We start from the raw sequence: 57,671 nt of genomic DNA on the forward strand, positions 1-57,671 counted from the left end.
GTATAAAGGCTGGAATGATTACTTTTGCTATCGGAACCCTGTTAGGAGCTTTATTCACTTATATTCTGGCAAACGTTATCGATCCTACTTTAGGAGAGAAAGCCATTGAATTTACTCGTGAAGTAGCCGTAAAAACAGCAGAAACCATGGGTGGACTTTTAGGTGCCGATGAAGCAGAAAAAGCTAAAATGGTCGAGGAGGTTGGCAAACAAGAATTGCCCAATCCATTTTCTATGACTCAATTGGGTCTCGGATGGGTCATTAGTTTAATATTTCCAGGTCTGATCATATCTCTCATTGCTGCAGCAATCTTAAAGAAGAGCTAAAATAAAAAAGGGCAATTCAATGCCCTTTTTTATTTATTCATATTGTCTTTTCTTAAAATTAATAAGACATCTTTCAGCCTCGTCTCTGCTCAGATTTATACCATCAGCTAATTCAAATAGATCTTCTCTGCTGGTTTCAGCTGTAATGGTTTGTTCAAGGCAGTATTTTTTAGCCAACATTTCCAGTTTTTCTTTTCTGTGGTCTGGTAATCCGAATATTTCACCATATGTGTTTAGTATCCTAACTTCACTTGGGTCTACATCGAAATCGGATAAAGCCATAGCCCATCCAAGTAAATAAACGGTTTCCTTTACGTTTTCGTCTATTTCTTCAGCCTCTATTCTTGAAACCTGATCTTTGGATTGGATTTCTTGGATTGAACCAAATCTTGCGGGAATGATATCTGCGAGCATTTCTCTCTCATCCGGTGTTATCTTTCCGTCGGCACTTGCGATGCCTACTAAGAACCTGGATAATATTTCCTGATCGTAACCATTTTCTACAGGTGATTCTGCAATAAGTTGCTCATAGTCTGAATCGCTCCTTTCATCTCCCCGTCGTCCACTTCGCCTTTCTCTACCGCTGCTTCTTTCTCTGCTTCTTCCTCTTTCTCTTCGTTCCCCTCTCTCGGGCCTTTCTTTTACTACACGTTCTCTTCTGTTGCTTTCAAAATGCCTTGATACCCTTCCAAAAGCCTTGACGATGGCTTCTTCCTTGTCTTGGGTGGTGAAATTTTCTTCATTTGAACTGCCAATGTTTCCTATAGCGGATCGAGCAACACGAGACCCAATTCTTCCTGCTGTGCCACCTAACATAGATCTGATCAATCTATTGGTTTGCCTTCTGGCATTTCTTTTTACTACCCTTGCTACTTCATTTTGTACGGCATTACCAATGGTTTTACTTGCAGAAATCATGCCTGAGGCCTCATAAATTTCCCCGTTTGGTGTTTGAAACGTGCAATTGATTTTTTTTCCATCGATTTGATAGTCGACCAGATACTGTTCAACATCTGGATAGGAGTATTTCATTTGTTGTCATTTAGTTTGTAAATCACTTTCAAACCTAAAATAAACAATTTAAAGTGTAGTTCAAAAAAAACTCAAGCCATATGTTAATAATAGGTCATCTAGAAACATTGATGGAATAAATATGCGGTAATTTGCTTAATCCATCATCTCTTATAGCAAATAAAAGTGGATTAAATCATTTTAAAATTATATTTTTACTTAGTGAAAACATTCATCATTAATAGGCAGTAGATAACAAACCCTTGCCTTTGAGTATATTTTAAAAACCAATCGAACAACAATGAGTAGATCTTATTTGTCATTTTTTATCATTTGCTTCACCACCATATTAATCATATCTTCTTGCAAGAGAGATACCCCTAATCGAGATCAAGCCATCATTGAGGTAGACTTCTTGCTAAATGAGAGAGATCTCGAGAAATTTGGCCTGGATTATACTGAGCAGGAATTCGAAAGAGATAATAATGATCCCAATAAAGTATTGACCGTGGCAGTAGGTGAACCGGTCAAGTTTAAGGACACCTCGAAAGGATCATCTAGCACCAGTAAGCGGATGTGGAAATTAAACGGGAATGAGTGGGAACAAGCAGAGAATGACAAGGAAGTACATGTTCCTGAATTTACCCATGTCTTTGAAGAACCCGGTTATCATAGAATTAGCCTGTATATAGAGGACGTCAGCTACGCTACCAAACTGATTAAAGTAGTTTCTGAAGATTTTGCGATCAACAATGTTCCAACTGTAGAAAATGAAATGGCTGATGCTAATGAAGATCTTGCCGTAGTAGATCCACAACCTGAAAAAGAAGATTTATTTGCAGAAACAAATACTTCTCAGCCTAAATCATCACCGAGCAATGAAAACTCAAGACCTACGTCGGAACCATCTAAGCCAAAGGTAAATAATACACCTCCACCCCCTGCTAAAATTTCCAATGTAGATTTTCGAATCAGCGGTGATTTAATGGTTGGAAATACAATAGAACTAAGGGATTTGTCCACACCATCAAGCGCTATTTATATTCGTCAATGGGATATGGGAGATGGTACTACTCAAAAGACCAAAGGTGGAGTATACAATCAAATTTATTTTTCATCAGGGGATAAGACCATCACGCTTTGTTTGAATAATTCTAATCAGTGTATCAGCAAAACCATTAGCATAAAACCAAGACCAGCAAGAAAAGAGACAGCTGAAGTTGAGAAGGCAAAACCTACTCCACCCAAAGCTCCCGAAATTACAAATGTTGAATTTAAAATTCCTTCTACGGCTGTGGTAGGTACTGCGGTAAATTTATCAGACAGATCTCAACCCTCTTCAGCTGTCATGAAAAGGAAATGGTCATTTGGGGATGGATCGCCGGATCTGAATACCGGAAAGAGCGCTGTAAGCCATGTTTTCAATAAAGCAGGCACTTACGAGGTGAAGTTATGCCTCAATGATTTATCTAACAAATGTTCGACTGAATCGATTACGATCACTGAGAAGCCGGAGGCAACAGTAAAAGAAGTGGTTGAAAATACTAAACCTACAACAAATCCGACCAATGTAAATGTGTCCACACCGAATTGGTTAGACAATTACGATGGAACTACACCGGGAAGGGTAGGCTTATTATCATCTCAGAAATGTGATGAAACGACCTCCGAATGGTATGAAGGTGCAGCTTTTATCAATATCAACCCAAAGAAACCCATGGAGTTAGATGTAGCTAAAGTGTATGCAAGCCGAAATGGAACGGTAGACATCATATTAACTACGGGTGATAAAAAAGAAACTGGAGTTCTAAAAAACGTTCAGGTAAACCCCGGACCTTCTAATATTTATTTGACAGACTTGGCCATCATACTTGAACCAGGAGAGAAATACACATTATTGATTAAACCGTCCGATCCAGATAGTGGATTAAGATTAGAGAATGCCGTTAATTGTAATCCAAGACCTTTACCTAGTGATGTGGTCAGTGTGAATTATAATGATAAGTATATTTTGTACGATTTGAAGTTTTTCTATTAGGAGAAGAGGAAGCAAGTTGTAATAAAACTTACGCTTTATACTTGGAAATACGTTCTCTTTGCATTTGTAAGCTCATTCGCATTATATAATGTTTTACGGTAGATCAGTTTCCTTATAAAGGACATTTGAAAGTTAACGGATATTGATGAAAAAACAGATGTTTTGAAGACCATTGATACAAAATGCTGCTACAAAAATCACAGAGCGATTAGTTAGTTGCTAACTTGGTAAAATAACATTTGAATCGAAGGCTTTATACTAGATGAGATAAGATTGCCAAGGTTTAATTTAAAGAAAAATTTGCTTAGATGTTAATAATGACATCGATTAGTGTATAAACTATTTTGTATTAAGTAAAAGATTAAAAAGTTATATATTAGATTTATAATTCATTGTAGAAATTTTCTATCAATGTTTGAAGGTCAGTAGTAACCCATTTTGACCTCAATAAAGTTTGAACCAAATGAAAATAATACCGCCTACTCAGGAATGCATAAGAATTGTACTTGCTCTCATTATCTGGATCTTGCCATTTTTTCTTGAGGCGCAATGTACTGATTGTCCTAATTCCGATGACCAGACATTATTGGGTTGCGACGATGATAATGACAATGATGCGGTCTTTGACCTTACAGAAGTCACCTTGAGCGATCCTGGAAATACGGCAGGATATTATGATAAATGTACGGGTAGTGGAAATTTAAATTCAAATGACACCATTAATAATCCCAGCAATTATACAGCGCAAGACGGTGATATTATATATGTCAGCGAATTTGATGGAAATACTTGCGTTCAGATTCTGAGGGTAAGATTGAATTTTAGTGACCTAAGCGTCTCTATATCTTCAAGTGCGCCAAGTGTTTGCCCCAATGGAACGGTCACAATTACTGCCACACCTTCAAATGAAGAAGGTGATGTAACCTATTCTTGGGCAGTTCCATCGGGTCAGTCAAACCCTGGCGATGTAAGTTCCTTTAGTGCTAGTAAGGATGGGGCTTATATTGTTTCAGTGACTGATGATGTATGTTCAGCAGAATCTTCGGCATTGAATATTATGGATGGCGACTTTGATATCAATTTGACCACAGAGAATGCCACTTGTGCAGGAGGTAGTGACGGAACGATTACGGTCACCATACCAGGTGGATCTGGTGATTATAAATTTGACCTTAGTAATGGAACTACCGTCACAGAAGAAAGTCCTTATACTTTTACTGGTCTGCCTACAGGTAATTATAATGTCACAGCGACTCAAATAGCAGCTCCCATGTGTTCTAAAACTTCGGGAACTTTTAATGTTGGTAACGGTAGAACGGTCACTATGACGTTAAATGGAACAGATCCAACAACGGTTGGAGGAACAGATGGTGAAATAGATGTAACAGTCAGTGGAGGAACCAGCACCTATGCATGGTCATGGACAAGAACTAATCCGCCGGGCTCTAGTAGTGGAGGAACTTCTAATTCAAGCAGTTTTACAATTGATAATCTTCTCGCTGGAGAATATACTGTCACCGTAATGGACGATTCAGATTCACCTCCGGGTTGCACCGTAGTGGAAGATGTGACCTTGAATAGTGTAGTTTGTACCATAGATGTTGGAGGTGCAATCCCGGTTTCTCCAGACTGTAGGAATGGTGATAACGGAAGTATAACAGTAGATGTGGATAATTTTATAGGAGCATATAACATTGAATGGTCAGGCCCCGAATCTGGAAACGATAATAATGAAACGGGGAGCACCTATACCATTAATAATTTGAGTCCGGGCACCTATTCAATTACAGTTACGGATGCGGCAAACTGCACAGATGATATCTCATCAGTTAATGTAGCCAACCCTCCATCCTTGACCTTCAGTGCATCACAATTACGAGCTTCTTGTGAAGGTGCAGATAATGGCGCCATAAGAGTAAGTAATATTTCAAATGGTGATTCTCCATATCAAATTAGTTGGAGTGGCCCAGATAATGGAACTTCTAATACTTCCTCCTCGACATTCGATATCATAAACCTTGAGGACGGTTCTTATAGTATCACGGTGACAGATGATAATGATTGTAGTGCCACTGCAAATAATGTAGTTGTAGGTGTTTTACCTGAGGTCAATGTAGATATTGTCGGAGATTTGATTTTCTGCGCGGAAGAAGGGTCTGGAAGTTTGAGTACGAGCCCTGGTGGGTTTTCAAGTTATGATTGGAGCACCGGTGCCAGTAGTTCTAGTATATCCATTCCCAATCCCGGTAATACGGATGATGTATATAGGGTGACTGTGACCGATAGCGATGGTTGTACGGGAAGTGATGTTGTACAAGTGGTTGCCTTAAATGCCATTTCTGTATCATTAAATAACGGGGCTTCAAAAACTTCAGTAACCTGTAGTAGTGATTGTGATGGCAGGATTGACATTAATGTTTCAGGCGGGAATGGCTCTTACACCTACTCATGGTCTGGACCTGGCAATCCACCTAATATCGCGGATATCAGTAATCTTTGTCCAGGGGAATACAATTTAACGGTTACGGATGGGGAGGGATGTATAGGTACTTTTAGTCGTACCATCACTGTTCCGGACGAAATTGAAGCTGTTGCTATTGCAACAGAGGTGACTTGCCACGGTGATAACGATGGAAGAATAGAGCTCAATGTACAAGGAGGAACAGCGCCTTATGACTATGATTGGTCATCGCCCATTACTCAAAACACTGCTACTGTAACAAACGTTTCAGCGGGTAATTACACGGTTACAATCACAGATGATAACAACTGTAGTATTACAGAATCAGTGACTGTAACAGAACCACAAGAGGTAATTGGTACGATAACACCCAACAACGCTGAGATTTGTATAGGTAAAGAAATAACGTTAAAAGCTGACGGTGGTACATCCTACCAATGGTCTGCAGGATTGGGCAACAGTGCGGAAGTAACTGTTTCACCAGGCGCAACGATAACATACAGCGTTACCGTTACAGACGCTAATACCAAAGGTTGTACGGATGTAGCTTCGAAAACTGTAACCGTAAATCCATTGCCCAATGTCAATATTAATATTTCTGAATCTTCAGGCAATGCGAATAACGATGGCACCATTTGCGAGGGGGACGAAATTACGCTTACAGCCACTGGTGGAACGTCTTATAATTGGACCGGCGGGAATCCAAATCCCTATAAATTTAGTCCAGACCCTGGAACTTCAACATATCGTGTTACTGTCACTGACAATAATGGATGTGTGAATACTGATTCAGAAGAAGTTACGGTCAATGTAAATCCTCAGGCCAATTTCGTATTTAACATGCCTACTCAGATTGTTGGTGATCCACAGAGGATTGTTAATCAGTCTGAAGCATTGTGCGGACAATTGGTCAGTTGTCAGTGGGTCATAGATGAAAATCCTAATCAGAGTGATTGTGAAGGTGTGAGTCCAACCTTTAATTCCCAGGGTAATAAAAATATTCTATTGACAGTTGAAAATTCCTGTGGCTGTACTGATCAATTTACTAATGTATTGGATATTGGTGCATCCAACCAATGCGCAATTGAAAACTTTACGATAAATGGTAATGAATTGATTGCTTGCGTTGATCAGGAAGTGCCATTTATTGCAGTGGATAGGGATGCTGGAGGAGAATGTATGATTACGAGTCGTGAATATCGTGTGTTCAGGAATGGGAATGAAATGACTTTAGGTAATCAGTTTCAAATACAGTCGGATCATTTCATATTTAAGGAGACAGGAGAGTTTGAAATAACCTACACTATCAACGATAATGTATGTGGTTGCATCAAATCTGCCGCAAGATTCTTAACCATTCTGCCACCTCCAGACATTGGTTTTGCCACAGATAACCCCTCTCAAGGCTGTAGTGGGCAAACACTAAATATCAAATTTGCGGACTTTGATGATAACGATCGGGTAGGTGTGGAGTTTGAAAATGGGGAGATTTTCTATTATGAAAATAATAATTTTGACTTTGCGCCTTCTGGAACAGGAATCACAACTTTAGAAATCATTTCAGTAGATATAGGTACTTGCGAAGTGCCTGTCAACAATGAAAAAATAGACATTAACATTCTACCCGAATTTAGAATTGTAGATGAAGTCATAGACGATGAATGTGACGAGAATCTAAAATTTACCTATGTAGTGGAGGTCGCTGGAGGCGATCCCAATGCGCCACTAACGGCAACAGGAATAGAGGGTGGCATTACTTCTGGAAATCGTTTTCAATTGAATAATTTAGATCCGGGAGTCCCTTATGATTTTACACTAACTAAAGGTAATACTTGTGACCCTATCGAAATCAGTATTTTTAAGGCACAATGCGATTGTTTCTTTGAGCCGGGTAGTCGGTTAGTCAGAGATCTGATAGGTTGCGAGGGTGCAGTGTTTGATATCTCTAATGTGTTTACTACAATGACGGATTCTTCGGAGTACGACCCCGAAATTGACACTTTCTTTTATGCACTTCACCTCAGTGGAGGAGATGGTCAGACTTTGGGTACTGTTCATAGAATTTTGCCAGCAAATACACAAACTTTAGATAGCGATTTTCCACTATTCGTTGCCGGTGTAAATTATAAACTTTCAGCTGTAGGGGTCAAAAAAGCTTCTCTTGAAGCCGGTGAAATTGTACTTGACCTTAGTAACCCTCTGCTTCTAAGTAATAAAGGAAGAAGCCAATGTTTCTCAGTAGTAGGAGGTACCAATGTTAAATGGGAGAAAGTTCCCACACCAGAAATAAGGACACTCGGAAATGTGACTTCTATATGTAAAAACGCTAATGATTTTGCAGTTTTCGTCGGCAACCCCACAGATGGTACTGATATTGAATTCTCAGTCATTGGCCTTGATAATAGCAATGTCAAGACTTATGGCTCGCAAGATACAGCATATATCTACTTCGAAGATAATGGTCAGGATTCTTTTCAAGTCGTAGTTAGGGAAAGTGCCGCATTCGATGGCAATAGTTTTTCGTGTGAAGGCAGAGATACCATAACACTTTACGTAAGAGATGATGCAGGAGCTCCACCTTTGAGTAAAATCATTCTTTGGCCAGGGAACATATTAGCCAGTACTGCAGATTCGACCACAACTTGTTTTGAGTGGCGATTGTACAGACAGGGTACTTTTTCCTCCATTTTAAGCACAGATAAGTATTTCTTCGCAGATAAAGATGCAGACATCATTAGTGGCAATGACATCTATTTTGTTGATACCTATTTTTGCGATAATCCTGATTGTGTAACCAGGGTGTTTTTTAATAATGATAGACCGCTTCCAGGACTTAATTATCAAGAACAAGAGACATATCAGTATTTAATTCACCCCAATCCAAATAACGGACTATTTGAAATAAGCCTGTTTAGCGAGGTAAATGGAAATTTTAGATTTGATCTGATAGACGTGACAGGTAATCCTATAATGAATAGAAGTGAAGCTGTGAATAGATCTAAAAATAAAATAGAATTTGACGTCAGAAATGTCCCAAAAGGAATTTATTTCCTGAGAATCGTTGACATGACTTCAAAAACATCTTCAATTGACAAAGTAGTAATTCATTAATATGAAATTTTTATCGCCTAAAATTATATTTATTACTCTTGTTTTAATGTCTGTGGGTCAATATGGCAAGACCTGTGAGATCGTAAGTTTTATTGCTCCGGAGCGCCTATGTCTAGATCGTGCGGGAAGTTTTCAGGGGAATGGGTTGAAAGAACCAGGTTGTGGATTGATGACTACTGAAAATATAGAAGTGGTTGCTGGGCCTGGCGATTTTCAAATCAGTTTCACTAATGATGAAAGAAATAGAGCAAATATTATTTTTGATCAGGTGGGTACATATACCATTAGATATACTTTCAAAGACGAGACCGATTGTAATAGTGATCCGTGTATTATAGAGAAAACAACGGAAGTATATTATCCTGAAGCTTTCTTTGTCGAGGATACCATCAATATATGTAGGGGTGAAACGATTGAAACGGCTATAAGCTTTGTTAATGCGGAAAACGCAAGTGTTGAAGGTCAAGGTTCCCTAAATGTTCCAAATTCAGGGAACAATATGGGAGTATATAGAACCTCTGCTCCTGTAAATCAAAGTTTAGTTTTGAAAATTACAAGAGCGCAAGATGGAACTTGTACCAATGAGGTGCTTCTCGATTCACTGGTTGTAAATGTCCTGGACATTCCAAAACTAACGGCCATAGACACGATATGTGATGATAAAAATGAAATGTATCGAGGTGTTTATAAAATCACAGGAGGGGACGGTATTTATACTTTACTTACACCCGAAATAGGGATTATTGACGGAGATATATTAACCACCAAATTTCTTCCCAGTTTACAGTCTTTTAATTACAGAATTGACAGTGGACCTACCTGTGGCGAGTTTCAGGGTTCTGCGACGGCCGAATGTAAGTGTACCGCAGCGGCTGGCTTGATGCAATCTGAAGAAGTGGAGGCATGTCAGGATGAAATTGTAGAAGTATTACATAATAAGTCATCAGTGGATAAGAGGCCAACGGATTCCATTTTGTACGTTTTACATAACAGCGATCAAAATGAAATTGGCGCTTTCTATGACGTCAGTTATGATCCGATTTTTACGCTACCAAGTGAGGAGTTAGTGGACTCTCAATTGTACATTTCTGCTGTAGTGGGACCATTTACCATTGAGAATTTTGCGATAAATGAAGTAGAATGTAAAGCGGTATCGGCAGGCACACCTGTGAGATGGTTTAGTAAAGATGAGTTTAAGATTAGTGGTCTCCTGGATGTCTGTGCTGGTGAAAAGAACAGAATGTACAAGGTGACATTAGATGCAAAATTAAAAGATAGGGATAATCTATTCTGGGAGACCAATGATGGCAGTGGATTTGTAATCGAGAGCCAATCAAAGGAGAGAGCGTATGTTACATTTCCAACTGCCAGTTCTTCTGGCAAACTGTACTATCAAATAGATCGGAAGATAAGTAATACTAAATTTTGCTCTTCAAGGGATAGTGTAGCAATCACCATTGATGGTACTGAAAGTGCTCCAGAAGCAGCAGATATTATCCTCTGGCCTGGAGATATATTTGCAAGTACATCTGATGGTCCTTGTTATCAGTGGGGATTTGTCGATCGATTTGCCAATTTCTCAGTTGAATTAGTAGGACAGAACAGCAAGTTTTTCTTTTCTCCGGAAGCCATTGGACAAGGAAAATTAACAGACAGAGCTTATTTCTGTGCGACATATGATACTCCAAATTGTGAGTTCTCCTTCAATAATTGCAACAGTATTACTTTCTATAATCAGAATACTTTGAATGGTTTGGTTGAGGGCACTCAAGATGACTTCGTTTTGGGTTTAAGTCCAAATCCCAATGATGGAAGAATGAGGTTGGATATTTTAGGCAATTATAAGGGAATTTATAAACTGGAGTTGTTTTCAGAGTTAGGTGAAAGGGTATCTAGTAAAGTAATTGATAAGACTTACGTCAGATCTATTACCGATTTAGATTTTAGTGATGTGCCCAAGGGAATATATTTTTTAAGAGTACAAAATGAATTAGGTCATACGCAAATCATCAAGACTGCGATAACCAGATAATCAAAGCGTGCTATATAAGGAGACAACTGTTTTAATATTATTGATGATTTGTTCATGTAGTGCATTGCAAACAAATCAAAAGATTTCGAAAGCGAAGTTTTTACCAAGTAGTAGTATTTATCTAAAGCATAAGAAAATGATAGCTGATTGCTTTAAATTATACATGGATTACTCTGATTTTATAGACTCCTCTTCATTTGTAACGGCTAGGAATGTTGAAGATTTTAAAAAGTTATTTATAGATAACGCAAGAGTTTGGAATGATTATCTATGGGATCCAAAACTGGAGTATGCTAATGTTTATGCGGATCAGGTTTACTACTATCACCGGATAAAGGGTCTGAAGGTAGAATACGATGAAGATGTTTTGGAGCAGCTCAGCAAGATTAACCTTGAAGAGATGCTCAAAGATATTGATGATGCAGAACCGAATGATATAACTTATAAATACGAATTTAATGCCCGAAAAGGCGTGTATTATATACTTAACAAAGAAAACAAAGTCATCTACTACAATGAACCCGTGGAGTATGACTTAAATTTTATATTTCATATATCAACTGAAGATCAAATGGCGAAAATAGCAGATATTCTTCCTATTGACTTTCAGAGTAAAAAGTAAAACTGATGAAAACATTTAAAGTTTTTTCCATCCTACTGCTTGCGTCACTGCTCAATACCACACTTTTTGGTCAAAGAACCATCAATGTTATTACCGACGGAGCTGCAGTTTCAGCAGATGTGGATGAGCAAACGAAGAACGAAATCATCGATGTAGTTCAGGAAGTTTTAAACAAATATTATAATATTGCTAGCTTCTGGAACGAGAATGCCGAAGAATTTGACGAAAATAAATACACCCAATTTATCGGAATGTTTTCTGGATCAGCACGTGTATATGATGATATAGCAGAGGAACCTACCAACATTGAGTATAGTGTATATGCAAATAATGTTTTCCAATACATGCAAGAGGAAGGTGTTCAGTTTTTACTCGAGAATGTCTATTTAAATAGTATAGAGAAAGATGAGGGCTTTTATGTCGCAGACCTTGACATGGACAAAATTGTTTATGTTGGTTTAGATAAGCAAAACTTTCCAGTCAAGTTTGGAGATGGCAAGAGATATACACTCAATGTAAAAATTGACATGCCAGACTACGACGTTAAGGATGCAAAGATTCAATCTATCACCGGAGAAGAGGCTGCTAAAAGGGTAAAGACAGCTGGTTACCTTTCGGGTAATTTTCATTATGGAATAGGCAGTTACGTAGAAGGACCTGTGAATAGTTTAGGACAAAGCTTTGGCGCGCTGACGAGTAAGGCTGCGAACACTCTTGGATTTCAATTATTATTCAGAAAAGCACTCAATCCGGCAGAAAAATTTTGGTTTCACATCGGCGTAGGAGGTCAGCAACATACCTTGAAAACCGGATATGGCAATTTCGATAATTCGGGTCTACCTGGCGAGCAAAGATCTCAGTCTGATTTTGAAGGGGCTTTTATGAATGGTGGCACGCCTACCCCTTACATTATCGAAAATGGTTCGGTTTTGCAGGGTAATGTCACCATTAACAACATAAATAATGCTCAAGAAATTTTTAATGTCATTACTGTCGATGTTCCTATTGGCGCAACGATAAGACTCAACAGAACCTTTAGCTCTAGAATATTCTTAGACGTCAGTGTAGTTCCAAGTTATAGCATCACCTCTTCAGGAACCACCAGTGGAAATCCTGAAGGTGTTTTTATTCCAAACAGTGAACATTTCCCTACGATTGAACAAATCCAAAATTCACCTAATGGACAAGAACGACTGGAAGAATACTCATTTGATGATGACGATTTTAGATACGAAGACAACGACTTGAGTTTAAGCCAAAATAGTTTTAATCTTGGTTTGCAATTATCTCCGACTTATATGTATGATATCAGTTTCAACTATGGAATTGAAGTAGGTTTTAATCTGTGGTATAATGTCTTATCTTTAGTGGGTTCTCAAAATTCGGAAAGAGGTTATCTAAGTTCTGATTACGCGAACAATTCTTTTGCTACAAAAACCAGTATATTAGAGGATTATTTTGAAGGGGTCAAGCCTTTTTATGGCAGTGTGAAGTTGGGATTTTTCTATAAAATTAATTAATAAGTACATGAAAACTATAAAATTCTTAACACTCGTAGTATTCATCTTTACCTTTCTGGGTGCTTCCAATGCACAGAAGTATTCACGCATAATGGGTAAGCCTGAAAAATTCGAAAGACCTATTGATTACGCAGCAGAAGCTGATCAAGAACGCTTCCAGAATGCAAGGGATAAATACAGTAAAGATCAGCCTTGGATCGTGGTTTCGGACCGTGATAATAATCCGACCTATGAGAAACCGGATGAAACCAGCCCTCAAAAGGAGACGCTAGGTTTTAAATCCTATTTCTATGTAGTCGATGAAAAAGAGGAATGGATTCACATTATTCAGGCCAGAACCAGTGGTTTAAAGGTGTCTAAAATGAACAAGGATTATGGGTGGGTACCTAAGGATAAAATGTTGCTTTGGACATCAGGTTTAGTAGATGAACAGACTAGAATTCACAAGAAAGCTTTCCTTCTTAACAAAGTAAAAGATATTGAAAGGATTCTGAGAGAAGATTCTAAAGATTTTGCCAAGATATACTCTGGGCCACTGACCAATAAAATTGCGGACAAAAAGACCATTTATGAGTTCTATTTCGTCTATAAGAAAGAAAACGACAGATACCTTTTGGGTAAAGAATCGCTTGTAAGTTCTTCAAGAGTTGAAAATGTTATAGTAGGGTGGGTGGATAGAAAAAAAGCGGCAGACTGGAATACAAGGATTGCTCTTGAACCTAATTTTGATCAATTAGCTTTTGAAGAAAGACAAAATAACCCGAATTTCAGAGTGGTGGGTTTTACAGATATTGGAGGAGCCGATGGTTATGCCAGGACTGGTTCTATTGTGGATGATAAAAAAGCTTGGGATAACGATCCTATTAAGATCAGCTCTAATAAATTGGCCAACTCAAATCCAAGGAGATTTAAAGGGTCTGTAGTTAGATTCCCCATGCTGAAAAATTATCCTAACTCCTTCATGTCAGGTGCCATCGGAGAAATACAGACCAAGTCCATGAAAGATGTTGTAAGTAGTGTAAGCGAAGTGGATTACTCTGGAATTGTAGAAGGGGTCAAGGAAAGTAGTACCTCCAGGGATAACTATAATATCTTCTTTTTAGTAGAGGGAACAAGACAGTTAGGCAAGTACAAGCAAGCTGTTATGAATTCACTTGAAAACTTGGAAAGAAACTTCGGAGACGAAGTCAATGTGCGATATGGTGCCGCAATTTATCGCGATACACCAGAGGAGAAAGTGGATAAGTTGTTTGAGATTCAACCTCTTGTTAACGATAAAGCAAAAGTTATTAATTTTTTAAATCAAGGTGAGTTCAATCAATGGCATGACAATGATGAATATACTGCCCTTTACTATGCGCTAAATGAGACATTACTAAAAGGGAATTTTAGTGACAATCATACCAATATCATTTTCCTGATTGGAAACAATGCAGACTATAAGTTTGATAGAGTAAGAAAACAATTGGCTGTTGAATCGAATGATAAAACCTACATTGAAACCGACCAGATATTGGATAATCTTGCCAAGATCAATGCGCATCTTGTTACAGTTCAGTGTATGAATCAGGGCAACAGATCATGTGCAAAGTATCCAAGTATGGGTGCGTCATTTATAGTTGAAGCTTCAAAGAAGCAGCATAGAGAGTATTCATCCATAACTGAGTATTTTCCGGGAGCTAAGATTGTAAATCCTTCAATGCCGGATATAGATGAAGGCAATAAGCTTGAGATGTCCGGTGGGCCCAATGTAGGAGTTCTCTTCAAGCCAGAACGCAATGCTGAGATATCAGAAAGAGAATTGCAGGAATTTATAGAAGAGACGATCGTAGAAGTTCAGGAATTTGTAGAGGATCACTGGGAGAAGATGGCCAACCTTACTTTCGATGGAGATGCTATGGATTTGGAGCAAAGTTCAGGTGTTTGGGAGCCAGCTATTGCAAGAGAAGTATATCGGTTGATTCAGAAGAGAAAAGAAAACAAGAGCTTCAGTGAAGAAGATTTGAAGAAGATCATTGATCAAAAGTATCACCTTTACCGTGAAATCTACTTGGCAAAAAATATTCGTGGTGCGAAGAATGATGCCATGTCCTATGTAATGTTTATGCCCAAGGAGGATCTGAAAGACTATATCCGTACTTTGAAGAAACTTGCACAGGCAAGTGATGGCTCGCCTGATCAACAGAGAGAAGCTCTATTCCTGACGTTTACTGAATTGTTAAAGCAATTTACCGGTAACGCTGGTATTTCAAGACGAGATGTGGAGCAAACTTCGGTTGATGAACTTCGTGCTATCATGCAGGGAATTGAAGGTGAAGGTCTAGTGATAGGAGAAGGTATGGGTTTTAAAATTGGAAACATTTTGTCACCGAGAAAAATGGGTGAAGCTGAACTTGAGAAATTAATACAAGACATTCTTGCCAAGCTTGAGGGTCTGGAAAGTATATACAGGCTGGGTGATAGATATGAATTCTCCTATTCTACTGCGGATAATACCTATTTTTGGATACCTGTAGAGTATACACTCTAAGTATTTATCTTTAGTAACCCGAGCCTAAAAAATCAAAACCAACTGAGAACTAACTTGATGCAAGAAGAGATAATCTATGATATCAGTAACCTGGAATGCCAATACATTCCAGGTACTACTGTCTTAAAAATACCAAACTTACAAATCCCCAAGGGAAAGCTTGTCTTTGTTCTCGGAGTCTCCGGAATCGGTAAGAGTACTTTCATTGAAACTTTGGGTCTTATGAATCGTACGATTCACGTGACAGAGGAAACTTCAGTCAAATTCAATAATGGAGGTGAGCTTGAAGAAATAAAGAACATATGGGAACGAGATAATCGATCGCTTTCCAAGTTTAGGAATGATCATTTTTCTTTTATTTTTCAGAATACTAATTTGATGCCCAACTTTAGCGCGGGTGAAAACATGTGCATTTCGATGCTTATTGAAGGTAAGAAATTATCAGATGTAAAGGAGAAAGTACTTGAGGTAATGGAAAAGCTAAATCTTGATGCAGAATTGTATGATCGGAAGATACAAGAACTCTCAGGTGGCCAAAGACAAAGGCTGGCTTTCGTAAGAGCAATCATAGCTGGATTTAATGTACTTTTTGGAGACGAACCAACCGGTAATCTTGATAGGGATACAGGCCATAAACTCATGCGTACCCTGAAATCAAATCTTTCAGAATATAACAGAACTGGTATCATCGTTTCTCATGATATAGATTTGGCGCTTTCTTTTGCAGATATCATTTTGTTGTTATCAAAAACGGGCGAAGGAGAGGAATTACATGGTACTTTTGATGATCAGTATTACCTAGTCAAGGAAGGTCAGGAATGGAAACGAAAGGATGGAAGTAAACTTGAAAATCCTCTTGAATTGATCAGCGAAATTCTGACAAAGTGATGAAGAAGCTACTTTCTGTTTTGCTGAATATAAGAGGAGACTTCCAAAATTTATTCATATTCAATGAATATGAAGAACTTACCGGAAAATCTCGTAGTGGCATTGTCACCTTGGTGGTTATTCTAACCATCACTTTCTTAGCCCTGGGATTCGCCATTGGAGGTATCAATTATCTTAAGGAAAAAATGGATGATCCATTTACCAATTGGGTCAACCTGGAAATTAAACAAGGTTATAGAGATAAGGTCAGTAAAATACAAACTGAACTAGCAGTAGATACCACCAAACAAAAATTCTTTCTCAATAATGTCGGCCAATACAATATTGAGTTTTTACCTTTTCTCAACTTTGACAATGGGGAGGAGTATAATTTAAGATTGAGAACACTTGAAATGGATGACAACCTTCTCAAGGAAATCTTAAGTGAAAAAAAAGGCAATGTCGTTACTGGATACACCTATAGCGGGGAGGGCGAAGTTGATATCGAACGATGTGGTCTGATCATCAAAGAATCAAGCTTGAGATCTCTGGGGTACGAAGATATAGAAGCGGTGAAAAGAATTCCCGTCAAAATCGAAAGTTTCGTTATTTATCCTGAAATTACAGCGGTTGTCCGTGAGCTTCCAAACCTTGTAGATTTGGTGGTTACTCCCCATTTTTATGTCCTTTTGAATGAGGCTTTTGAAACAACAAATTTCATCAACATTTCCTCTTCTAACAAGTTAGAAGTCATTTCAACCGAGCAGGATAAAGATAAACTTCAAAAAGATATAATGTCCAGCTTAATGAAATATCGACCAGCATCGACAGATGTAAGAGAAATAGAGTTGATTGAAGGGGAAACTCAGAACATTGTCACATTGTATTTTTCAGATTATTTTAAATATGAAATAAAGGATAGCATCGTCAGTGAATTAGAATCAAATTCTGATCTGGACTATACACGATATTCACCCTGGGAATGCAACACCTCCAGATTTTACAACATTTCAGATCCTTACTACCTCTCTTTTAATTTTGATCAGCTAGATAAAGTCAGAGACTTTAAGAATCATATGTGGGATAAGTATAGTGTAGAGATTAGTATGGATCAGGTAGAGCAAAAGGAGAATTTTGCTTTGGTTTCCAGATTAACAGGATTTATTTCTATCATCCTGTTTGGATTCAGTATTTTAAGTATCATATTTTACGTCAACTCGCTTTTGCGGACCCATCTTGAGAAGATAAAAATGAATTTAGGCACGCTAAAAGCCTTTGGCTTGAATAATAGTTTCCTGATAAATTCTTATCTTAAGATCATCGTTACATTCATTGGAATTTCAATTGTGATAGCTTTGATCATTTGCTCAGTCTGGGATTTAATCGAGGCTAGAATATTTGAAAATAGCTATTTTGATATATTCAATCTGAAAATTTTACTTGCAGTAGTTGTTATAGTTCTGACAGCTTTATTGACATCACAAAGAACAATTTCTAAAACATTGCTTAAAACACCAGGCGATCTTATTTATAATCGATAAATGCTAAGATTATGAAAACTTACATAACAAAATTCTTTTTATTGGTCTTGTTATTTGCGTCCTGCAAAACAGATCAAACTCAATCAAATGACGAAATTACTGAAGAGAAAGTAGAGGATCTTGCCGAAGATTTACTGGCCGAAGAATTGGCTGATGTGGATGGATTTGAAAGCGAATCCGCGCAAGGAGGAGGGGTAGGCAATGAGGTTGAAGTAAAGTTAGAGGAAGTATCGGTAGATCAGGAAAAACTGATTGAGCAGAAAAGAGAAATTCTAAAAGAGCAATTAAAAGAAAGTCCTAATCTTGGTAAAGATTGTGAGAGTATTCTTAAAGAATATGCAGAGCTTGTAGATAAGTATGTCAGCGGAGAAGACAAGGATGCAGTGATAAAGCGATTAGCAGAATGGGCGAATGACCCAATCTACAATAAGTGTAAAAAAGACGATGCGTATAAGGATCGATTTTATCAATTAGAAGAGAAGATGTACGCCGACGAGGAAGAAGAATTTTAAGTATGCGTCATGTTTTTGGATATACAGTAAAAGAATTCAACTTCACGGATAGAATTGAAGATTCTCTTAAATTGGATTATAGAATCTTAGCAAATACTTGTAATGAGATTGAAAGAACCGGTGATGTTGCAGTTTTTTACATAGCGATCATGAATAACAATTTTGGTCTTAAGTTAAGCAAGCTTACTAAGCAATTCGATCATCTGGCCGATGTAGAAATGTATTTTATCAATCCTGACTACTCAGATTTCAAATATTATATGAATATCATTGGCGCTAAAGTGACTGATATGGGAAGTCGCTTTACGATTCCTCCCGTTAAGAACGAGAGCCAGAGGAGGCAAATGAACTTATTTGCAGAAAAGGTAGGTAGAAGATGCCTTCACAGAATGATCACCATAAGGGAGAATAAAGTGCAGGAGGTCAAGAATAAGTATGCACATCCTTCTGGATTGGACTGGACCTACTATGGAATTATTCCTGATTAACAGAAGTTGATGGTTTAAAATGAAATTTTGGCACGAATACTAGCGATTGATTATGGTGCAAAGCGATGCGGTCTTGCAGTCACAGATTATTTGAAAATCAGCATCAACCCTCTCAAGGTTCTCGAGCCAGAAAAATTGGTGGAGTTTTTACAGGATTATGTGAAGAAAGAAAATGTTGATACCTTGATTATCGGTTGGCCTACGCATGCTGACGGCAAGGAAACCTATCTGGTTAAGGAAATAAAGAAATTTTTATCTACTTTCGCACAACTTTTTCCTAATATAAAAATTGAGAAAGTAGATGAATCGTTTAGTTCATCTGAAGCGAAGCAACTCATCTGGGATAGTGGCGTTCGAAAGAAAAAGAGAATGGAAAAAAGTCTGGTAGATCAGGTGAGTGCAATCTTATTAATTAAAAGATACTTAGATTCTTTATGATTTTGCCAATATATGGTTATGGATTTTCTGTGTTAAAGAAAGTTTGTGAGCCAATCAATAAAGATTATCCCCAATTAGATCAACTTATCGAAAATATGTGGGAAACCATGTATAGCGCCAGTGGAGTTGGTCTGGCCGCACCTCAAATTGGAGAAGATATACGACTTTTCATTGTGGATACCAAGCAATTGAATGAAGACGAGCATTCAGATGAAGGTATTAAAAAAGTTTTCATTAATGCTCAGATTGTAGCTGAAGCAGGAGAAGAGTGGGCCTATGAGGAAGGATGTCTCAGCATCCCATTCATTAGAGCGGATGTTTTTCGCCAGCCGGAAATTACCATTGAATACTATGATGAACACTTTGAAAAGCATGTAGAATCTCTAAGTGGAATTGATGCCAGAGTAGTACAACATGAGTATGACCATATCGATGGCGTACTATTTGTAGATCATCTCACGCCATTGAAGAAAAGAATGCTTAAAAGAAAATTAGAGGCCATTAGGAAAGGGAATATTGATCCTGAATACCGAATGAAATACGCGACAAGTAAATAATTTACTTTCGACCAAAATCAGCTGGAATTTCACCCCACTCCTTTGTTTCCCACTTTAATATTGTGTTTTGGTAATGATTTTGATGCAGCCAGGATAAGGCACGGTCTATCAATTGAAATATTACTTCGTTGTCTTTGTCTTTTTGGAGATTGGTCTTGACTTTCTTATTTCTTACCCATGCCATCGCTGTTCTGGAGTCTGAATAAATGATGCGATTACGGTCTCCCATTTTTTTGAGTAGTGCCAGAGCATGTACCAATGCTAAAAACTCGCCTATATTATTGGTACCTTTCTTAAATGGTCCTTGTCTAAAAATTTCCTCGCCGGTATCAGTAAGGACACCTCGATATTCCATCAAACCAGGATTGCCACTACAGGCAGCATCTACAGACCAGGTGTTTTTTGGTATGCCAATGTCAATAATCGATGGTTTTTTTTTCTTGACTCCGGAAGACGTGGTATGGTTAAAGTAGTCATCTTTGAAAGCTGCTCGAGCCTCTGCTTCACTCTTAAAAGCTTTATATTTCGCTCCTGGATATCCTTTTATTTGTGCCTGACACTCTGCCCATGTTTTATAGATGCCCGGTTCATTTCCCTGCCATACAACGTAGTATTTAGATTTTTTAGCCATTGAAAACTATGAATTTGCCTCAATATAGTAGTATTTTTGGCGCTTATGTTTATAGATACCCACGCACATTTATATTTAGATCAGTTCTCTGATGACATTGACATGGTTGTTGAATTATGTAAGGAAGAAGGAGTAGAACACATCTATCTGCCCAATGTCGATGCTGCTACTGTTGACTCTCTGCACGAATTAGTTGAGTCTTATCCTTCTATGATGCATCCAATGATGGGTGTGCATCCGTGTTCTATCAATGAGAACTATAGAAAGGAATTAGAGTTAGCTCTTCGATTGTTAGAACAGCGAGAATATGCAGGAATAGGAGAGATCGGAATAGACCTCTATTGGGATAAAACCTTTCACAAAGAGCAACAAGAGGCATTTCGCATCCAAATAGAATGGGCGAGAGATATGAATAAGCCTTTTGTAATACACTCTAGAGATTCTTTGGATGAAACCATTGATATTGTGAGCCATTTACAAGATGGTACATTGACGGGGATTTTCCACTGCTTTAACGGAAATGAAGAACAGGCTCGAAAAATTATCGATATTGGATTTTTACTAGGCATAGGTGGAGTTATAACTTTTAAGAATGCCGGAGTTAGGGAAGAGTTAGTAAATATAAGTATTAATCACATGGTCCTAGAAACAGATGCACCTTATTTAAGTCCTACCCCTTTCAGAGGCAAAAGAAATCAAAGTAATTACATCCCTATCATTGCTGAGCAATTGGCCGAAACCCTGGAAATAGAAGTGGAACAAGTAGAGAAGATCACTACTCAAAATGCCATAAATTTATTCAATACACCCATTCAGCTTTGAATTGCATCTATGTAATAGTAGAATGACTTAATCCAGCTTTTAAGTGGCTGTGATCGACATTGGAAATTAAATTTTGAAAGAAAGAGATTATTTGTAATATTGTGAATCATCCAAAAGGCCTAAACTATAGTAAAGACTATATCATTCTAGGAAAGGAAAATTACATTACGACATATTCTAATTTGTAATATTTTCATTGTCAAGGATATTATTGCTTTTTTAGGTACATGTGTGAAGACCAAAGGTCTGGAAAAGTAGGAGAGTTGGCCGAGTGGTCGAAGGCGCACGCCTGGAAAGTGTGTATACTCCAAAAGGGTATCGAGGGTTCGAATCCCTCACTCTCCGCAAAAAAAATTAGGGTATTCCTTTTTATTTTCTAATTTTAGAGTCTATTTAATTAAGTTACGTTAAACCAATAAAAGATTAAGATTATGCGCAAATTATTTGTTCTATTAGCAGTTTTTACTCTCGCATCATACTTTGGTGCAGTGGAGATGGTTGCACAAGACGCTACTGGTGCTGCTGATGAAGCTGGAGTTCTACAAACATTGAAACAGTACTTCATAGAAGGGGGCTGGGGTTTTATGACCTTTGTACTTGTTTGTCTAATATTAGGATTAGCATTTTGTATTGAAAGAATTATAACCTTGAACCTAGCGACCACCAACACTGATAAACTTTTAGCAAATATTGATGAAAGATTAGCCGATAATGATATCGAAGGCGCTAAGGAATTGTGTAGATCTACACCTGGCCCTACAGCTAGCGTACTACATGAGGGCTTGAAGAACATCGATGGAGGACCTGTTGCAGTTGAAAAAGCAATTGTATCTTATGGTGCGGTTCAAATGGGCTTATTAGAGAAAGGCCTGGTTTGGATTTCATTATTTATAGCCATTGCTCCGATGTTAGGATTCATGGGTACGGTTATCGGTATGATTAAAGCATTCGATAGAATTGCAGAAGTAGGGGATTTATCTCCGGCTGTTGTTGCAGGTGGTATTAAGGTAGCCCTATTGACAACTGTATTTGGACTTATTGTGGCAATTATTCTTCAGGTTTTCTATAATTACATTGTTTCAAAAATCGATAGTATCACCACTAAGATGGAAGCTGCATCACTAGCAATTATTGATGTGATGGACAAGAACAATGTTTTTAAATAATCTAAAGAAGTAATTCATTATGTATAAATTTTTAATAAGTAAAGGTCAAACATTGGCTTTTGTATTGGGAGCAGGACTTTCCATACTCTTTGCTGTCCTTATTTACCTGGGTGTAAAGGACAGGAGTTTGGCAGAAATGTCTATTGACTCCCTTAAAGAGACCACGATCTTTGACTTCGGTATAAAAGCAGCATTGGCACTGATAGGACTTGCCATTTTAGCACTGCTTATTTTTGGAATCATAAGCTTATTTACCAATTTCAAAGGAGCGATAAAGCTTCTCATTGGCCTGGCGATCATAGTAGGTTTGTTCTTTTTGTTTTACACCATCAGTGTTCCAGAAGAATCAGGCATACTAGCTAGACTTGCTGACGAATTTGCAATTACCGACAACATCAGTAAGTTTATCTCAGCTGGGATTAAGACCACCCTGACCTTGTTAGGTTTGGCGTTGGTGATCTGGCTTTTTTCGGAATTGCGTAACGCTTTAAAATAATTATTATGGCTAGAAGAAAACCACCTGAAATCAATGCAAGCTCAATGGCTGATATAGCCTTCTTGCTTTTGATTTTTTTCCTGGTAACTACGACAATTGTAGAAGATAAAGGAGTATTGGTGCGACTTCCGCCTTGGTCTGATGAGCCTCCTGAAAATTTAAAAATGAATACCAGGAACGTTTATTCTGTGTTGGTCAATGCTGAAAATCAGTTATTGGTGAGAGGGGAGCCTGCATCTTTGGAAACGCTTAAGGAGAATACCAAAATATTTATTTCTAATCCTCAGAGATTAGAGAATATGGCGGAGGATCCAAAGAAAGCGATTGTATCACTTCGAAATGATAGGGGGACGAACTATGAAACCTATCTTACGGTGTACAATGAGCTAAAAGCAGCTTATAATGAGCTGAGGGATGAAATGGCAAACCGACGACACGGTAAAGACTTTGAATTCCTGACTCGCGATCAGCAAAGAGTGATCGCCAGCGAATTACCGCTGGTCATATCCGAAGCTGAACCAACGAATTTCGGAGAAGAACAATAATTTTTAATTTTTAAAACTCATTATTATGGGAATGTTTAGCAGCAAGAAAGGAAAGGAAATGCCAGCCATTTCAACGGCTTCACTACCTGATATTATATTCATGCTTCTATTCTTTTTTATGGTGGTTACAGTCTTAAGAGATGCAGAACTTAAAGTGAGTGTAAATACTCCTTCCGCATCAGAGTTAACAAAGCTTGAGAAAAAATCTCTTGTTAACTACATATATGTGGGTAGACCCATGAAGAAATGGCAAGCTACCTATGGTACTAGCCCTCAAATTCAGCTTGGGGACAAATTTGCGTCTGTAGAAGAAATTCCATTATTTTTGGAAAATCACAAAATTACTGTGCCAGAGGTGCAAAGACCAGGTATCACTACTTCTTTGAAAGTGGATGGTACTGTAACGATGGGAATTGTCACTGATGTAAAAACCGCCTTGAGGAAGGCTAATCAATTGAAAGTCAATTATTCGGCAAAGCCGAAAAGTGATTAAATAATAAGCCCGATGTTACGCATCGGGCTTTTTTATTTATCTTAATCTATCCATCGACTTTACTAGTTTCTCATCTTTCCCGATATAGCGGTTGGCGAAAAGAACAAAGAAGATGGCTAAAAGAGGTAAACCCAATCCTAGCCTTTCATCAATATTGGAAGTCAATTCAGACTCCGTGTCCTGTACTACTAACCAGATGGCGACAATAATAAATAGTATGGCCAATGTGAGTGTACCATACCCCAACTTTTTTTGAAGTGGTCTGTTCTTGAAAAGAAAAATTGCAATCAAAGCTAGAACACCTCCAATGCACGTCACACCTATTAAGATGGGATTATCGAAGATGTTGTATACCCTATCAGCAAATAAACCTGCCATAGCAGTTTCACTGGTCGCTAACGGCAGTCCGAAAAGACCAAAAAAACATGCTGAAGCAAGAAATAAAAATATAGTCTGTATCCTCTGAATCATAACTTAAATTTTAATAGGTTGCAAAAATAATTAAACTTAGGTTATTCAAATTACGAAGCCATGGCTTTTAATTACAGTTATTGGGAAAGACAGACATTTGTGAAGAATGTTGACTACTTAATCATAGGAGGAGGACTGGTAGGAATCAACACGGCCATATCGTTGAAAGTAATGGCTCCTGATTCAGAGGTGATGGTTGTGGAAAGCCACGCCATTCCTATCGGCGCAAGTACAAGAAACGCGGGTTTTGCGTGCTTTGGGAGTGTTACAGAACTATTAGACGATATTGAGCAACGATCTGTCGACGAAACCATGAGCCTTTTAAAAGATCGATACACTGGACTCCAGTTCCTCAGAGAAAGGGTCGGAGATCAGTCTTTAAGTTATCAACCGGTGGGAGGCTATGAAGTCTTTGATCACGATGTAGACGTTAAAAAGCTTTATGGTGATCAAATACAATACTTGAATAAGATTATAAATGATCATATCAATCTCAAAAAAACATTTGAAATGGTAAAGTCACCTGTTCAATTTAAATCCTTGAATAAGTGGGCTATATATAATCAATATGAAGGATGTCTGCATCCAGGACAGATGATGCAACACTTATATCAAATGGCTTACAAGTTGGGAGTGAAAATAATGACAGGGACTAAAATCGTGGAATTTAAAGAAGTAAGTGAAGGGTTAGAAGTAAGATTCGCTAATCATACATTATATACTAGAAAGCTTGCCATTTGTACCAATGGTTTTACTAACGACCTGGAAGATATACCAAACCTACAACCTGCAAGAAATCAGATCTACGTTACTCAAGAAATTCCCTGGCTTGTTTTACGGTCATGCTTTCACTACGATAGAGGTTATGTTTATTTTAGAAATGTGGATAACAGAATTCTAATAGGAGGAGGCAGAAATATTGATAAGGATACTGAAACCACTTCGTCGTTTAATACTACAGATAAAATTAAAAATTATCTTTCCCATTTCCTATTGGAGAAAATTGGGATCTCCAGTGAAATCAGAATAGACTACGCATGGTCCGGTATAATGGGAGTGGGAACGTCTAAAACTCCAATACTGGAAAAGCGAGGCGAGAATATTATATTTGCTGTCCGTTTAGGAGGAATGGGTATAGCATTAGGAGCCCGATTGGGTGACCAAGCTGCTAAATTAATGTTAAGTAACACTATACCATAGGATCTTAATCGTTCATGTATTTATGAGGATATTTTTTCTTCTATGTAGCTTTGTAATCCCACTTTGCTTAAACGCTCAAGTGGGTGGCGGTACTTCTGTTGATACGACTAAAAGTTCGCGTATAATTGTGGAGTTGGCTGATAATTTCAGATTCGTAAACACGGAGAATGAAGGTATTAAATATCTGAACGGAAATGTTAGAATGTATCAGGATAGCACGTTCATGTATTGCGATACTGCCATTCTAAGAGGTAATCAATTGACAGCCTATGGAAACGTCGTCATCATACAGAACGATACTGTTAATGTCTTTGCAGACTCTCTCATCTATAATGGTAACCAGAAAATTGCGACTTTATATAACAATGTAATCCTGCAAAGTAAAACCAGAGAGTTGTTTTCTGACTACCTTATATATGATATGAATACAAAAATAGGTAGCTATACACAAGGTGCACTACTGAAGAATGAAGGAAAAGAAATCAAGAGTTTGCAAGGCAAGTACTTTGTCAATGAAGAAACCGTTCGTTTTTATCAAAATGTCACAGTAACCGCCGATGATTTCAAACTTTGGACTGATTCATTAGAGTATGACAGCGAGGAGGATGTCACTTATTTTTTAGGTCCGACACGAATTAATCAAGACAGTGCCAGAATCTATTGTGAGGACGGTTATTATGACCTCACTAATGAAATTGCTGAGTTTAGAGAGAATGCTCAGTACATCCAGGGAAATAAGATAGCGACAGGTCAGTTGATTAAATATGATGCTGGACAAAAACTAGTGGTCCTCGCTGGCAATGCAAAATACGAGGAGGATGATGTATTGGCAAAAGGCGACACGATCAAATACTATGAGATTACGGAAGATACTAGACTTATTGGCAATGCATCCTATAAAGACAAAGAGCGAAGTGTAGTCGGTGAATTCATTGAATATAATGCTAAGTCGGAGTCTTTTTCTAGTGAAGGAAGGTCCACTATTGTGGATTCGACTACTGTTTTGACAGCTAATCAGATCAATTTTTCACAAGAAAGTGATTTTGGAATTGCAAGAGGTTCAGTTGAACTTGTAGATACTGCTTCCAAAACTACCATTTACAGTGAAATTATGGAGTATAAAAAAGATGAGAATTATTCCAAAGCATACAATGATGACGGCAGTAGACCGATGATGCAATCGCTTATCGAAGGAGACAGTATGTTTATGAAAGCCGACACATTGATCAGCTATGAGCTAGGTGATTCAACTCAAAAGAAGTCTATATTAAATGCTTTTCACGATGTAAAAATTTATAAATCAAACTTCCAGGCCATGTGTGACTCGATGAGTTATAATACGACAGATAGTATCTTGTCCATGTATTATGATCCTGTGATTTGGTCTGATTCTTCGCAATTTACTGCAGATACGATCGATATCTACTTGAAAAACGAGCAAATTTATAAAGTGGAATTAAAGAATAAAGCTTTTATTATTAATACAGAGGATTCCATATTTTACAATCAAATCAAAGGAAAGTTGGTGGAAGTCTTTTTTGAAAATGGAGCGATCGATTCTATGAGTGTAACTGGTAATGCAGAGTCAGTTTACTTCATGTTGGATGAAAATAACGCCTATATTGGAATGAATAAGTCTGTCTGTTCTAAAATGAGCTTTACGTTCGAAGAGAGTGATCTAAAAGATATTTTCTTTTATCTGGATGTCAATTCAAATCTTATTCCAATGAAGGATGTTAATCCATCAGACACCTTAGACGGGTTTAACTGGCAACCTAAGATTAGACCTAAAAATAAGAATGCATTATGATTCGCAGTATTATCTTCGTTTTTGCTTGCATGACCACTGTTTTATTAGGCGGCCAATCTCTGGAAGATATTGATCCAAAAGCGACGTTTAATCAAGCCAATCGGTATTTTGATGGAGGAAACTACGAAAAGGCTATTGAACAATATCTAAGACTGAATGAAGAATACGCTTCTGTAGCTCTTTTTCATAATATGGGACTGGCATATTTCTATAATGATGATTTGGGAAAGGCCATACTATATATGGAGAGAGCTAAAAGACTCGCACCTTTGAATAAAGATGTGCGTAAGAATCTAAAACTCCTCAATGAAAATGTGGATTCTGAAGTGCAAAATTTACCGCCTTTTTTTTTAAAGGCGTGGGCCAATAGTGTGGCTCGTTTCTTAAATCCAGGAACCTGGTTGGTCTTGCACCTTTTGTTTTTGTTTGGAGCAGTAGCATTCTTGTATTTTTATCTTTTAAAGGGTGTGGATTTTAATTTACACTTTTATTACATCAGAGGTACCATCATCGGTTTCATGATATTATCAATATTGAGTGGATTACTCGCATACCATGCTCAAAATCTTCGATACAATACCGACAATGCCGTGGTACTGGAAGATGATACACCTCTTCGTGCCGGAGCCGATTTGAATGCACAAGAAATTGGACAATTGAATCAGGGCGTAAAGGTAAGAGTTGAGGATCAAATCAATGACTTGCTCAAAGTAAAACTAGGTGACTATTCTGAAGGATGGGTGGCTTCTGTTGCAATAGAACGGATATAAGGTGATTGAGAAGCAAAAAAAAGAGCCACTGAATTTCAGATGGCCCTTTCTATTTCTTGACAAGATTTTAGACTTTTATTCCTCCTCTGCAACGACACCTCCCTGCAAATCATCTTGTAATTTCTCTAACTCATCCCATTTACCTGCAGCTGCCAATTCTGCTTGCTGTGGCCATGTGGAAGGATTATGACTTTTATATCTGTTACCAGCTTCTGCTAAGATATTCTCTAGCTTGCTTACTTCGCTACTTGCTAAATCGGAAAAAGATACAATTCCAGCATTGTTAAAAATCTCAGCGATTTTTGGTCCAATACCTTCGATCTTTTTCAAATCATCAGACTTGGCTTTAGTGGCCTCTTTCTTCTCTGCTTTAGGTGTGTCATTCTTTTCAGCCTTAGGGGTGTCCTTCTTTGGACTTTCTTTTTTGGCTTCAGTTTTCTTAGGTGCTGGAGCATCTAAAGTCTCTTCTACCACAACATGAGACGGAAGAACGCTTACGTAAGTTCTGTCATTTCTTTTCTTAGTAAAAGTTACATATCCATCTGTTCTGGCATGAAGTGTAAAATCTTTTCCTAAATAGGTATTTTCTCCCGCATGGAACTTTGTGCCTCTTTGTCGGACAATAATGTTTCCAGCCTTAGCAAACTCACCTCCGAAAAGCTTTACACCGAGTCGTTTACTATTACTATCCCTTCCATTATCCGTACTACCTACACCTTTTTTATGTGCCATGATCTTATTTTTTAATGATTATTAAGCTGAAATAGAATCAATCTTGATTTTAGTGAAATGCTGTCTGTGACCATTTTTCACTTTATACCCTTTTCTTCTTTTCTTTTTGAAAACGATGACTTTGTCACCTTTGATGTGCTCAACAACAGTAGCGCCTACCGATGCTGAATCTAATAGAGGAGCACCCACAGAAGTATCATCTCCATCTGTAATCAGGTGTACTTCATCGAAGCTTACTGAATCTCCTGCTTCCGCATTGATCTTGTGAACAAAAATCTCTTGATCTTGCTCTACTTTAAACTGCTGTCCCGCTATTGTAACTATTGCAAACATTGTGCGAATTTAGTATTTTTCGAAAATTGGACTGCAAAGATAAGTTTAATCTTTTGTTTTTCAAAGACTAAATTTAAGATCACTTGATATTTTTTTCAAGAAAATCTTCTAAGCGAAATGAAAATTTCAATTTTTGACTATTTCTGGCGATCGTCAGGTTAATTTTTTTTCCTGGTTTTCTTGATAACTTTCGATTGATCGATTCTAATGATAGAAACCTGGTCGGAATGCCATTGAAACCCAAAATATAATCCCCAGGCTGCAACCCAGCTAGATAAGCCGGGGTTCCCTCGATGACAGACTTAATATAAAATTTATCGAAGTTTCTGCCAATCGCAAAAATTATGAGTCCACTTTTATCGTATCTAAAGGGCTTTGTGAAATTGAATCGCCTGGGTTTCATATGGATTTTCTCATTGGGATAGTCAATTACAACAGTAAATCTTTCTAGCAGTCGATTCCCTATAATTCCATTTCTTGTTACAGAACTCGCATCAATAACTGAAGAATCCAGGTTCTGAAAACTGGTTGTGAGCCTTTCAAACTTATATTGGCCTACCGTCAAAAAATTGACTTTACCCAAAAAGCCTTGAAGGCTTCCACTAATTCCGGTTCCTATCTGACCCGGTATCACATATTCAGGAAGATCAATCTGTTCATGAGTGTTCTCATGTAATAGGTAGTTTAAGCTGGCACCAGTATCTAGCAATAAATTGATTTTTATAGAATCATTGACCCCCACACCTGTATAGCATTCCATGTAAGGTTTGTTCTTGACTACTTTAAGGTCGAAGCTGGTAAAACCTGCATTAGGTCCTGTATAATATTGCGGATCATGAAAGATTAAACGCGATCTCCTGTAGTCAATCTCAACAACCAGATTCTTAAAAATACTTGCACCAATAATACCATCTATATTGGTTCCAGTAATCATATCCAGGTTGTTCAGATCATCTTCAAGAACCAGAATGTCCTGCGTGATCCGACCTGAATTTTCAAACTTTAGATTGACATTTCTGGTAATGTAGGCAAACACAATATTGCTGAGATCAGATCCGATTAGACTGATTTTCTTAGAATATTCCATGCCAAGAAGATCAGTAATCTCTTTCTTTAGTACCAATGTATTTTCTGCTCCGGTATCAAAAATAAATTTAAGGGGTAAAAACCGATTGAAGTCCACGTTCAATACAATAAATCCCTGGATATATTCGAAAGGTACCTCCACGTGCTTTCTGCCTCTAAGGAGTTCTCTCCCCGGAAACTGAGCTAACACATGTGTTAGGCTAAATAGCGTTAATATGATGACCGTTAATAACCTCAACTTAAACAGTTCTTTGCTTAAGTATCTAACGTATTTTAACTCATTCTGTTCCCAGTAATTCGTCTTCGTTCCACAATTCGGTTCTCTTTTCATACTGGTCTATGAGACTGTCTACTTTTTCCTGAGAAATATAGGCAACCTCATCCCGAAAAGCATTGTAAATGTAATTGGTGATTTTGGTAATATCTGCACTATTTAAATCAGCGGAGTGCATCATTGCAGGCATGATGGAGCTGTATTCTTGCCTTTCTCCATCAATGGTGACCATTCCTTCCAGTCCATTGATGATGACCAATGGAACGGCCTCTACCTTAGCATTAATAATCTTAGATCCCACCAATGAGGGAGCCTGTCCTTCAGCACCATTTCCACCATATCCGTGACAAGAGGAACAATACTCATTGTATAGAAAATATCCATCTTCCTCACCGCCGGTCAGCCTCTGTTTATGAATATAAAAAACATCTTCATTCGCCACAGCTTGATTGTACTCTTCGAATGAATCAGAGTATTTCAAATATTGTCCCGAAGGTATAGCAGATATCTGAGCAGCAGGCAGCACTCCCTCCATCTCTAACCACAACTGGCGGTGCAGATCAGGATGAGAATTATAGAGTATGTAGGATGAAGCCAATAAATGATTGCGAACCACAGGATTGCTATGCGATCTGTAAGTCTTAAAGACATCAGCAAGCGCTTGAGGATTCTGAATTTCAAGGGTTGTCAGAATCTTAAATAGATTTGCTATTACCCATGGATCTGAAAATTCTAATTGCTTTATTTTTAGTACGTCAATGGACTTTCTGCCTTGCAATGTCCATAGTAAGTGTATCTTTTTTAATTTAGAAGCCCCTTCAAGACTTGACATCAATAAGTCATCAAGTCGACTCTCGGTGCTATAAATCAATCCCTCCTGTGCCATTCTTCTGACCCATGGGTTATGAGATCCCAGATAATGAATCAAACTGTCCTTATGTTCAAAATTGTATGCTGGTGCAGGGCTTGTAGATTTACTTGATTTTACTTTTAAAATTCTACCCATGTTTGTTATTTCATCCAGCTTTCTTTCCTCGATTTGATTTTTCAGATAGCTGGTCATGTATATTTTGTGCTGTATGATGCCACGATGAAAATCAACGATGTACAAATTACCATCTGGCCCGGTTGCAAGATTAACTGGCCTGAACGCTTCGTCTGTACTCACCAGAAATTCACTACTATCATTGTCAAAATTAGCCTCCTGCCGAAAATCATTGGTATTGACATTGAGGTGTTTGATTAAATTGGCTTCGGGAACACAGACAAAAGCGCTTCCTTCGTACTTTTTGCCGAGGCTGCTAGTTTGATGAATATATGGGCCACAAGCGGATGTGGTTTTGCGTAACTTGCCTTCACTGTCCAGGACATTATCATTATAGCCTCTGTTAACGGCAGTCGCATGTGCTGGATAAACCGATCGGTTCTTAACGAGATCTTCATTGATCCCTTCGACCTTTTTAAGGTACTTATTGTGTGTCAATATTCCAGGTAGAAAGGCATCTCCAAAAAATAAATTGGAATTATCATTGGTGTATATCCTTCCGTTTTGGTCTTCAGTAATACCCCATTGTCCTCTGAAAAACACAGCTTCTTTAATCCATTGATTGTTTTCAAAGCAATAGCGATAGTGACTTTTTGCACTGTAGAAACAATTATCCATGCTTTTAATCAGGCCATTAGGCTTGTGTTCAACGTTCCCGCCCAGGGCATAAGTAGAATCTATGATAACGGTATGATCAGGGCGGTCGTTTTTAATCTCTGAAAAGTATAGATTGGGATCATCAGCATATAGGATACCATTCCTGAAGAGTCTAAGGGCGCGAAGCTGGTGAATACTATCTTTAAATACGGTACTATGTTCCATATAACCATCTCCATCACGGTCCTCTAGAATGACAATTCTGCCAGCAGGAATCTTTTCAAACTGCCCATTGATATCCGGCATATAGTCCGGCATCTCTGCAACCCAAAGTCTGCCACTTTTATCGAAATCAATAGCGACAGGTGCTTTTATGTGCTCTTCAGATGCCACTACTTCCAACAAAAGCTCTGAATCCTGGATGTGATAGGAAGACAGATCAATCTCCTGAATCTGACAAGCATTTAGTAATAGACACAAAAGTAAACCGCGAAAATAGATCATAAAGTATGCATCGTGAAAAGGCAGACTTAAATATAAGCGAGGTTTTTATCTTTTACGCAAAGTCATCGACCTTTCCTTATTTTAACTTGGACTCTGCGGTTCTCGCGGCGACCTTCTTCTGTCTCATTAGTGGCAATAGGTTCTTCATCACCATACCCCTTTGCCACCAGTCTGTTTGAATCAATTCCCCGATCTACTAATCTGGCCTTCACGGCTTCTGCTCTTGCTTGTGAAAGGGCCTTATTTACTGCAGCATCTCCGATGTTATCAGTATGCCCCTGAATCTCGACATTGACGCCTGGATATGCTTTTAAAATAGAAGCCAGATTATCCACTTCTTCTCCAGAACCACTCTCTATGGCAGCCGAACCTGTCTGAAAGCTCAATTTTGTAAAAATAAATGTACTATCTGAAGTTATATCTCCATTAATATAAGCCAACATATTCGCTCCGGCGGAATTGGCAGTAAACGAAATTCCTTCCAGTGCCTTTTTGGCTCCTTCATCCATTTTTTGAAAGACGGTGGAAACCGCAGCTTTAATTTTATCAGCACCTGACGAAATCGAATCACCTGTCTCTATTTCTTGTTCATCGAAGCTGGAAGTATGGACATTAGAACATCCTTCTGTTTTTGAAAAATAATAGGCAACGCCGATGAGAACGACAAGAGGCAACATCCATTTCATCATCATTCCACCTTTAGGTGGTTCAGGACTATGATCTTGATTATTAGGTATCATCGAAGAATATTTTACGGCATATCAAAATGAAATTGGCTACACGACGAGTGCAACTTGACCACCACGAAAGATAAGAAAACTATGCTTATATTCACTTTCTAATCGATACAGTGTGGCTAGATACAATAAATTTTTAATCGTTCCTGACAGCTTTAAAAACAGTTTGAGTGCCGAAGAAGTTTCACAGTACTTGGCTGAGGGTTTAGACTATTTTAAAGATAAATTAGAAGTGAAGGAATTTCCTTTTGCAGATGGTGGAGAAGGTAGTTTAAAGGTGATAGAACGATTTATTGACTTGGAGAGGAGAACCATATTTACCTTCGATGCTTTTTTAAAACCGATCAGAGCATCTTACCTTTTAGATTCTAAAAACAAAACGGCATACCTGGAATCCGCTGCTGTCATTGGTCTTGAAATTATCGATAAGGAGCCGGACTGTTACAATGCGAGCTCTTTTGGAATAGGGACGATGATTGCAGACGCTCTCGATATGGGAGTGGAAACACTTTATCTATTTCTGGGAGGTACGGCCACATGTGATGGAGGTGTAGGAATGGCTGCGGCACTTGGATACCAATTCATTACCGAAAAACGAATTATCGAAAGACCTCTGGCTCGGGATGTGAAATACATTAGTGAATATAGCAAAGATAATATCCACCCTAGGCTGGATCAGTGCCAATTTAAAATTGCTACAGATGTGGATAATACACTTTTGGGTGATAGGGGTGCGGTATTTACCTATGCCAGCCAGAAAGGCGCTACAGAAGAGCATCTGGAGCTATTAGAATTGGGTATGGAGAATATTAAAAGATTTGTAAGAGAAAACAAGCACGTAGACATTCAGCAAGTCATAGGTAGTGGTGCAGCAGGTGGTCTTGGTGCTGGAAGTCTGTTATTTTTAAATGGTGAATTGGCATCTGCCTTTGACATGTTGGCTTCCATTTCTAACCTTAAAGAAGAAATCAAAAGTGCCGATATCATCATTACTGGAGAGGGTCACATTGATATGCAAAGCTTCCACGGAAAACTTATTGACAAGATACAGGCCGAAGCAAATCAATACCATAAACCTGTTTGGTTAGTATGTGCAATTCGCTCTATCAGTGAAAAAGAAGCCCTTAAAATGGGATACGAAAAAATTGAATCAATATACCGAAGCATGCCTAAAGAAATCAATATACCAGAAACAAAGAGAGCACTGGTAAAAATAGGAAAGAAATGGGCTGAGGAATGGACGAAAAGATAGCGCAAGATTACCTATATAAAGTAAATGTTATTGACAGTGGCGACATTGACATCCATCAGAAGACAAAAGCCTTACACCACCTTTTGGATGAATATATTGATTTACTTCTGCAAGACGAGAAAATTCATTTTACTACTCTATTTACAAAGGTCACCTATCTCGTTTTGAAATTTAAGCTGGATAAAACCTTGTCTTTCTTTCTGCACACCCATCGAAAAAATATGACAGAAGAGAAAATGGGTGAGGAAATTTATGATGTTGCCCGATTTTCTTTATCCTCGCTGATCGTTCAGACGGGTGAATTAGTAGGTACGGATCAGCATAAAAACTTGTTTCGAAAACCCGATGTAGATCGGCCGGTACGCCAAGGAGTCTCTGGTTATTTTTCATTTCTCAGAGTTCACGTGTTCAATTACAATGCGACTTCCCAGACCTTCACAGGCTTTGCAGAAACCTTTGAGGAAAAGGCGGTGCAAATACAGATGAATGTCACGGGCAAAAATGATGATTTTAACTCTTTGCTTAAATATATTGAAAGAACTAAAAATTTTCCATTTATTCTACATCTTGAGCATGTTGACGTAAGTGAAGATGGCCTGTTTATTCCCGGAACTGTTATTTTTGAACCCGACTATCTCGTAGATATAACTACAGTCTCCGAGTGTTTCAAGCCTGAAGAATCCAATCCTCTCTTTTACTTTCTTCGAAAATTTTTATCGGTTTTTCAGAACAAGTATTTAATCATTGGAAATACGGCAAATTACTTTTTGGATGAATTATTTTACAGACCGGAGAGTACATACGAAGAGTTGATTAGGCATACTTTCAAGATAAGTCCACTAGGCTTTGCAATGATGGATGACCGCGAATTACGAGAGGTCGTTACCACACTGCGCACGCATTTTAATACCATTAAAGATGTGGTAAAAAACAGACTATCCCGACATGATATAACCCCTGATAATAGTGCTATTGAGCCTTCATTTTACGCACCTCAATATGGGTTTCAGGGAAGATTGGATCTTTTTTCAAATTCTGAGGATGATCGCGAAGCGAGAATAGTTGAGCTCAAAAGTGGTAAGCCTTACAAAGCCAATGCATATGGTTTGAACGTGAATCATTATGTGCAGACTTTGCTTTATGATTTAATGGTGACAGCCGTTCATGAAAATAAAGCGAAGATTTCTAATTTTATATTATATAGCAGCCAGCCGTCTGATCCCCTGAGATTTGCACCTCCACTCAAGATGCAGCAAAAAGAAGGGATCAAATTACGCAACCAATTGGTAGAGATTGATTATTTGCTGGCAGATTTCGAGACAAACAATGAAATTCTGTTTTCATTTATTAGCAGTAATGCTATCAGGTCAGATGGATTTGCGAAGCGTGATATTGAGAAGTTCGAACGGATTTACAAACAGGCCTCAGAAATGAGCCGAAGATATTTTAATTCATATACTGCCTTTGTTGCCAGGGAGCAAATCCTTGCGAAGACAGGCGAATATGGGATGGACAGGTCCAGTGGACTGGCAGGGCTCTGGCTTGATGATATGCAGGAAAAGACAGAAAATTTCCAACTTTTGAATGCCTTAGAAATGGACCAAATTAAAAATGAGTTTGATTATACCATCATCTCCTTTAAAAGAACCGTGCGAACAGAACCCAATGCCAATTTTCGGGTAGGCGATCTGGGTGTACTTTATCCTTATACCCATGGCAATCAATCGGTTTTACGAAACCAGATTTATAAATGCTCAATTATTCATATTGATAGGCATAGGGTAGAAGTAAGGCTAAGAAACAAGCAACAAAATACGAGACCATTCGAAAAAGATGGTTTTTGGCACATTGAGCATGACCATCTTGATCACGGTTTTAATGCCATGTTTCAGGACCTCTTTTTGTTTTTGAGTCAGGACAATTCTTATCAAAACAAAATGTTGGGCTTACAACCGCCTATTCGCAATGATAGTACAGTTGATATCATGCCCCCCTTAGATGGGTATCTCACTCCGGAGCAAAAACAAGTGTTAAATAATATGGCCGCTGCTGAAGAATATTATTTATTGTGGGGTCCTCCGGGCACAGGTAAGACCAGCGTCATACTTTATGAATATCTCAAGTGGATTTTTACACATACCGAAAAGCGAATTCTTGTTTTAGCCTATACCAATCGGGCAGTGGACGAAATCTGTGAAGCAATCAGCAGAATCGGTAATGGGATTAAGGATTACTACTTCAGAGTCGGCAGCAGGTATTCTACAGACCCTAAATACAAAAATGACCTATTGGTCACAAAATTAGAAGAAATTACCAACAGATACGACTTGCTGGAGCTCATTAAAACTTCCAGGATCATCGTTTCTACACTTTCCAGTATAAATGGAAAGAAAGAACTTTTTTCTCTGATAAATATTGACGAGATCATTGTTGACGAAGCGTCACAAATTTTGGAACCTCAGTTGATAGGCTTCTTGTCGTATGTCAATAAATTTATTCTGATTGGCGATCATTACCAACTTCCTGCAATAGTCAGACAACGTGAGGATGAAAGTGCTGTTCAGGATGTCAAATTGAAGGAACTAGGTTTAATAGAGAGAAGGAATTCTTTGTTTGAGAGGCTTTTCCAAAATTCATTACGAAAAAATTGGCATTGGTGTTATGGGAGTTTAAGTAGCCAGGGAAGGATGCATCAGGAAATCATGCATTTTGTCAACCAACATTTCTATCATAACACGCTAACTTTAATTCCAGGCAGGATGGATTTAGTGGATCATGAGGATTTATTATTTGATGAGCGCCTGATCTATCTGCCAGTTGACATAGACACTGAAAGTATTCATTATAAGACCAATCGCTATGAAGCTGAATGGATTGCTAAACTCATTTCAAAATATCTGAAAAAAGATACAGTGGCTGCTGATAGTATTGGTGTGATTACCCCTTATAGGGCGCAAATTTCTGCGATCAAACATGCTATTTCTATTCACGGAATAGAAGAGGACGTTAATGTTGATACAGTAGAGCGATATCAAGGTGGGGCCAGGGATATCGTAATTTTGTCACTTTGCCTAAACAGTGAAAGCCAACTCAGGCAATTGGTCAACCTCTCAGCTGAAGGAATAGACAGGAAACTTAATGTAGCCTTGACAAGGGCCAGAAAGCAAATCATTGTTTTGGGAAATCAAGATATCATGATGGCCAATAAACTGTATGGTAAACTAATCGAATCGGCGACATTAATCTCCAGAAAAAAAATAGCCCAGCAATTGTCTTAATGCTGAGCTATTAGATTCTTAGTTTGATCCTCGTTATTTAATTTGTATCAGTTTGCCCTGATAGCTAGCTGTATTTGACTTCAATACGTATAAATATAGCCCTGATGTTCCCATATCGTTAGCATTTACAACAAAGTTTTTACTTCCCTTTTCCACAGTTTGTATTCTGCTGTAAACTTTAGCGCCATTTAAGGTAAATATTTCAAGGCTTACTTCCTGTTCAATATCATTGGTAAATTCAAAAGCCACTTCTCTGCTAAATGGATTGGGAGAGATCGACTGCAGCTCGAAACCATGAATTTCTCTCTGGCTAACTGGTTGAGTTAATAGAATATCCTCAAGTGAGCTGGCATGAGTTAAGTCTCCCATCTGGAAGATCATCAATTCGACACCTACCGCATTTCTATTGTTGATCTCTACCAATTTAGATGTAGGATAATCATCGACGTCTAAGGCCATATTTGATGGAACTTGATGATCAGGATCATAAGTTACCCAGTTAAATTGGGTCGCTGTATTGCTGCCATTGACATAATCATTTAAAATGGCCAGATCATCAAAATCAATGATTTGATCGTGATTCAAGTCTGCAGCCATTTTTTGATACATGTCCAATTCCACTTTTCCTTCTAAGAACGCACTTAATACATGTACGTCCATGGTATCTATGAATGAATAATCTGGTTTCATATTAGAAAGTGTAAGGATATAATCTTCATTTAAATCCAAGTTCTCCAACATGAATTCTCCTTCTTGAACCTCGATTGCAAAATCCTTATCGATGTCTGTAGTATCTATGGAGGCCACCTCGACTTCGGCTATGCCGTAATCATAGGAAATAGATCCATCTTCATTGATCATACTGTCGATGACCAAAACTTCAGTCTGCGTGGAGTAGGAAGTGTCGAATTCCATTCCCTCCCAGCTGCTATTCACATCCAACATAAGAGATTCAGTATTACCATATACGCTGGAAATTTTTCCAGAAATAGAAGCTTCTTCCAAAGCTTCACAATTAGGGATGTCTGCACCGTTATTCTGAATTTTTATATAAGTGGTGCAATAGTCTTGTTGACCAGTTGCTGCTGTAACCCAAATGTTAACCTCTTGTTGTCCCACTTCTTCACAGGTAAAGACACGCACATTATCCGTCGGGTCAGAAGAGAAAGAAAACTTAAGTGGAATATGCGGGTTACAAGGAAAGTAAGAACCAGCATCAAATTCTGAAGCCCACACTTCCCTCATTCCATCTTCGAATTCACCATCACCGTCTTCATCGACACCCATTAGCGGTACTGCTAATCCAAAATAACAATAAGGGACCGGCGTTGAGTTGTCTTTAACAGTAACATTGACATAGAAAAACTTAGTTTCCCAACAATTGTACTTGACCATAAAGCGAACTTTCGTTGTTCCCACAGGGTACTTTCCACTTGCATCTGCCCCATTTTTGTAAGCAAAAGGTGAGTTGTTAGTAATAATGTATTGATCTTCACATCCATCCTTTACCTGCAATGGAGGTATGTCTACCCAGGCTTTTTGACAGCCGGTTGTTTCAGCAGTCACATCATAAGGCACCCAAACTTGAGGGGCGTCATAGGCAGTGGTCACTGTAATTCTTTGATTATACGTCCAAATACCAGTATTGGTCCATGGATTGAAGTTGCAACAATCTACAATCTTCCAGGTCCGAATGATCTCATAACAACCAGGTCCGTATGTAAAAACATTGTCATGGTAATTGACTCCTATCTTCGAGCAAGTTGCTCCGTATGTTGACCAGGTAGGCTTATTTTTTCCATATGGCAAATGCTCTGGATCAGTAGGAGGATTACATCCAGAAAGCTCGATGTTCTTTGGCCATTTAATACTGCCACTGTTAAAGTAGTTGCCTTGTACATAGATTTTCTGGGTGCACTTGTGCCAGTATCCATGATAATCTGCTACTTTCCACGTTCTGGTAATGTAACCTACATTGCAATCATTAAGATGGTATTTCACCTGAGGTTCACCTGCATCATGTGTGCCGGTATAGTCTTTATACCAGGCGTTCCCCAGCCAACTTAAATCCCATATTTCATCGTCACAATCTATCCATTTAGTTGGCGGACAATAAATTTCGAAAACGACGTCTTCATCTTCACAGTCATTGATTTCATTGGCGAGAACACTGCCGAAACTTAAAATAAAAGTGGTTAAGATGAGCAATAGGTACTGAGGGATTTTAATTTGTAAATCTGCTTTCATACAAGATAATTGAGTTAGTTTTTACACTTTATCGAAACTGGGGGTATTCGATAAGATGGTTTTGTCCTTGTGAAGATAACCCGATCCCGTTAGGATTACAAATTAACGGTGACAAGTTTATGTCTAAAAATCATATATTTTAAATTCAGATGTATAAACGGCTTTATGATCGCAATGTGAATAAGATTGACAGCCAGCGTTACGAGTTCATTATTTTATTATGATTTTGCGCTGATACTTGCAACTTACTTTTGCAGTGACACGAATATTAACAAATCATAATAGTCCATGATCACTGGCAGATTACGGAATATTTATGCGATGCCTAATATCTTATGTGTTTGCAGGCTGACCCTCCACTGAGGATTATCTTTACAGAAATTAATGGATTTCAAAATATTATCCTCATAGGACTCTGCATCCATCGGTTGAATAAAGAAGTGTTTGAAGTCATAATCTTCAAAGTCTTTGGGGTTAATTCCTTCCTGAGGATACACAATCTTTAGTTCATTTCCCTTTTTGACGATGATTTCAGTATGTGCTTTTGGACTCATACAAATCCAGTCTACACCCTCAGGTACCTTGAGGGTTCCATTGGTTTCGATCGCTACTTCGAATGCATACTGATGCAATTCCTGAATAAGCTCTTCATCGAGTTGAAGCAAAGGTTCTCCTCCTGTGCAAACAACATATTTATGACCTGAATTTTCCGGCCATAAATTATTCACGAAAGCAGCGAGATCTTTAGTAGAATATTTTCCTCCATTGTGACCATCTGTGCCCCAAAAATCTGTATCACAGAATTGGCAAATGGCTTTATGGCGATCTTCCTCTCTTCCAGACCATAAGTTACAACCACTGAATCTAAGAAACACAGCCGGTCTTCCGGCGTGAGCACCTTCTCCCTGTAGGGTATAAAAGATTTCTTTGACTGCGTAAGACTTCATATGACGTTACTTTCTGACCTGAGCCATTCAGATCATTGGACTTGTTTTGATAAGTACTTTAATTATTTGAAACGCAAAGATACACCATCCATTCACTTACTTGAATAACCGAGCAAAACATTTACCAGACAGATTGCCTGGTTACTCATTAGAGTTCACGAGGTCGAATAAGTTACTTAGTTTGAGGTAAGTCCGATCCGGATCTTCAAAAGCTTCAGCTGGTAAGACATGCTGAATGACTCCAAACTCATCCACTACAAATAACCTTGGATATCCCATTTCTATACCGTAAGCAGCCTCGCCTAACATCTTTCCGTTATACAAAATCGTGTAATTAATACCTCTTTCCTTCTTATATAACAATAAATCATGCTGAGACTCGTCACCAATGGCAATTACTTTGAGATCGCCAATTTTCTGATCCTGAATCAAATTCAAAGCGGCTGTTTGCTTTTCGCATATTTCGCAGTCAGTATTGAAGAAGTAGATGAAAACTGTTTTTCCAAGATAATTTAATAAGTATTGTTCTTCTCCGGTTACATCAGGAGCCATAAATTGCATGGGTTTCGTGCCTTCGAACGCTCTAATTTGATCCTGAGTTGAAGGTTTGAACTTTTCAAATTTAACTTCGAAAATGGCAGTCTCACTTTCTTCAATCTGGGCGTTTACAGCAAATGCAAGTAAGGATAGTAAAAGGTATAATATCTGTTTCACAGCTTTTTTTTAGTGAATTAAGAATTCAGCACACGACAACAAATCGGTAAAAACATGGTCAGCCAGTGATAAGGTAGGCTGCTCCACTTTTCTGGATTCTGAAATGAGTATCGTTCTCATCCCGGCATTCCTGCCAAATTGCATATCCGTCAATGTGTCACCTATCATTATTGATTTTTTGAGATTAATGTTCGGAAAATCTTTAACGGCCTGGAGAGCCATGCCGATCTCCGGCTTTCTGCATTCCGGCTTTTCACTATCAAGGCCGGGACAGTAATATATTTCATCTACATAGCCCCCATTTTCAGTAATTTCCTCCAACATTTTCACATGAATTTGTCTTAAATCTCTCTCGGTCATCAATTTTTTTCCAACACCTTGTTGATTGGTAACGATAATAGAGCGTTCGAAAATTCGGTTCATAATAGGAATGGCATCCAGGACTCCTTCTATAAACTCAAATTCTATGTAGTTTTTGACATAATCCTTGTGCAATCTTTTATTAATGGTTCCGTCACGATCCAGGAACAAAGTCCACGATGGATCAATTTTAAATTTTTTCAAGTCAATTTTATCCAATTTGTCCCCGATTGATCATGCTGGTGGTGCAATTCCTTGCTTCCAGTATCTCCTTCAAATAATCGATTGCTTTTTCAGCTTCAAGGGTATCGCTGCAAGTAAAAATATCAATGGCAGCATAAAAATGTTCTGGCCAGGTATGAATGTTAATATGTGACTCGGCAATAACCACTGTTCCACTTACTCCAAACGGAGAAAATTGGTGAAAGAATTGTTGCACAATAGTGGCATTAGCCTTCAGGGCAGCATTGGTCATTGCTTCGCCGATAAATGAAGGATCATCCAGCAACTCCGCATTACAACCTTGCAATTCTACCATATACTGTTTGCCTAGAAATTTCATTAGATTGATAATTATTTCTTTCTCACTGTTCGATCAGGTGTGGTATAAACTCAGCATCATCGTCTATTATCAAATGATCACAACGCCTGAAAGAGATGGCAGCTGCTCTTCCATTGACAACAAAAATCCCTGGCTGATAGTAGTCTCCATCGTCATCCTGATACAAAGGACTGAATGCCTGATAGATTTTGTCAAAATTCCCGAAATCTCCATCATTTGATGCTACTTTGCCCCCAAACTTATCTACTACCTTAACATTTTCCCCAAGTCTGCCAAAAACCACTTTTTCCACGTAGGCCTCCTCTTTAAAATCTTCCTGACGAAAACTGCTTTTAGCTATAAATTCTTCTTTAAAATGAGCACTTATGTAGGGCAAGACAGCTTTAGACTGCATCAATGCTGAATATGCGGGATTCATGATATATAGCAGGTCGTCCATTTGAAGACCATGTAAGATTTCCATAAGATCTGGTTCTTCATACATGATGAATTCCCAGGGAACCAACTTAAACATGTAGTCATACCTCATATCGGAGCCGTCCTCAAAATCCAAATAGATACCATCTTCTTCAAAAACTACATTTTCGAGATCTGAATATTGGGCTTCAAATCCCGCCTCTTCAGCGATGTCTACTATCACTTTAGCGTTCAGGACATCTTCTTCGTAGCCTAGAGAGCATACCAACATGGTCGGAGTACGATGTGGATTGTTTTGGAGCACCTGCTTAAAAGCTTCCAGTAGTTCGATTCTCAGCCTATTAAATTGTGCGAATGAGGATCTGCGAATTTCATCTTTGAAAAGTGGTTGAAAATGAATGGTTTCAGGAAGCATCGTGGGAGTATCAGCATTCAATTCATATATCTTTGAGGGCATGCCCATGATCCCACCTGATACATCAAATCTAGCCAGGAGATGAATGTCACCACGGTCCCAGGAATGCTGAATCATTTCTCGCATAGCAATAGGAAAGGGAAACTTGTCCCAGTCGGCCAGGTCGATAATTCGCCTAGTAGTTTCATGAAATAAGTCGATGGCTTCTTCGGCTATCCTGATGTACTCATCTGCCTCTTCGGGAGTTAAGGTGATAGCGTCGGATACCAGATACTCCTGACCAAGATACCACTCAAAACCACCATCACGAATACCTCTTTCGGGAATTCGTTTGAGGTCAAATATTCTATCCGCCATAAGATCTTGTTGATCGACCAGAGCCGTAACCTGAGCGACCAGTCGATGATGGCCTTGGACTACGTACCGTACGGCGTGTAGCTGTGTTCGTCATTCTCGTGCGTCCAGTCTGAGATCTGTTATAAGCATCGGTTGAAGCATAGGCACTACGATTGATTCCAGTACCCATTGGCCTGCCTAACCAATAGCCAAGCAAACCATAATGAATAGCTGTGCTGATACCACTCCTTCTTCTGTACTCTTTGTTTTCACTCTGAATGGTAGTATCTACCACAGCGATTTGCTGCAGTGTGAAAGTATCCTTAGCGCCATCCAGATAGGTGGCAATGATTCTAGAATCCTCCTTAGCCGTAACTACTTCTTCATTTGTTATTTTAAAGACTTCAGGTTCTACCTCCTTTAATTGGGTGATGACTCCTTCAGTAGGCTCCTGTACTGTAGACTCTATGTATACAGTATCTCCTTCATTAGGCTTACCTGACTCATCGTTGTTCTTTTTACCGACCATGTAAAAAACAAGTACGGCTATGCCGATGAGATACCATTTATATTGTCCGAAAAAACTCTGCTGACGTTGTTCCATTCTTTATTTTTTTGTAAAACTAATTATAATACCTTTGTTTTCTAAATTTACATCTGTTTTTGCCAAGTATCAAATCACAGAAACGATTCCTCTTATTTTCTACTTTGATTGTCGGAATGTGTTCCATCATCTATGAGTTGTTGATAAGCACAGTATCATCCTATTTCCTGGGCGACAGTGTTCGGCAATTTTCCATCATTATTGGATTCTACCTGGCTGCCATGGGTTTTGGTAGTTGGTTGTCCCGGTTTTTTACGAGAAACCTGATGTTTTCATTTATCTGGATCGAATTAACTCTAGGAATTATTGGTGCTTTTTCAGTGCCGTTATGCTATCTCTACTTTTCATTTGCCGACTATACAGGTTTTAACATATTTGTTCTGGGTTTGGTTTTCATCATTGGGACTTTAACAGGTCTTGAGGTTCCTATTTTAACGAGATTGTTGCAGCGGGACCAACTTGAATCTCAAGAACTCTCGGATGTATTGACGCTTGATTACCTGGGCGCGTTAGTGGCTACTCTTATCTTTCCCTTTATTCTCATTCCCTTTATGGGCGTTTATAAATCCTCTTTACTGTTTGGTTTTCTCAATGTTTCTATTGGCCTTTCTAATTTTGTATTTTTTAGGTCAATGGTGCCCGGTGGGAAGCATCGAGATGTCATATTATGGATCGTCAGTCTGGCATTTATCGCTTTAATTGCATTTGCAAGTTTTCGGGCCAATGAGTTTATTGAGCACTGGAACAGTACTGTCTTTAAGCATCCGGTCGTATACAATGAAGCAACGTCCTACCAAAATGTGGTTCTCACAGATAATGGTGAAGAATTTAGACTCTATCTGAACTCCGCCATTCAGTTTTCGTCAAGAGATGAATACAGGTACCATGAAGCATTGGTGCACGTTGGTGCTATGCAGATTACTCAAGTTCGTCAAGTGGCCATATTAGGAGGTGGGGAAGGATTGGCCTTACGAGAAGTGCTCAAATATCCTGAACTGGAAAGTGTAGTTGTAGTAGAATTAGATCCGGAAATAGTACGGATATCCAAGGAGTTTGTGAACATCCGAACCCTGAATGAAGATGCTTTTAGCGATGATCGGGTGAAAGTGGTTAATGAAGATGCCTTTGTTTGGTTAATGGAAAACAAGACTAAATTCGATCTTATCATTGCAGATTTGCCAGACCCAACCACTGAAAGCTTAAGCCGACTATATTCCATTTCATTCTATCACCTTGTCCAGAATGCTTTAAACTCAAATGGATTATTTGTCACACAGGCTACCAGTCCGGAATTAAGTCCAAATGCATTCAAATCCATAGAAATAACATTAGAAGAGGCTGGCTTCAAGTATGTTTATCCATATAGCATCAATGTTCCTTCCTTCGGAAATTGGGGATTTCTTTTGGCTTCCATGGAGCCTTTAGCATTTAATATGAGAGGCGAATTGGATCTTAAATTTATAGAGGATGAAAGCTTTCAACACATCTTTTACTTCCCACCGGATTTGCTCACAGGTGATGTTGAACCTAATCGACTGGATCAACCTGTATTAATAGAGTACTATCTTAATCACTGGCGAGATTTGAATACAGAGAAAAAATAATAACTAAGGACATGGTTGTTGTGATAAATTCAGTAGATTTAGACTGTTCAGATCAATAAATTCGTTTTCTAAGACAACCTCAAACCGATCAGTAGTAGGGCATCCACAAGCATAACAAGTCGAGGATCTAAATCCCTGAATGAGTGTTACTGATTGAATGCCCATGCCTTTGGATTCCAGAAACGCTTTCATTTTCATTTCTTGGTCTATGGGCAGATCGCTTTCTGGTATGTGATTCGACCATTCATCCAAGCCACATGACCTCCGGTCAAAAGAAGCACACAAGTGCTCTTTTTCTGATAGACTGCAAGAGCCCATAAACACTAAAATGAAAAAGGCTATGAAATATCTCACTTAGAGGTTATTACAAGCTGCTTCTTCGAAGTTAAGTAATTCTAACTCTTCCAGGATATTGACATCTTCTTCGTCCACTATCTGAATAAAGAACCGATCGCCCTGAGGACAAACTACACATGCCTCACAAACAAATTCATGGAAATTCTGTACCAAAGTTATGTCTTCGATATCTATGCCTTTATCTTCCAGATAGGCTTTCATCTTGGTTTCCTGGTCATCAGCAGAATCACCTAGTGGCACGATATCTGACCATTCGTCTCCATCACATTGTCTTCTATCAAATTCATAGCAGAGATCGTTATCGTGATGATCTCGAAGGCAATCACACTGAACGAAAATATTGCTTATTAAGAAAAGGGCTACTATTAAAAAAGTGTTTTTCATAATCTTACATTTTACTACATAGACGGAGATAAAGACAAAAACGTTTGATGAGAATGTAAAATTTTTAGGTTTTTCTATGTAAAATCTTATAGCACTGAATTAATCACAATTGTAGTAGCTGAGTTCTAATAAATCCAAATTTAAGAGTCGCTCTAAATTCTCTTCATCTAATTTCATCTGTATAAGATGGTTTCCAACACAAGTGTGGCACCCTCTGCATCCTCCACCGGAATCCTCGAAAGTCAATTCTTCAAAATCAATATTGATATTTCTAAGAAAGAACCCCATTTTAGCGATTTTCTCATCCTCTGTATCGCCCTTCTGATAGTTTTCTGCCCATGGATCGGTATCACACTCCCTCGAATAAAACTGAATGCAATGAAACTTCTTCTTAGAGCACGCGATCGATCCTGCTATGACTAAAAATAGAATTAACTTTTTCATGTTGACGTAAATGGTGAACTACAAACTTTTTATTTAGATCCTGCTTTCTACCTTGTACTGACTTCGTCTGGGGTTGTTTTGATTGATCAGTTCGGCCAAAAATCCAACCAGAAAGAGCATGGTTCCCAAGATAATAATCGTGAGCGCTATATAAAAATAGGGATTGTCTGTTACCAGAGTGGTTTGCATCTGATTACTAAGTCGGTAGATTTTAACACCACCGATGTATAAAGCAACCACAAAGCCCATAAAGAATAAAAAAGTACCCAGTAAGCCAAAAAAATGCATTGGTGCTTTACCAAATCGACCAATAAATGAGATGGATATAATGTCTAAGAATCCATTGATTGCCCGTTTTAAACCAGTAAACTTGCTGGATCCATACTTTCTGGCTTGGTGCTGGACCACTTTTTCTCCAATCTTTGTAAATCCTTCCCACTTTGCGATAACCGGTATATATCGATGCATTTCACCATAAACTTCGATATTTTTCACTACTTCATTTTTATAAGCTTTCAGACCACAATTAAAATCGTGGAGTTTTATACCACTCATACGACGGGTGAAAGCATTAAAAAATTTGGAGGGAACAGTCTTAGAAATAGGGTCATGTCTTTTCTTCTTCCATCCTGATACCAGATCATAATTATCTTCCATAACCATTCTGTATAACTCGGGAATCTCTTCAGGGCTGTCTTGAAGATCGGCGTCCATAGTAATCACTATATCACCTGTTGCTGCTTCAAATCCAACATTCAGCGCAGCTGATTTTCCATAATTTCGTCGAAACTTAATCCCCCTTACATTGGAGTCTTTTTCCTTTATATCCAGTATGACCTCCCATGACTTATCAGTACTGCCATCATCCACTAAGATAATTTCATAACTGAATGCTTTTTCCTCACAGACTCTTTTGATCCAGGAACATAATTCAGGAAGACTCTCTTCTTCATTCAAAAGGGGTACTACTATGGATATATCAACTCTGTCCACCAGCTGGATTTTTTCTTTTAATAATTAGTGAAATTAGCGCAGCAATAATGAAGCCTAAGATAAAGTTTTTTGACAACCCCATCAGCAACCCTTTAATAGTAGGCTGCATCTCTTTCACGTCCATAGCTTTCATGTCTGCCAAATTCTCCTCAGATAAATTAATTAGTCCGGACATCGACTCCAGTGATTCCACAGCGATTTTCTTCTGGACTTCCAGCAATTCCACATCCGAAGACATTAAAATGAACTGGAATATGCTAAAAATGATGACACCTACTACCAAAGTGAGGAAGGTCGGCTGTATGATTTCACTGAAATTGGCAAAACCACCCAATTCTTTTCTTTTTTCTAGTCCAGCCTTAACCATAAAGGATATAGGGATGGCAAGACTTAATAGCAACCTTAAAGTGGGGCTTAAAAATAATGGTTTGTCAATGAGGTAGAGCACGACACCCACTGCAACTGCCACACCTCCAAAAAGTAAACCATTGACAACACCTCTATTCATTGGGCACAAACTTCTTATTGTTAATGACCCCAAGAACCTTACCTAGAAAGGATCTATTTAAAAATGGGCTGTTTTTGGATTTCGATTTCACCTCATCATATGTCCAATCTATACCTGGATCGAACATGCAAAGATTAGCTACTGCGCCTTCTTTAATCTCAGGAATGTCCAGATTCAGAATTTTACGGGGACCGTGGGCAAATTTTTCGATCATCTTACCGATTTCCAACAAGTCCTTTAATTCAGAAAGTATAGCAGGAAATGCAGTTTCAATACCTATTGCTCCAAAATCTGCGAATGCAAATGATTTTTTCTTTAATTCTTCCTCAAGTGGTTGATGACCAGATGTAATGGCATCTATTTCGTCATTAATCAATGCTTTTACTAAAGCTCTTCGATCCTTTTCTTCTCTAAGTGGCGGTTTGACTTTCAAATTCACATTGAATTCTTCCAGGTCTTCATCAGTATATAAGAGGTTTAAATAACCAACAGTAGCGGAAACCTGAGGTGCTTTCTTAAGAATGTTGATGGCTGACTTCGTCGAAATGTTGTAGGCGCATAGTACACCTTCGGCATATTCTGAAAGTGTAATGTCCCTTTGGAGTCCTAAAAGTTCAGCCATTTCCGGCAGACCCTCCAGGCCAAGACTTACACTAACTTCGCCTTCGTGAACTTGGCCAGTTTCAGAAATACTGACCATGTCAGGGTGATTGATAATGACCCCTCCGCTTGCTTTTGTATACTGAAGTGCTCGCAACATAAGGCCTGCATTGGCAATGGTTTGAATACCATCTGAAAATGCAACCGCTCCATGTTGTACCATGTCGATGAATTCGGTGATATCTTCTCCCTTAGCATTTTTACTGATGGCTCCGATTGGATAAAAATCAACTACACGCTCAGCGGTGTTATTGATAATAAATTTTATTTCAGATTTCGATTGAATAACTGGATTGGTGTTAGGGAAAGGAGCAATTCCTGTATATCCACCGGCACATGCGGCCCTGGTTATGGATTCTAAATCTTCACGGTGTTCCAATCCAGGCTCACCTACAATTGTTCCGATATCGAAAAATCCTATCGAAACATGCAGATCATCTGATTCGAGGACTTGGTGTCCATTTATATCAATGTTTTCAGCGATTCTCTCAATGATGCCATTTTTAATTTCAATGTCAAATCTCTTTTTCTCTTTGTTCCATGAGGGATCCACAATCTTCGCCCTTCTGAGAATCAGCTTCATTATCTTTTAATTGTAAGATTATTTGGGGCGAAATTACATAAATTTTATCTGATAGGAGTAATTATGAATTCCGGAAGCGTAAAAGCAATTGTTCTATCGCAAGAAATACTAAGGCAAGAATTATACACCACTTCCAAAGTACTATACCCTGATCCTTTTCTTCAATGATTTGTGTAAAATTGCTTTGTAGTTGATTGGAGAAAATATTGACTTCTCCACCAAAAAGTGTGGTAAGATCTGAAGTATTGTAGTAGTCTAGTTCAGATTCCAATTTGTTATAATTAAAGGCAACTTTACGTATCACATCATCACCTAAGACGATATCGTAAATGCCAGATTCGGTAATATTGTCTCCCATATTCAATAATACCTGACTTCCGGTGGTGACTTGAGAAGGAATAAATTCTTGTTCACCTATAACCCGATAGACAATATCAGCGTTTGATTTTTCATTTTCTATTTCTACTATGCGATTACTTCCAATGGTGTAAGCAATAGCTCCACTGTTGCCAGAGGAAATGGCCATTTTGAAAACCATCGGAACAAATATTTCAGCATTTTGGACCAAATCGTTTACTTCTGTACTTAAAGGGGCTGCACAAATATATATGTGGCCTGAACCAGAAGTGTACTTGCCCAGATAAGTCGAACCATCTCTGTAAGTTAAAATGGCTTCCTCACCTCGTGATTGAAAATTATTTAATTTATAAGATCCTGAAACCGAGGGCAATTTGATATTTCTACGCTGACTTTCAAATACATCCTGGAAAATAAATTCATCCGTATTCAAGTTGCCTACTGACTTATTAACTTCTTGAAAGTCCTGTAGGCCATTGGCATTAATCTGTCCTAAAAATGAATTGTAATTTGCGATATCAATGTTTCTACCTGGAAAAATCAAAACATTTCCACCATTGCCAACATAGTCATCGATGGCGGCACTAAGACCAGAACTGACTCTGTTAAGATCATTTAAAATAATGAGCTCGTAATTGTCAAATTCGGAGTAGGCCACATTGCTTGCAGATTGGTTTTCTGACTGAATGAACTGGATACCTTGGAAAAGCGCTTCTAAAAAGCGGTTTGTCGCACCCTCATTAATGGTTAAGACACGAATGTTTTGCTTAACCTCAAAAGCTATCTTATAATTATCATCAAAGACGATAGGGTAATCTTCAATATTGATTTCAGCGGTATTCCACCCAGAAGTAGTCAAAGTAAGATTCGCTGTGTCCAGAATACTGGATCTTGCCTTGATGGACTTGAGCCCTAGCGGCTTGGTTTGATTATCATTATTTACACTTAATCTAATCCCCTCTCTATCTTCGTCACTATGGTTGGTCAATTTGATGACCAATTGATTACTTTGATTAATCATAGGCACTTTGGTGGCGAACCAAGCACTATCGATGGATATATTGATGTCCTGAACAGACTGAAGTGGTATGAAATTCATCTGTTCTGTTGAATCTTGCATTTCAAACTGCTCAGTGACATTTTTCTGAAAATCGGAAATTTGATAAAATATTTTACTGTCAAATGGTTCTTGATTCAATGCTTGCCTTTGACGATTAAAAACCTGAGATAAGGCATAAACCTCGGGGCGTTCCTGTACTTCATCGATTTGTGCCAATGCTTCCTCTTTAATAAGCAATCGCTGTTGTGCAGCTGAAAAATCATTGCTCAAAATTTGAAAACGCTCATCCTCTCCATAGGCAGCAATGATTTCTTGTGCTTTCTGCTTTGCCTTATTCAATAAACTGACGTCATTAGATAGCGCTGACATGGAAAAAGAATTATCGATGTATATGCTAACCGCTCGCTTTCCCTGCAGTCTTTGGTCTTCAGATGGAAAAAACGGCTGCGCAAAGGCCAAGATCAGAAAAGCCAAGGCCAGTAATCTTGTTAATAATATTAAAAGATTTTTGAGCTTATTTCGTGAACTGGTCTCTTCTTTAACCTCTTTAAGAAACCGAACGTTCGTAAAATATACTTTCTTAAATCGTCGGAAATAAAATAGGTGAATGATTATTGGTACTGCCAATAACATAAGAGCCCACAAAAAGCCTGGAAACACAAATTGCATAAGCGGCAAAAATAGAATATTAAATTACTAGAATAAACAATAGTTATCAATTATTATATTAAAAGACCTAAATCGCTATTTTCGCGATCAGAAACTCAAAAATTGCAAACATGTTTAGAAATAATATTCTCACGATAATCATCTTATTCATTTGTTCCATCAGCTTTGGTCAAAAAATAGACATGGAACAGTTGGAAGGCTTAAGTCTCCGTAATATAGGGCCTGCAGGCATGAGTGGTCGAGTTACGGCCATTGATGTGGATTTATCAAATACTGACAGAATTTATATTGGGACAGCATCCGGAGGAGTTTGGCTTTCAGAAAATGGCGGCGTCAGCTGGAAACCGATTTTCGACGAAGAGGAAACGCTTTCTATAGGTGCAATAGAAATAAACCAGCAAAACCCTAGTGAAATCTGGGTAGGAACTGGAGAAGGTAATCCACGTAATTCTCACAATAGTGGTCGAGGTTTATACAAGACAAATGATGGCGGGAAAACCTGGAAACTCGTAGGATTAGAAAAAACGATTTTAATTCATAGAATCATCGTTCACCGGGACGACCCGAACACTGTTTTTGTGGGAGCTTTGGGATCCGCCTGGGGGCCTTCTGAAGAAAGAGGTGTATTCAAAACCACTGATGGAGGAAAGACCTGGGATAAAGTGTTATATGTTGACGATGAAGTTGGAGTTGGTGACATGGTGGCGGACCCGAATAACCCCAATAAAATACTGGTAGGGATGTGGGAATTTGGTAGAAAACCGTGGACCTTTAATTCAGGTGGAGAAGGATCAGGTTTATATATCACTGACGATGCTGGTGAGAATTGGAAAGAAATTACGGCTGAGGATGGCTTGCCGAAGGGAAATTTAGGAAGAATAGGACTGGCCTTCGCTACGAATAAAAGTAATATCGTTTATGCATTAGTAGAAGCCAAGGTCAATGGACTTTATAAATCAACGGATGGAGGTTATAATTGGACATTGGTCTCTGATAAAAACATTGGCGGCAGACCCTTTTACTATGCAGAGCTTTATGTAGATCCGTCGAATGAAAACAGGATATATAATCTTCATACCTACGTAACTAAGAGTGATGACGGGGGAAAAACATTTAGAAGTATTGCTGACTATGGCAATGGAGTGCATCCGGATCATCATGCGTTTTGGATAAATCCTTATGATCCCGATCATATTATTGATGGAAATGATGGAGGATTAAATATTTCCCATGATGGTGGAGAAACCTGGAGATTTGCTACCAATATACCCGTTGGTCAATTCTATCATGTCAACGTGGATGGCGATTTTCCATATAATGTCTATGGAGGTATGCAGGACAATGGCTCATGGGCTGGACCTGCTTATGTTTTGAAAAGTGGGGGAATCAGAAATCATGATTGGCAGGAGTTATACTTCGGTGATGGTTTTGACGTTGCAGCTAAGCCTGGTGACAGTCGATATGGATATGCGATGTCACAAGGTGGGAATGTGGGATTCTATGATCGCAAAACGGGAAGAACTGCATTTATCAAGCCTGTTCATCCGGATGCTGAGTATTTAAGATTTAATTGGAATGCTGCGCTTGCACTGGAGCCTGGCAATCCTGAAGGCTTATATTTTGGGTCACAATTTGTTCACTACTCTTCGGATGAAGGAAAAACATGGACCATCATTTCTCCTGATTTAACAACGAATGATCCAGAAAAACAAAAGCAATTGGAGTCTGGTGGTTTGACTATTGATGCTACACAGGCAGAAAACTACACCACAATCATTTCCATAGCTCCGAGTCCCGTAGATGGAGAAGTCATATGGGCAGGAACGGATGATGGCAATCTTCAATTGACCAGGGATGGGGGAGAGAGTTGGACCAATTTGAGTCCTACAATACCTGGATTTCCTAAGGGAGCCTGGATTCCGAAGTTGGAAGTTTCTCCTACAAATGCAGGGGAGGTATTTGTGGTGGTCAATGATTTCAGGCGTAATAATTGGGAACCGTATCTGTTTCATACGAAGGATTTTGGTGCAACATGGACGAGATTGGTTGACAAGAATGATGTTGCAAGCTTCACGGTTGCCTTCATTCAAGATGACGAAGAACCCAACCTGATGTTTTTAGGAACAGATGACGGACTCTATGTTTCATTTGATTATGGTGCCAACTGGAATAAGTGGAATAAGGACTTTCCAAGTGTACAAATCAGAGATTTTGCTATTCAGAATCGGGAGGCAGATTTAGCCATAGCAACTTTTGGCAGAGCCTTTTGGATATTGGATGATATTAGACCACTTAGAGCCATAGCATCTACTCAAGGCAAGGTGCTTGAACAGGAATTTGCTGTCTTTGACCCACCTACTGCTTATCAGTCGAGCTCAAGGTCTTATGATGGTATAAGATTCACGGCGCAAGGCGAATTTATAGGTGATAATAGGGGAACCAATGGCAAAGTGGCTGTCTGGAAAAAGAAATCGGAAGACGATGTGGAGGTTGAAGAGGTCGATAAAGAAGAGGTCGATAAAGAAGAGGGGCAGGATCAGCCAATGAAAAAACGAAAAAAGAAGAAAAAGAAAGATGCGGACACAGATGATGAGGTAAAGAAAGAAGAAAAGGAGGAGCAAAAGTCCGAGAAAAAAGCGAAAAAGAATGATAAGGCGATGATGTATGTGATCGATAATAAGGGAGACACTATTCGTACGAGAAGCAGCAAATTAGAGGATGGAATTAACTTCATCAGTTGGAATCTGGACCAAAAAGGTGTGGATTATCCGAGTTTAAGTGATAGAAGGGGAGATGAAGACAGGGAACCAGGAGGTGTAGATGCGCTTCCGGGCACTTATAAAATTGTGGTAGCTTACGGCGACTACAAGGATTCTACTGTGATTGCAGTTAAAACAGACCCAAGAGTTGAAGTTGTAGCGTCTGAAATGATTGCAAAGAATGAAATGATCAGGGACTATGAAAAGATCATTGTTGCTACTAAAAAGTCCATTGATCAATTAAAAGATGCAAAGAAAAAGGTCAAGTTGATCGGTGACATGACTGCTGTACTTACTGACAGTGTAAAGGTAGAAGTTGAAGCATTGAACGATAAAATGATAGAAGAGATTGATTCTATAATAAATGTCTTTACCGAAGTAGAGGAGGTTAAAGGAATTGTTCGAGATCCGGCCAAATATTCATCTATCATCAGGACGCCGAGTCGTTATCTTTATTCAGCTTGGGGAGTCCCAGGTGAGAATGCTGAAAATACGGTAATCATTGCAAGAGAGAAAGCGCAAGATCTGATCAATGGTACCAATTCGTTTTTTTCAGACACATGGAGCGACTACATGGGTAAGATCAATGCCATCGATTTTAGTTGGTTTGAGGAGATGGAGAAGGTTGAGATTGAGCGGTAGTTTGAAATAATTGCTCAATAACTTCTGCCTCATGGCTGGACTTGTTATTACCGATGTAGAGAAATTCATTTTTACTGGGTTGGTAAGTATAATCTTTTGACCAGGAGGCAGCATTTTCTGAAACTTGCTTGATCGCGTCCAGAATATAAGCGGCTTCCTTGTTGGTCATGGTAGGGTGTATGGATAACCTGACCCATCCCGGTTTGTTAAGAGAGTCCCCTTTCAAAATTTGCGCTCTTAGCGAATAAGCATTTTCCTGATTGATTTCCAGCAAGTAATGCCCGTAGGTACCTGCACATGCGCAGCCTCCTCGGACTTGAATACCAAAAAAGTCGTTTAGCAGCCTGACATATAGATTGTAATGGACAAATTTATGAACAAAAGAGATGACACCAAGTCTTTTTTTGTGCTGTCCCGCTAATATTGAAATATTGTCAATCCTATTCAATCCATCAAAAAAGTAGTCTAATAATTCATGTTCCCTTGCTTGTATTTTATCCGGGTCCATTTGATCTTTCAGTTGGATGGCTAATGCAGCTCTAATTCCCTGCATAAAGGGTGGCGTGCCTCCATCTTCCCGGGCTTCAATATCATCTATATAGTCATGCATGGTCCAGGGACTGGTGTAGACTACCGTACCTCCTCCCGGATTATCTGGTGATTTATTCGAATAAAGTTTGGAATTAAAGACAACGATTCCAGGAGTACCAGGTCCGCCTAAAAACTTATGAGGAGAAAAGAAAACTGCATCAAGGGCTTGTTTAGGATTTTTCGGATGCATGTCAATTTTCACATATGGTGCTGAACATGCGAAGTCTACAAAACAGAAACCATTGTGGTTATGAATCATTTCTGCCATCTCGTAATAGGGCGGAATGATGCCAGTGACATTTGAGGCCGCCGTAACGGAAGCAATCTTCCAAGTCCTATCTTTATATTTTTCCAGTAATTCTGAGAAATGGTTAAGATCCACCAGTCCATTTTCGTCAGAAGCAATCACTTCGAGATCGACAATGGTTTCTAGCCAACAAGTGTGATTAGAATGGTGTTCCATGTGGGTAATAAAAACAACAGGTTTTGCATTTTTCTTGAATGAAAGGCCGGCTTGAGGTAAATCAGCTTTTCTACCTAGCAATTTATCCAACCATCCCTGTTGACTTGTGCTTTCTAAGTAGGCATTGGTTCTATCAAAGACCTTAAGACCCATTATTCTTTGCAATTTATTTATAGCACCAGTCATCCCTGATCCAACAAAAAGTATGACATCCTTTTCATCAGCATTTACATGATTTTTAATGATCTGTTTAGATTGGTGATAAGCATTGGTCATGACTGTCCCTGTATAGCTGGTCTCAGTATGGGTATTAGCAACTATAGGAGAGAGCAACTTATTCACCTTTTCTTCAATTTCATCATACATTCTGCCGCTTGCGATCCAATCGGCATAGACGAGAGGTTTGCGACCCTGAGGGGTTGAGATCTGGTGATCAATGCCTGTGATTTGAGATCTGAATTTATTAAAATATTGCTCTAAAGACATGAGACGGTTTTATAATAGCAAATATAGCAAATTACCAACTTTATCACTTATGGGGTTGAATGTTAACGGTATAGGAGCACAAACTTATGATTTACCACCCACGATATTTAGGTGCCTCTACATTATTGATTCTCATGTATACTAAAATCTGGCCACGGTGGTGGGTCATATGGTCGGTCATTAGCATCATGATTTGTTGAATTTCCATAGGTC

The 57,671-nt window shown here is 38.6% G+C and carries 49 protein-coding genes and 1 tRNA gene (2 of these 50 cut by a window edge); 26 read left to right on the forward strand and 24 right to left on the reverse strand.

Annotated features, from left to right (window positions below; genetic code table 11):
• Nucleotides 1–326 carry the 3' portion of a DUF4199 domain-containing protein gene (locus L2567_RS17590; protein ID WP_235299131.1) on the forward strand. It extends 199 nt beyond the left edge of the window, so only the last 326 of its 525 coding nucleotides appear in the window; its start codon lies off the left edge, out of view; it ends in the stop codon at nt 324–326.
• A gap of 33 nt (nt 327–359) precedes the next feature.
• On the opposite strand, the gene L2567_RS17595 is transcribed toward L2567_RS17590, so the two are convergent.
• Nucleotides 360–1,358, reverse strand: coding sequence for a tellurite resistance TerB family protein (locus tag L2567_RS17595; RefSeq protein ID WP_235299132.1), 999 nt, complete (start codon nt 1,356–1,358; stop codon nt 360–362).
• Between the two features lie 280 nt (nt 1,359–1,638).
• Here L2567_RS17595 and L2567_RS17600 point away from each other — a divergent pair, with 280 nt between their 5' ends.
• From L2567_RS17600 to def, 12 genes are all read left to right on the forward strand, one after another.
• On the forward strand, nt 1,639–3,375 hold the full coding sequence (locus tag L2567_RS17600) for a PKD domain-containing protein (RefSeq protein ID WP_235299133.1): 1,737 nt from the start codon (nt 1,639–1,641) through the stop codon (nt 3,373–3,375).
• 463 nt (nt 3,376–3,838) lie between these two features.
• Nucleotides 3,839–8,947: a T9SS type A sorting domain-containing protein gene (locus tag L2567_RS17605; protein ID WP_235299134.1), complete on the forward strand. Its 5,109-nt coding sequence runs from the start codon at nt 3,839–3,841 to the stop codon at nt 8,945–8,947.
• A 1-nt stretch (nt 8,948) separates the two neighbouring features.
• Complete coding sequence (locus L2567_RS17610) at nt 8,949–10,979, forward strand: T9SS type A sorting domain-containing protein (protein WP_235299135.1); 2,031 nt, start codon at nt 8,949–8,951, stop codon at nt 10,977–10,979.
• Nucleotides 10,980–11,115: 136 nt separating this feature from the next.
• A complete protein-coding gene (locus L2567_RS17615) occupies nt 11,116–11,601 on the forward strand; it encodes a hypothetical protein (RefSeq protein WP_235299136.1) in 486 nt (161 codons plus the stop codon).
• A 5-nt stretch (nt 11,602–11,606) separates the two neighbouring features.
• Entirely contained in the window at nt 11,607–13,121 is a 1,515-nt protein-coding gene (locus tag L2567_RS17620) for a hypothetical protein (RefSeq protein WP_235299137.1), read from the forward strand.
• A gap of 7 nt (nt 13,122–13,128) precedes the next feature.
• Nucleotides 13,129–15,651: a type VI secretion system protein TssR domain-containing protein gene (gene tssR / locus L2567_RS17625; protein WP_235299138.1), complete on the forward strand. Its 2,523-nt coding sequence runs from the start codon at nt 13,129–13,131 to the stop codon at nt 15,649–15,651.
• A gap of 57 nt (nt 15,652–15,708) precedes the next feature.
• Nucleotides 15,709–16,539: an ABC transporter ATP-binding protein gene (locus tag L2567_RS17630; protein WP_235299139.1), complete on the forward strand. Its 831-nt coding sequence runs from the start codon at nt 15,709–15,711 to the stop codon at nt 16,537–16,539.
• Nucleotides 16,539–18,059: an ABC transporter permease family protein gene (locus tag L2567_RS17635; RefSeq protein WP_235299140.1), complete on the forward strand. Its 1,521-nt coding sequence runs from the start codon at nt 16,539–16,541 to the stop codon at nt 18,057–18,059. Before L2567_RS17630 ends, L2567_RS17635 begins: the two co-directional genes overlap by 1 nt.
• Before the next feature lie 11 nt (nt 18,060–18,070).
• Nucleotides 18,071–18,571: a hypothetical protein gene (locus L2567_RS17640; protein WP_235299141.1), complete on the forward strand. Its 501-nt coding sequence runs from the start codon at nt 18,071–18,073 to the stop codon at nt 18,569–18,571.
• Nucleotides 18,572–18,573: 2 nt separating this feature from the next.
• Nucleotides 18,574–19,059 (forward strand): hypothetical protein, encoded by a 486-nt coding sequence (locus L2567_RS17645; RefSeq protein ID WP_235299142.1) that lies wholly within the window; start codon nt 18,574–18,576, stop codon nt 19,057–19,059.
• A 27-nt stretch (nt 19,060–19,086) separates the two neighbouring features.
• Complete coding sequence (gene ruvX, locus L2567_RS17650; protein WP_235299143.1) at nt 19,087–19,497, forward strand: Holliday junction resolvase RuvX; 411 nt, start codon at nt 19,087–19,089, stop codon at nt 19,495–19,497.
• A complete protein-coding gene (def, locus tag L2567_RS17655; protein WP_235299144.1) occupies nt 19,494–20,054 on the forward strand; it encodes a peptide deformylase in 561 nt (186 codons plus the stop codon). Before ruvX ends, def begins: the two co-directional genes overlap by 4 nt.
• Nucleotide 20,055: 1 nt before the next feature.
• On the opposite strand, the gene L2567_RS17660 is transcribed toward def, so the two are convergent.
• On the reverse strand, nt 20,056–20,685 hold the full coding sequence (locus tag L2567_RS17660; protein ID WP_235299145.1) for a ribonuclease H1 domain-containing protein: 630 nt from the start codon (nt 20,683–20,685) through the stop codon (nt 20,056–20,058).
• A gap of 45 nt (nt 20,686–20,730) precedes the next feature.
• Here L2567_RS17660 and L2567_RS17665 point away from each other — a divergent pair, with 45 nt between their 5' ends.
• The 6 genes from L2567_RS17665 to L2567_RS17690 all read left to right on the forward strand — a co-directional run bounded on the left by L2567_RS17665 (nt 20,731) and on the right by L2567_RS17690 (nt 24,207).
• Nucleotides 20,731–21,507 (forward strand): TatD family hydrolase, encoded by a 777-nt coding sequence (locus L2567_RS17665; protein ID WP_235299146.1) that lies wholly within the window; start codon nt 20,731–20,733, stop codon nt 21,505–21,507.
• A 257-nt stretch (nt 21,508–21,764) separates the two neighbouring features.
• Nucleotides 21,765–21,852: transfer RNA gene (locus L2567_RS17670), tRNA-Ser, on the forward strand.
• An 86-nt stretch (nt 21,853–21,938) separates the two neighbouring features.
• A complete protein-coding gene (locus tag L2567_RS17675) occupies nt 21,939–22,673 on the forward strand; it encodes a MotA/TolQ/ExbB proton channel family protein (RefSeq protein ID WP_235299147.1) in 735 nt (244 codons plus the stop codon).
• A 19-nt stretch (nt 22,674–22,692) separates the two neighbouring features.
• Nucleotides 22,693–23,169: a hypothetical protein gene (locus L2567_RS17680; RefSeq protein ID WP_235299148.1), complete on the forward strand. Its 477-nt coding sequence runs from the start codon at nt 22,693–22,695 to the stop codon at nt 23,167–23,169.
• A gap of 5 nt (nt 23,170–23,174) precedes the next feature.
• Nucleotides 23,175–23,714: an ExbD/TolR family protein gene (locus L2567_RS17685; protein ID WP_235299149.1), complete on the forward strand. Its 540-nt coding sequence runs from the start codon at nt 23,175–23,177 to the stop codon at nt 23,712–23,714.
• 25 nt (nt 23,715–23,739) lie between these two features.
• A complete protein-coding gene (locus L2567_RS17690; protein WP_235299150.1) occupies nt 23,740–24,207 on the forward strand; it encodes an ExbD/TolR family protein in 468 nt (155 codons plus the stop codon).
• A gap of 36 nt (nt 24,208–24,243) precedes the next feature.
• Here L2567_RS17690 and L2567_RS17695 read toward each other — a convergent pair whose 3' ends face one another.
• Entirely contained in the window at nt 24,244–24,678 is a 435-nt protein-coding gene (locus tag L2567_RS17695) for a DUF4293 domain-containing protein (RefSeq protein WP_235299151.1), read from the reverse strand.
• A gap of 60 nt (nt 24,679–24,738) precedes the next feature.
• On the opposite strand from L2567_RS17695, the gene L2567_RS17700 reads away from it, so the two are divergent.
• Genes L2567_RS17700 through L2567_RS17710 form a run of 3 tightly spaced genes read left to right on the forward strand, consistent with a single transcriptional unit; the run spans nt 24,739 to nt 28,458 of the window.
• A complete protein-coding gene (locus L2567_RS17700; RefSeq protein ID WP_235299152.1) occupies nt 24,739–25,878 on the forward strand; it encodes an NAD(P)/FAD-dependent oxidoreductase in 1,140 nt (379 codons plus the stop codon).
• Between the two features lie 22 nt (nt 25,879–25,900).
• Nucleotides 25,901–27,688, forward strand: a complete 1,788-nt coding sequence (locus L2567_RS17705) for an OstA-like protein (protein WP_235299153.1) — start codon at nt 25,901–25,903, stop codon at nt 27,686–27,688.
• Complete coding sequence (locus L2567_RS17710) at nt 27,685–28,458, forward strand: SH3 domain-containing protein (RefSeq protein ID WP_235299154.1); 774 nt, start codon at nt 27,685–27,687, stop codon at nt 28,456–28,458. Before L2567_RS17705 ends, L2567_RS17710 begins: the two co-directional genes overlap by 4 nt.
• 75 nt (nt 28,459–28,533) lie before the next feature.
• On the opposite strand, the gene rpmA is transcribed toward L2567_RS17710, so the two are convergent.
• From rpmA to L2567_RS17735, 5 genes are all read right to left on the reverse strand, one after another.
• The gene (rpmA, locus tag L2567_RS21360) at nt 28,534–29,190 is read right to left on the reverse strand and encodes a 50S ribosomal protein L27 (protein WP_406626723.1); all 657 of its coding nucleotides are present in this window, start codon (nt 29,188–29,190) and stop codon (nt 28,534–28,536) included.
• A gap of 21 nt (nt 29,191–29,211) precedes the next feature.
• The gene (gene rplU, locus L2567_RS17720; protein WP_235299155.1) at nt 29,212–29,523 is read right to left on the reverse strand and encodes a 50S ribosomal protein L21; all 312 of its coding nucleotides are present in this window, start codon (nt 29,521–29,523) and stop codon (nt 29,212–29,214) included.
• Nucleotides 29,524–29,602: 79 nt separating this feature from the next.
• Nucleotides 29,603–30,940, reverse strand: coding sequence for an aspartyl protease family protein (locus tag L2567_RS17725; protein ID WP_235299156.1), 1,338 nt, complete (start codon nt 30,938–30,940; stop codon nt 29,603–29,605).
• Nucleotides 30,888–33,029 carry a DUF7133 domain-containing protein gene (locus L2567_RS17730; RefSeq protein WP_235299157.1) on the reverse strand — a complete coding sequence of 714 codons (2,142 nt, stop codon included), beginning with the start codon at nt 33,027–33,029 and terminating at the stop codon, nt 30,888–30,890. Before L2567_RS17730 ends, L2567_RS17725 begins: the two co-directional genes overlap by 53 nt.
• A 62-nt stretch (nt 33,030–33,091) precedes the next feature.
• A complete protein-coding gene (locus L2567_RS17735) occupies nt 33,092–33,769 on the reverse strand; it encodes an OmpA family protein (protein ID WP_235299158.1) in 678 nt (225 codons plus the stop codon).
• Between the two features lie 112 nt (nt 33,770–33,881).
• Here L2567_RS17735 and L2567_RS17740 point away from each other — a divergent pair, with 112 nt between their 5' ends.
• Together L2567_RS17740 and L2567_RS17745 are read left to right on the forward strand one after the other, a co-directional pair.
• Nucleotides 33,882–35,018: a glycerate kinase family protein gene (locus tag L2567_RS17740; protein ID WP_235299159.1), complete on the forward strand. Its 1,137-nt coding sequence runs from the start codon at nt 33,882–33,884 to the stop codon at nt 35,016–35,018.
• Entirely contained in the window at nt 35,003–38,296 is a 3,294-nt protein-coding gene (locus L2567_RS17745; protein ID WP_235299160.1) for an AAA domain-containing protein, read from the forward strand. The genes L2567_RS17740 and L2567_RS17745 overlap by 16 nt, the downstream gene beginning before the upstream one ends.
• A gap of 33 nt (nt 38,297–38,329) precedes the next feature.
• Here the strand turns inward: L2567_RS17745 and L2567_RS17750 are convergent, their stop codons facing one another.
• The 7 genes from L2567_RS17750 to L2567_RS17780 all read right to left on the reverse strand — a co-directional run bounded on the left by L2567_RS17750 (nt 38,330) and on the right by L2567_RS17780 (nt 44,898).
• On the reverse strand, nt 38,330–40,543 hold the full coding sequence (locus L2567_RS17750) for a T9SS type A sorting domain-containing protein (RefSeq protein ID WP_235299161.1): 2,214 nt from the start codon (nt 40,541–40,543) through the stop codon (nt 38,330–38,332).
• Between the two features lie 314 nt (nt 40,544–40,857).
• Entirely contained in the window at nt 40,858–41,490 is a 633-nt protein-coding gene (gene queE, locus L2567_RS17755; protein WP_235299162.1) for a 7-carboxy-7-deazaguanine synthase, read from the reverse strand.
• Nucleotides 41,491–41,631: 141 nt separating this feature from the next.
• Nucleotides 41,632–42,204 carry a TlpA disulfide reductase family protein gene (locus L2567_RS17760; protein ID WP_235299163.1) on the reverse strand — a complete coding sequence of 191 codons (573 nt, stop codon included), beginning with the start codon at nt 42,202–42,204 and terminating at the stop codon, nt 41,632–41,634.
• A 9-nt stretch (nt 42,205–42,213) separates the two neighbouring features.
• Nucleotides 42,214–42,768: a D-glycero-alpha-D-manno-heptose-1,7-bisphosphate 7-phosphatase gene (locus tag L2567_RS17765; protein WP_235299164.1), complete on the reverse strand. Its 555-nt coding sequence runs from the start codon at nt 42,766–42,768 to the stop codon at nt 42,214–42,216.
• A gap of 7 nt (nt 42,769–42,775) precedes the next feature.
• Nucleotides 42,776–43,126 (reverse strand): adenosylmethionine decarboxylase, encoded by a 351-nt coding sequence (gene speD, locus L2567_RS17770; RefSeq protein WP_235299165.1) that lies wholly within the window; start codon nt 43,124–43,126, stop codon nt 42,776–42,778.
• 22 nt (nt 43,127–43,148) lie between these two features.
• Nucleotides 43,149–44,315, reverse strand: coding sequence for a glutathionylspermidine synthase family protein (locus L2567_RS17775; protein ID WP_235299166.1), 1,167 nt, complete (start codon nt 44,313–44,315; stop codon nt 43,149–43,151).
• On the reverse strand, nt 44,305–44,898 hold the full coding sequence (locus L2567_RS17780; RefSeq protein ID WP_235299167.1) for a hypothetical protein: 594 nt from the start codon (nt 44,896–44,898) through the stop codon (nt 44,305–44,307). Before L2567_RS17780 ends, L2567_RS17775 begins: the two co-directional genes overlap by 11 nt.
• A 59-nt stretch (nt 44,899–44,957) precedes the next feature.
• On the opposite strand from L2567_RS17780, the gene L2567_RS17785 reads away from it, so the two are divergent.
• Nucleotides 44,958–46,502: a polyamine aminopropyltransferase gene (locus L2567_RS17785; protein WP_235299168.1), complete on the forward strand. Its 1,545-nt coding sequence runs from the start codon at nt 44,958–44,960 to the stop codon at nt 46,500–46,502.
• 3 nt (nt 46,503–46,505) lie between these two features.
• Here the strand turns inward: L2567_RS17785 and L2567_RS17790 are convergent, their stop codons facing one another.
• The 7 genes from L2567_RS17790 to L2567_RS17820 all read right to left on the reverse strand — a co-directional run bounded on the left by L2567_RS17790 (nt 46,506) and on the right by L2567_RS17820 (nt 52,517).
• On the reverse strand, nt 46,506–46,856 hold the full coding sequence (locus L2567_RS17790; protein WP_235299169.1) for a hypothetical protein: 351 nt from the start codon (nt 46,854–46,856) through the stop codon (nt 46,506–46,508).
• The gene (locus L2567_RS17795; RefSeq protein ID WP_235299170.1) at nt 46,857–47,243 is read right to left on the reverse strand and encodes a hypothetical protein; all 387 of its coding nucleotides are present in this window, start codon (nt 47,241–47,243) and stop codon (nt 46,857–46,859) included.
• Nucleotides 47,244–47,342: 99 nt separating this feature from the next.
• Complete coding sequence (locus tag L2567_RS17800) at nt 47,343–47,687, reverse strand: hypothetical protein (protein ID WP_235299171.1); 345 nt, start codon at nt 47,685–47,687, stop codon at nt 47,343–47,345.
• Nucleotides 47,688–47,720: 33 nt separating this feature from the next.
• A complete protein-coding gene (locus tag L2567_RS17805; protein WP_235299172.1) occupies nt 47,721–48,680 on the reverse strand; it encodes a glycosyltransferase family 2 protein in 960 nt (319 codons plus the stop codon).
• Nucleotides 48,667–49,188 carry a DUF4199 domain-containing protein gene (locus L2567_RS17810; RefSeq protein ID WP_235299173.1) on the reverse strand — a complete coding sequence of 174 codons (522 nt, stop codon included), beginning with the start codon at nt 49,186–49,188 and terminating at the stop codon, nt 48,667–48,669. Before L2567_RS17810 ends, L2567_RS17805 begins: the two co-directional genes overlap by 14 nt.
• Nucleotides 49,181–50,431 (reverse strand): dihydroorotase, encoded by a 1,251-nt coding sequence (locus L2567_RS17815; RefSeq protein ID WP_235299174.1) that lies wholly within the window; start codon nt 50,429–50,431, stop codon nt 49,181–49,183. The genes L2567_RS17810 and L2567_RS17815 overlap by 8 nt, the downstream gene beginning before the upstream one ends.
• 61 nt (nt 50,432–50,492) lie before the next feature.
• Nucleotides 50,493–52,517 (reverse strand): BatA domain-containing protein, encoded by a 2,025-nt coding sequence (locus tag L2567_RS17820; RefSeq protein ID WP_235299175.1) that lies wholly within the window; start codon nt 52,515–52,517, stop codon nt 50,493–50,495.
• Nucleotides 52,518–52,627: 110 nt separating this feature from the next.
• Here L2567_RS17820 and L2567_RS17825 point away from each other — a divergent pair, with 110 nt between their 5' ends.
• Nucleotides 52,628–55,918, forward strand: coding sequence for a WD40/YVTN/BNR-like repeat-containing protein (locus tag L2567_RS17825; RefSeq protein ID WP_235299176.1), 3,291 nt, complete (start codon nt 52,628–52,630; stop codon nt 55,916–55,918).
• Here L2567_RS17825 and L2567_RS17830 read toward each other — a convergent pair.
• On the reverse strand, nt 55,875–57,458 hold the full coding sequence (locus L2567_RS17830; RefSeq protein ID WP_235299177.1) for an aminotransferase class V-fold PLP-dependent enzyme: 1,584 nt from the start codon (nt 57,456–57,458) through the stop codon (nt 55,875–55,877). The two genes, L2567_RS17825 and L2567_RS17830, sit on opposite strands and share 44 nt — an antisense overlap.
• Before the next feature lie 91 nt (nt 57,459–57,549).
• Nucleotides 57,550–57,671: the final stretch of a DinB family protein gene (locus tag L2567_RS17835; protein ID WP_235299178.1), read on the reverse strand. Its footprint extends 388 nt past the window's final position; the window shows 122 of its 510 coding nt (coding positions 389–510); the start codon falls outside the window, past its right edge; its stop codon occupies nt 57,550–57,552.

The sequence above is a fragment of the Portibacter marinus genome, from assembly GCF_021533195.1.
GTDB lineage: Bacteria > Bacteroidota > Bacteroidia > Chitinophagales > Saprospiraceae > Portibacter > Portibacter marinus.

What these genes read in the sequence shown, in the direction of transcription:
- L2567_RS17605 (WP_235299134.1), top strand. Translation starts at nt 3,839, where the DNA reads ATGAAAATAATACCGCCTACTCAGGAATGCATAAGAATTGTACTTGCT.
- L2567_RS17630 (WP_235299139.1), top strand. Translation starts at nt 15,709, where the DNA reads ATGCAAGAAGAGATAATCTATGATATCAGTAACCTGGAATGCCAATAC.
- L2567_RS17750 (WP_235299161.1), bottom strand. Translation starts at nt 40,543, where the DNA reads ATGAAAGCAGATTTACAAATTAAAATCCCTCAGTACCTATTGCTCATC.
- L2567_RS17700 (WP_235299152.1), top strand. Translation starts at nt 24,739, where the DNA reads ATGGCTTTTAATTACAGTTATTGGGAAAGACAGACATTTGTGAAGAAT.
- speD (WP_235299165.1), bottom strand. Translation starts at nt 43,126, where the DNA reads ATGAAATTTCTAGGCAAACAGTATATGGTAGAATTGCAAGGTTGTAAT.
- L2567_RS17690 (WP_235299150.1), top strand. Translation starts at nt 23,740, where the DNA reads ATGGGAATGTTTAGCAGCAAGAAAGGAAAGGAAATGCCAGCCATTTCA.
- L2567_RS17795 (WP_235299170.1), bottom strand. Translation starts at nt 47,243, where the DNA reads ATGAAAAACACTTTTTTAATAGTAGCCCTTTTCTTAATAAGCAATATT.
- L2567_RS17660 (WP_235299145.1), bottom strand. Translation starts at nt 20,685, where the DNA reads ATGGCTAAAAAATCTAAATACTACGTTGTATGGCAGGGAAATGAACCG.
- L2567_RS17675 (WP_235299147.1), top strand. Translation starts at nt 21,939, where the DNA reads ATGCGCAAATTATTTGTTCTATTAGCAGTTTTTACTCTCGCATCATAC.
- L2567_RS17620 (WP_235299137.1), top strand. Translation starts at nt 11,607, where the DNA reads ATGAAAACATTTAAAGTTTTTTCCATCCTACTGCTTGCGTCACTGCTC.
- L2567_RS17775 (WP_235299166.1), bottom strand. Translation starts at nt 44,315, where the DNA reads ATGGCGGATAGAATATTTGACCTCAAACGAATTCCCGAAAGAGGTATT.
- L2567_RS17600 (WP_235299133.1), top strand. Translation starts at nt 1,639, where the DNA reads ATGAGTAGATCTTATTTGTCATTTTTTATCATTTGCTTCACCACCATA.
- L2567_RS17825 (WP_235299176.1), top strand. Translation starts at nt 52,628, where the DNA reads ATGTTTAGAAATAATATTCTCACGATAATCATCTTATTCATTTGTTCC.
- L2567_RS17615 (WP_235299136.1), top strand. Translation starts at nt 11,116, where the DNA reads ATGATAGCTGATTGCTTTAAATTATACATGGATTACTCTGATTTTATA.
- tssR (WP_235299138.1), top strand. Translation starts at nt 13,129, where the DNA reads ATGAAAACTATAAAATTCTTAACACTCGTAGTATTCATCTTTACCTTT.
- L2567_RS17685 (WP_235299149.1), top strand. Translation starts at nt 23,175, where the DNA reads ATGGCTAGAAGAAAACCACCTGAAATCAATGCAAGCTCAATGGCTGAT.
- rpmA (WP_406626723.1), bottom strand. Translation starts at nt 29,190, where the DNA reads ATGGCACATAAAAAAGGTGTAGGTAGTACGGATAATGGAAGGGATAGT.
- L2567_RS17830 (WP_235299177.1), bottom strand. Translation starts at nt 57,458, where the DNA reads ATGTCTTTAGAGCAATATTTTAATAAATTCAGATCTCAAATCACAGGC.
- L2567_RS17640 (WP_235299141.1), top strand. Translation starts at nt 18,071, where the DNA reads ATGAAAACTTACATAACAAAATTCTTTTTATTGGTCTTGTTATTTGCG.
- L2567_RS17780 (WP_235299167.1), bottom strand. Translation starts at nt 44,898, where the DNA reads ATGGAACAACGTCAGCAGAGTTTTTTCGGACAATATAAATGGTATCTC.
- L2567_RS17710 (WP_235299154.1), top strand. Translation starts at nt 27,685, where the DNA reads ATGATTCGCAGTATTATCTTCGTTTTTGCTTGCATGACCACTGTTTTA.
- L2567_RS17820 (WP_235299175.1), bottom strand. Translation starts at nt 52,517, where the DNA reads ATGCAATTTGTGTTTCCAGGCTTTTTGTGGGCTCTTATGTTATTGGCA.
- L2567_RS17695 (WP_235299151.1), bottom strand. Translation starts at nt 24,678, where the DNA reads ATGATTCAGAGGATACAGACTATATTTTTATTTCTTGCTTCAGCATGT.
- L2567_RS17815 (WP_235299174.1), bottom strand. Translation starts at nt 50,431, where the DNA reads ATGAAGCTGATTCTCAGAAGGGCGAAGATTGTGGATCCCTCATGGAAC.
- L2567_RS17725 (WP_235299156.1), bottom strand. Translation starts at nt 30,940, where the DNA reads ATGAAAAGAGAACCGAATTGTGGAACGAAGACGAATTACTGGGAACAG.
- L2567_RS17635 (WP_235299140.1), top strand. Translation starts at nt 16,539, where the DNA reads ATGAAGAAGCTACTTTCTGTTTTGCTGAATATAAGAGGAGACTTCCAA.
- L2567_RS17800 (WP_235299171.1), bottom strand. Translation starts at nt 47,687, where the DNA reads ATGAAAAAGTTAATTCTATTTTTAGTCATAGCAGGATCGATCGCGTGC.
- L2567_RS17595 (WP_235299132.1), bottom strand. Translation starts at nt 1,358, where the DNA reads ATGAAATACTCCTATCCAGATGTTGAACAGTATCTGGTCGACTATCAA.
- L2567_RS17680 (WP_235299148.1), top strand. Translation starts at nt 22,693, where the DNA reads ATGTATAAATTTTTAATAAGTAAAGGTCAAACATTGGCTTTTGTATTG.
- L2567_RS17705 (WP_235299153.1), top strand. Translation starts at nt 25,901, where the DNA reads ATGAGGATATTTTTTCTTCTATGTAGCTTTGTAATCCCACTTTGCTTA.
- L2567_RS17810 (WP_235299173.1), bottom strand. Translation starts at nt 49,188, where the DNA reads ATGAATAGAGGTGTTGTCAATGGTTTACTTTTTGGAGGTGTGGCAGTT.
- queE (WP_235299162.1), bottom strand. Translation starts at nt 41,490, where the DNA reads ATGAAGTCTTACGCAGTCAAAGAAATCTTTTATACCCTACAGGGAGAA.
- L2567_RS17735 (WP_235299158.1), bottom strand. Translation starts at nt 33,769, where the DNA reads ATGATACCTAATAATCAAGATCATAGTCCTGAACCACCTAAAGGTGGA.
- L2567_RS17730 (WP_235299157.1), bottom strand. Translation starts at nt 33,029, where the DNA reads ATGATCTATTTTCGCGGTTTACTTTTGTGTCTATTACTAAATGCTTGT.
- rplU (WP_235299155.1), bottom strand. Translation starts at nt 29,523, where the DNA reads ATGTTTGCAATAGTTACAATAGCGGGACAGCAGTTTAAAGTAGAGCAA.
- L2567_RS17665 (WP_235299146.1), top strand. Translation starts at nt 20,731, where the DNA reads ATGTTTATAGATACCCACGCACATTTATATTTAGATCAGTTCTCTGAT.
- L2567_RS17610 (WP_235299135.1), top strand. Translation starts at nt 8,949, where the DNA reads ATGAAATTTTTATCGCCTAAAATTATATTTATTACTCTTGTTTTAATG.
- L2567_RS17745 (WP_235299160.1), top strand. Translation starts at nt 35,003, where the DNA reads ATGGACGAAAAGATAGCGCAAGATTACCTATATAAAGTAAATGTTATT.
- def (WP_235299144.1), top strand. Translation starts at nt 19,494, where the DNA reads ATGATTTTGCCAATATATGGTTATGGATTTTCTGTGTTAAAGAAAGTT.
- L2567_RS17645 (WP_235299142.1), top strand. Translation starts at nt 18,574, where the DNA reads ATGCGTCATGTTTTTGGATATACAGTAAAAGAATTCAACTTCACGGAT.